This is a genomic window from Shinella lacus, assembly GCF_010994755.1.
Lineage (GTDB): Bacteria > Pseudomonadota > Alphaproteobacteria > Rhizobiales > Rhizobiaceae > Shinella > Shinella lacus.
The window spans coordinates 222,544-277,676 of the sequence record NZ_WHSB02000006.1 but is presented as its reverse complement, the minus strand read 5'-3'; the positions used below and the strand labels follow the sequence as shown (position 1 = coordinate 277,676).

The window sequence follows — 55,133 nt, the reverse complement described above, 5'->3', positions numbered from 1 at the left end:
TTATGGTACCGCAAAATTCTATGCTTCCGCCGGCGAGGTGACGCTCAATGGCGCCATCGGCCCCGCCAAGGTGTCGGAGACCTTCACGGTGAAGGCCGGCGAGACGGTCGAGCGCGACCTCATCATCGGCTCGGGCATCGTGCTCAACAAGGCCATCTACGCCGAGGGCGGGCCGGAGGTGGATTCGGGCAACATATTCTTCGAAGTGGTCGAGGCGAAGAAAGCCATCGACGGTACGCGCAAGGCCATCGCCAACAGCTACGGCACAGGCACCAAGATCGACGTTCCCCCCGGAGACCATGTGCTGACGGCAAAACTCGGCTCGGCGACGGGCGAAATCCCCTTTACCCTGAAGGCGGGCGAGATGAGCGAGGTCATCGTCAACATCAATGCCGGCGTATTGGCCGTCACCGCCCCCGGTGCCTACAGCATTGAAATCGTCAGCGCCAAGAAGGACATCCAGGGCAACCAGAAGTCCATCTCCACCAACTACGGCGCCGAGGTGCAGGACACGCTGCCGCCCGGCGATTACGTCGTGCGGTTGAAATACGAGGGCGACCTGGCGCCGAAGGAGGCCAAGACGACGATCAAGGCCGGCGAGCGGTCGGAAGTGACGGTGGAGTAGGCTAAAACAGACGCCCCACCCTCATCCGTCATCCTCAGGTCAAGCCCGAGGATGACGGATGAAAGGGTTGAGAGTCCCATAAACGAACTGGAATGGCCTACCATGAGTGGGCCGCTCTCTGGTCACGCCGCATGAAACGCCCGGCTATCCTCCGGCGCCTCGTCCCTGTCATTCAGCCCGTAGTCCCGCACCACGCTCGCAATGCGCAGCCGGTAGGCGTCGAGCACGCCGTCGCGGCCCATGGCCTGGGCGGCGCGGTGTTCCTCGGTGTTGCGCCAGGCCTTTACCGCCGCCTCGTCGCGCCAGAAGGAGAGTGAGAGCAGCCGCGTCGGGTCGGTGAGGCTGCAGAAACGCTCGATGGAAAGGAAGCCGTCGATGTCGTCGAGCAGCGGGCGCAGGTCTCGTGCGGTGTCGAGGTAGAGATCGATGCGGCCGGGCGCGGGCACGACCTCGAAGATGACGGCGATCATGGCGTCACCTTCGGTGCGTGCGGCAGCGAGACGTTTTTCAGGAAGATGCGGTCCTCCTTCAGGATGAAGCGCTCGCTGCGGGAGAAGTCGTAATTTTCCCGGCCGAGCGGATCGGCGGCGAGCCTCGCGCGGTAGGCCTCATAGGCGGCGAGATTTTCGATGTTGTAGACGCCGTAGGCGGTGGTGACGGAGCCTTCGTGCGGGCCGAAATAGCCGATCAGGTCTGCGCCGCAGCGCGGGATCGCCTGACCCCAGTTGCGGGCATAGGTGGCGAAGGCGTCCTTCTTGAAGGGGTCGATCTCGTAGCGGATGAAGCAGGTGATCATCGTGATTTCTTCCTGTTTGGCGCAATCCCGGACGCAAAACCGCTTACGCACGTTTGCCGGTATTGCGTCTGTTTGCGATGACCCCTTTTCCCACATTGCCGGAGGTGAATGCTTCGGCTATCATCGAAGTATGAAAGAAGGACCGGACATTTCCCAGATCGGCGCGCTGATCGGCGATCCCGCCCGCGCCAACATGCTGACCGCGCTGATGGGCGGGCAGGCGTTGACGGCGACCGAGCTTGCGGGCGTCGCCGGCATCACCCTGCAAACCGCCAGCTCGCACCTTTCCAAGCTGGAGACCGGCGGGCTAATCGCGCAGCGCAAGCAGGGCCGGCACCGCTATTTCGCGCTTGCCGACGATGCGGTGGGCCTGATGCTCGAAAACATCATGGGCTTTGCCGCGAACCGCGGCCACATGCGCACGCGGCCCGGGCCGAAGGACCCGGCGCTGCGCAAGGCGCGCGTCTGCTACAACCATCTCGCCGGCGATTTTGGCGTGCGCATGCTCGATCGGCTGGTGGGCGACGGCGACGTAACGCTCGATGGCGGCGATGCCGCGCTGACGCCATCGGGAGAGACCCGCATCGCCGCCATCGGCATCGACCTTGCCGCGCTGAAGGCCCAGCGCCGCCCGGTCTGCCGCACCTGCCTCGACTGGAGCGAGCGGCGCTCGCACTTGGCGGGTTCGCTCGGCGAGGCGCTGCTCGCCCTCTTCATCGCCGATGGCTGGGCGAAGCGCGAGAAGGACAGCCGCGCCATCCGCTTCACCGCCGAGGGCGAGCGGCGGTTCATGGCGCTGTTTCCGTGAGGACGGCGCGCGCATAGCTCGTGCGCTTAATCGGCAATTGTCCGAGAGGCCCCTTTCGTGTAGGGAAGCCGCGACTTCATGGGCGCTTGCGCGCCCCTCCTGACCCCCACTTGAAAGACGGCATGTCATGGACGGTTTCGACCTCATCATCTTCGACTGCGACGGCGTTCTGGTCGATTCGGAAATCATCGCGGCGGAAGTGGAATCGCGGCTCCTCACCGAGGCGGGCTACCCGATCGGCGTCGAGGAAATGGGCGAGCGTTTTGCCGGCATGACCTGGCACAATATCCTGCTCACCATCGAGCGCGAGGCATCCATCCCCCTCTCCGCCTCGCTGCTCGACAAGTCGGAAAAGCTGCTCGACGAACGGCTTGCCGCGGAGGTGCAGGTCATCGACGGCGTCAAGTTGATGCTGTCGCGCATCCGCAAGCCCTATTGCATCTGCTCGAACTCGTCCTTGCACCGCCTCGACATGATGCTCTCGAAGGTCGGCCTCAAGGAGGTCTTTGCGCCGCATATCTACTCGGCCAAGGATCTCGGTCCCGATCGCGTCAAGCCGAAGCCGGACATCTTCCTGCACGGCGCAAAACAGTTCGACGCCGATCCGGCCAACACGCTGGTGATCGAAGACTCCGTGCACGGCATTGCCGGTGCGCGCGCTGCCGGCATGCGCGTCGTCGGCTTCACCGGCGCCTCGCACACCTACCCCTCCCATGCCGACCGCCTGACGGAAGCCGGCGCAGAGACCGTGATCTCGCGCATGAGCGAACTGCCGGGCGTGATCGCGGCGCTTGCGGAGTGGCAGGAAGCGATCTGAGCGCTTCGACTTTCTGAAAACGAAAAAGGCCGCGGAAGCAATCTTCCGCGGCCTTTTTCGTCGGGTCTGTCGAACCCATTATTTCGTGTTGTACGGGCCTTCGTCGAAGCCGACATAGACCTTGGTAAAGCCGCCCGAACCGCCGGGGATCGCGACTTCGCCCTTGGTGAAGATGAACTGGCCGGCGTCCGTGTTCACCGGATACTGGATGAGCTCGGAATAGAGCGTCGTGCTGCCGTCGCTTGCGGCGACGCGGATCGGCACGTTGACGGTTCCGCCGGAGCTTGCCGGACCGGTGACCACGCGGCCCTGCACCATCACGGTCATCACGAGTTGGCTTTCGTTCAGCACGCAGCGGCGCGTCGTGTCGGCCAGCGTCACCTGGTAGAGCAGGTTCTGCGGATCGTCCTTGGCGCCCTTGGCGTAGCGGCGCAGCACCGCGGTGCCGTCACGCAGGTAGACCTGCGGGCACGAGCCCTGCACGATGGCGGTCTGCGTCTGCTGCTGGGCGGCGGTCTGCGCGCCGGACGGGTCGCTGTTGACGCCCATGTCGGCGGGCTTGTCGGTCTGGTTGCAACCGGCAACGACGGCGAGAAGGGAGATGCCGAGAAAGCGGCGAATGGTCATTCCAAACACGTTACTGTAACCCCTGCAATCAGGCCCCGCCCCCGGCGTCCAAGCCTTTCGGAACTCTTCTGGCGGGCCTTTTCACGGCCCTAGGCGATGGTCTATAGCAGCGGCGTGGCGAAAAATCGATTGTCGAATGAATCCGCCCGCAGAATTTCGAAAAGCCCGTTTCCCACCACGAACGGGCAAGGCGCAACGGCTTGCCACGATCTGCCGCAAAGAGACCCGCGGCACCCGTGGCCTTTCGCTAGACTGGGCAAAAAAGCGCTGGTACGTAGCGATTGTAGAATTTTGCGATTTCCATCGCTCGAAATAGCCAACATTTCCAAGGACCTGTGAACGTGGATTATGTTTCGACGCGGGGCGAGGCCCCTTCCCTCGGTTTCTCCGATGCGCTTCTGGCGGGCCTTGCCCGCGATGGCGGCCTCTATGTGCCGCGCGAATGGCCGACCTTCTCCAAGAAGCAAATCCGGGCACTGCGCGGAAAATCCTATGAGGAGATCGCCTTCACCGTGCTCTCCCCCTTCGTCGAGGGCGACATTCCGGCCGACAAATTCCGCGCGATGATCGACGAGGCCTACGCGACCTTCCGCCATCCGGCGATCGCGCCGCTGGTCCAGACCGGCCCGAATGCCTTCGTGCTGGAGCTCTTCCACGGCACGACGCTCGCCTTCAAGGACGTGGCGATGCAGCTTCTCGCCCGCCTGATGGACCATGCCCTGACTGTGCGCGGTGAACGCGCCACCATCGTCGGCGCCACCTCGGGCGATACCGGGGGCGCAGCGATCGACGCCTTTGCCGGCCGCGAGCGCACCGACATCTTCATCCTCTTCCCGGAAGGCAAGGTCTCGCCGGTGCAGCAGCGCCAGATGACCACGTCGACGGAAAAGAACGTGCATGCGCTCGCCATCAAGGGCAATTTCGACGATTGCCAGAACCTCGTGAAGGCGATGTTCAACGACGTGAAATTCCGCGACCGGGTCAAGCTCTCCGGCGTCAACTCGATCAACTGGGCGCGCATCATGGCCCAGATCGTCTATTACTTCACCAGCGCCGTGGCGCTCGGCGGGCCGGACCGGAAGATCTCCTTCACCGTACCGACCGGCAATTTCGGCGACATCTTCGCCGGCTATGCCGCCAAGCGCATGGGCCTGCCGATCGACAAGCTGGTCATCGCCACCAACGAGAACGACATCCTCGCCCGCACGCTGAAGACCGGCCGCTACGAGATGAAGGGCGTCAAGGCCACCACCTCGCCTTCCATGGACATCCAGATCTCGTCGAACTTCGAACGCCTGCTGTTCGAGGCCAATGACCGCGATGCCGGCGCCGTGCGCCGCGCGATGGAAAGCCTCAAGCAATCCAATGCCTTCGAGATCGAAGAGGGCGCGCTGAAGACGATCCGCAAGAAGTTCCGCGCCGGCCGCGCGACAGAAAAGCAGGTGGCCCAGACGATCAAGGACACGCTGAAGAAGACCGGCTACCTGCTCGATCCGCATTCGGCAATCGGCGTCTTCGTCGCCGCCAAGCACGAGAAGCCCGGTGCGCCGATGGTTACGCTTGCCACCGCCCACCCGGCCAAATTCCCCGCCGCAGTAAAATCGGCATGCGGTATTGACCCGGCGCTTCCGTCGTGGCTTGCTGACCTCATGCAAAGGGAGGAGCGGTTCGACGTCCTCGATGCGGAGCTCGATGGGTTGGAAGACTTCATCGGGAAACAGACGCGGGTTCGAGGCTAGAAACGCAGAAAGTGCGCATGATGAAAGTTGAGTGCACCCGGCTTCCGTCCGGGTTGACCGTGGTGACCGAAAACATGCCGCATCTCGAGAGCGTCGCTCTCGGCGTGTGGATCAAGTCGGGGTCGCGCAACGAAACCACGGACGAGCACGGCATCGCCCATCTCCTCGAACACATGGCCTTCAAGGGCACGGAGCGCCGCTCCGCCCGCGAGATCGCCGAGGAAATCGAAAATGTCGGCGGCGAGGTCAACGCTGCGACATCGACGGAAACCACCTCCTACTATGCCCGCGTGCTGAAGGACCACGTCCCGCTCGCAGTCGATATCCTTGCCGACATCCTGACAGAATCCGTCTTCGACGAGGAAGAGCTTCGCCGCGAGAAACACGTCATCCTGCAGGAAATCGGCGCGGCCAACGACACGCCCGACGACGTGGTCTTCGACAAGTTCTCCGAGGTCGCCTATCGCGACCAGATCATCGGCCGCGCCATTCTCGGCACGCCGGACTCGGTGCTGTCCTTCTCGCCCGGCGAGATCCGCCACTATCTCGACCGCAACTATACGACGGACCGCATGTTCGTCGTCGCGGCCGGCGCGGTGAACCACGAGGACTTCGTGCGCCAGGTCGAGGACCGGTTCTCGACGCTTCCGACCGCGCCGAAAATCTCGCCGGTCTTCGAGCCGGCCCGCTACACCGGCGGCGACATTCGCGAGACGCGCGACCTGATGGATGCACAGGTGCTGCTCGGCTTCGAGGGCAAGGCCTATCACGCCCGCGACTTCTACTGTTCGCAGATCCTCGCCAACATCCTGGGCGGCGGCATGTCCTCGCGCCTCTTCCAGGAAGTGCGCGAGCATCGCGGCCTGTGTTACTCGATCTACGCCTTCCACTGGGGCTTTTCCGATACCGGCATATTCGGCATCCATGCCGCGACCGGCGGCGAGAACCTGCCCGAGCTGATGCCCGTCATCTTCGACGAGCTGCGCAAGTCGTCTGAGAACATCGAGCAGCAGGAAATCGAGCGCGCCCGCGCCCAAATCCGCGCCCAGCTATTGATGGGCCAGGAAAGCCCCGCCGCCCGCGCCGGCCAGATCGCCCGCCAGATGATGCTCTACGGCCGCCCGATCCCCAACGAGGAGCTGATGGAACGCCTGCAAGGCATCACCATCGAACGCCTCACCGACCTCGCCGGCCGCCTGTTCTTCGACACGGTCCCGACAATCTCGGCCATCGGCCCGCTGGAGCACCTCGTCTCGGCTGGCGACATCAGCCGCTCGCTCGCGCGCGGCACGGTACCGGAGCGCGCAGCAAGCTGAGGGGTAACGCCCCTCGGCAGGCCGGCCATATTCGCCCTCAAATGGCTGCCGATTCAATGCGGCAGAGTGTTTGCTTGCGCCTCTGACCAGTCACAAGCCGCGGCGGACTTCGGTTTCCCAACCGTCGTACTCGCCGCCGAAGGTGACGGCCTTGGCGTCAAGAACCTCCGTCTCGTTGTCGATATCAATCGGAACTTGCACCTTGGAAAACACGACGCTCCAAAGCTTTGGCTGATAATCTTCATTGCCTTCGCGATTAATTTCATACCCGCGCGCCAACAGAAATTCGCGATACTGCTGTCTTGCTACGGGTGTCCCGAAATATGCGAAATGACGAATCGGTCTTGCTGTCAGGCAATCATCGCCTTCCTCGCGCAATGCCTGACGCGCTTGTTCATTTTTTGCGAAATCGGTGGCCAAAGCTACTGCTCCAGTCGCAAATATTGCTGAAAGCACACAGAGCGCTCGCGCAAATGAAATTCCTTTTCGAAGCACCCGATCCCCCTTTTGTAACGGCATCGACGGTAACAAGTTGCCAAAGAACAAGGGAGTGGGCAATTGGCGCGATCCTGCCAAGGCGGGTGTTCAGGCCGAAGCAGACCAAGGCCGCGTCATGGTGTGACGATGTTGGCTTTACCTGATCTGGATATGAATATGGTCGTCGTGGCGGGCGGCGCGGCATCCCTGAAAGCGGATCGTATCGGAGCTTAGGCCAAGCGCATTCTTGATATGCGGCTCCAGGAAGATTTTATCCAGGCCGAACCTTTCGACACCTTCCGTGGAAAGCCAACGAAGGGCGAAGGCAGTGCGCTGCTCTTCGATTCCGTAGGCAGGAAAGAACGGCTGCAACCATGCGAAATTCCACCGCGTGGTGATCACGTCTTTCCTTCCTTTGCAGGGCTGTTCGTCACCCGCTGCCGGTTCCTCGAAGGCAAAATAGCCGATCGGCGACCGCGTTGCGCCATTGAGGAAGTCGCCGTCCGCAGTCTTGTAGTAGAACGCGAGATCGAGCTTCTTGCCATCGTCATGGGAAAGATGCGGAAGCAGCGGGAAACCGTCCCAAAAGGGAAAGTTGCCATCCAGCGCGACCGTGGCAGTGCCGGGGAATTCGCGGTCCAAATCTTCCGCAAGCGCCGTCACGAGATCACGCATCGGCGGCGTCACGTAGTTACGGTTCAGCAGGCAATAGATCGGCGACTTGACGAAGACACTCCCCCTCTCACCCGGAATGCAGGATAGCAGAACCCGCCCGAATGTCGGCGCAACAAAATTCGCTGTAACGGCCATGGCGGCGTAGAAAAGGATGAACAGCCCGAACGTTGCCGCGAGACGCCGCTTGCCCAAAACACGGGTTGCGAGCAAAGCCAGAAGATAGGCGACGCCACCGATCTGGGTGAGGATTGTCAGCGCGACGAAGATGAGAAACTGGCAAAAACGACGTAATAAAAGCATCCGGTCTAAATATCGATTTGCAGTGTGCGGGATGTCGAACGATACCTCATGTAGTTGCCGATGCAATGACCGCTATTGGTGCGCCCCTGCCCAATGAAGAGGCCGATATCGGCCCATTGCAGACGTTCTTTCGTGCTGTCATTTTGGCGTAGACAAAAAAATAATCGGGGCAACAAAGCATGGCTGGGAAATTCCTGAAGCGTGGTGCGATCATTGACACCATCAAAAGCGAAGAGCGCATGTACGCCATGCAAAAGCGAGCGGGAAAAACCAAACACCACGTTGACGTGGTTTCCTGTGGCTGCCCTGATGAGAACTGCGGCGCGTTTCATATATTGCGGACCGAGCGTCCACTTCCAACCGCCCAAGAGGCCTCGCATACATTGCTCTCGCATCGACGGAAAAGAAAAACACAACAGGCGTAGTCGCGACAGCAAACTCAAAGTCCGCAAATTGGCGCAAACCAGCCACCCACCCTCTCCCCACCAACACCATTTGACGCGGTCCCGCCCGCTGTCATACTCTCACCCGATGGCGTGCCTCAGGGCTGGCGTGCGCGGAGGTTTGAATGACAAGGTCGGTATTTCGGTTTCTGTCCCGGCAGTCCGAGACCCTCGAGCTTGCCAGCGATCGCCATCTGCTTCGCCTGCCCCGTTTCCAGGATTACCGGCAATGGTATCAGCTGCGCTCGGAGAGCCGGCGGTTTCTCGAACCGTGGGAGCCGACATGGCGTGGGGACGAGCTGACGGAGAGCTCGTTTCGGGCGCGCGTCATCAGAAATGAACAGGAATTTTCATCGGGCCAGGCCGTGCCGCTTTTGATGTTCGAGCGGGAGGAAAAGGTGCTGCTGGGCGGGCTGACCATCGGCTATATCAGGCGCGGGGCGGCGCAATGCTGCATGATCGGCTACTGGATGGGCGAGCGCCATGCGGGCCACGGCCACATGTTCGGTGCCCTGAAACTGGCCATACCCTATATCTTTTCGAGCCTTCAGTTGCACCGTATCGAGGCAGCCTGTATTCCAGACAATACAAGAAGCATCCGTCTCCTTGAAAAGGCCGGCTTTCAACAGGAAGGCTACCTTCGGGAGTATCTGAAGATAAACGGGGAGTGGCGCGACCACGTGATGTACTCGCTTCTGGCGGCCGACAGGCGGTCTTGAGCGGCACCCGGGCGCGACAGGACTGGGCCGTACCTAAGGACAATGCAGTTTCAATGATGCCTCCATCCGTGCAGCAAACGCTGCGTGCCAGCCGGTTGCTTGCCCTCGTTCTCCTCGCCGTGACGATGCTCGTCGGCGCGCTGGGGCTGCCCGCCCATGCCGTCGAGCCCGTCAAGATCTCCCGTGACGACACCGCGCTCGACCTGACCGCCACCACCGAGATCTATACCGGCCGCGGCGAGGCCTTCCAGGTTTCCACGGCGCCGGGCACGGACGGCATCGTGCGCCGCATCGAGGTGCGCGCCACCTCTGAGGATCACCAGGGCGACTGGGCCGTCTTCGCGCTCGCCAATGTCTCGGAAGAGCAGATCGACCGCGTGATCGTCGCGCCGCACTTCCGCCTCGTGCAGTCGAAACTGTTCTGGCCGGACCTCGGCGCCAAACGCATCATCTCGATCACGCCGAGCGAAGGCTTTGCGCTAGACCGGCAGCCGAGCGAAGAGGCGGACGTCTTCCGCATCACGCTCAACCCCGGCTCGGTCGTCACCTTCGTCGCGGAACTCGCGACGCCCGACCTGCCGCAGATCTATCTCTGGGAGCCGGACGCCTACAAGGACACGGTCAACGCCTTCACGCTCTATCGCGGCATCGTGCTCGGCATTGCCGGCCTGCTCGCGGTGTTCCTCACCATCCTCTTCGTGGTGAAGGGCACCTCCATGCTGCCGGCGACGGCGGCGCTCGCCTGGGCGGTGCTCGGCTATATCTGCGTCGATTTCGGCTTCCTGTCGAAGCTCATCAGCATAACGGCCGGCGACGAGCGAATATGGCGCGCGGGCACGGAAGTCTTCCTGGCCGCCGGCCTCGTGGTGTTCCTGTTCACTTACCTGAACCTCAACCGCTGGCACGCGCATCTCTCCTACGCGACGCTCGCCTGGATCCTCGGCCTCGGTCTGCTGTTCGGCGTGGCGATCTATGATCCGCCGATCGCGTCCGGCATCGCCCGCCTGTCCTTCGCGCTCACCGGTTCCGTCGGCATCGTGCTCATCGCCTATCTCGGCTTCAACCGCTACGACCGCGCGATCCTGCTGGTGCCCGCCTGGGCGCTGATCCTCGTCTGGCTGTTCGGCGCCTGGCTGACGGTAACGGGGCAGCTCAACAACGACATCATCCAGCCAGCCCTTGGCGGCGGCCTCGTGCTGATCGTGCTTCTCATCGGCTTCACCGTGATGCAGCATGCCTTTGCCGGCGGCGCCTATAGCCAGGGCCTGTTTTCCGATCTCGAACGCCAGTCGCTGGCGTTAACGGGCTCTGGCGATACGGTCTGGGATTGGGACGTGGCGCGCGACCGCGTCGTCACCATTCCCGATATCTCCATCCAGCTCGGCCTTGCGCCCGGCGTCATGCATGGCCCGGCGCGCAACTGGCTGCCGCGCCTCCACCCGGACGACCGCGACCGTTTTCGCGCGACGCTCGATGTGCTGCTGGAACACCGCAAGGGCCGGCTCAACCATCAGTTTCGCGTGCGTGCCGAGGATGGCCATTACCATTGGCTGTCGATCCGCGCCCGGCCTGTGCTCGGCGCCAACGGCGAGATCATCCGCTGCGTCGGCACGATCATCGACATCACCGAGCAGCGCAATTCCGTCGACCGTCTTTTGCAGGACGCGCTGCACGACAACCTCACGGGCCTGCCGAACCGCCAGGTCTTCCTCGATCGCCTGCAATCGGTCCTCGCCCTGACCGCCAGCTCGGAAAACGTCCGCCCGACGGTGCTGACCATCGACATCGACCGCTACAAGCAGGTCAACGATGCGCTCGGCATTGCTGCGGGCGACAACATCCTCATCGCGCTGACCCGCCGCCTGCGCCGTCTCCTGAAGCCGCAGGACACGCTGGCGCGGCTGGCCGGCGACCAGTTCGGCCTGATCCTGATGTCGGAGCGCGACCCTGCCAAGGTGGCGGATTTTGCGGATGCCGTCAGCAAGGCCATCATGGTGCCGATCAATTTCGGCGGCCGCGAGATCATCCTGACGGCCTCGATCGGCCTCGTCTCCTGGGTGGACCAGCAGGAGGATGCGGCGGGCCTGCTCAACGACGCTGAGCTTGCCATGTACCGGGCGAAAAAGGCCGGCGGCAACCGCGTCGAGCCGTTCCGCCCCGCCTTCCGCACCTTCGGCGCCGATCGCCTGCAGATCGAGACGGATCTCCGCCGCGCCATCGAGCGCAAGGAACTCTCGCTCGTCTACCAGCCGATTGTCCGCCTCTCGGATGCCGAGATCGCCGGCTTCGAGGCGCTGATGCGCTGGGACCACCCCAAGCGCGGCAACATCTCGCCGACGGAATTCATCCCGATCGCGGAAGCCTCCGACCTCATCAATCAGCTCGGCCTCTTCGCCTTCGACAAGGCGGCGAGCGACCTGATGGACTGGCAGCTCCAGACCGGCGAGTTGCCGATCTTCGTCTCCGTCAACCTCTCCAGCGCCCAGCTCCTCAATAACGAGCTCTACAACGACGTGCGCGCGGCACTCGCCAAGACGCGCTGCGAGCCGCACAAGCTGAAGCTGGAACTCACCGAATCCGTGGTGATGGAGAACCCGGAACAGGGCCGCCTCATCCTCAACAAGCTCAAGGATGTCGGCCTCGGCCTGGCGCTCGACGATTTCGGCACGGGCCACTCCTCGCTCTCCTACCTCACCCGCTTCCCCTTCGACACGATCAAGCTCGACAAGGCGCTGGTGCGCGACGCCTCCGACAAGCGCCCCGTGCTGCTGCGCTCCGTCATCTCGATGGCGCGGGAACTGGAAATGCAGGTCGTCGCCGAAGGCATCGAATCCGAAGAGGACGCGATCGAACTCGGCAACATGGGCTGCGAATTCGGCCAGAGCTACCTCTTCGGCCCCCCGATCGGCTACGATTCGGTACAGCGCCTGCTGAAGGAGCGTTTTCCGCTGATGAAGCGGGCGTGAGAGAATAGCGAATTGTGGTTTATCGCCTATTCGCTATTCGCAACTCCCTATTCGCTCTTCCTCACCAGCCGGTTGATGAAATCGAGTTTTTCCACGACCGGCGGCGGCAGGACGAAGGGGTAGCTGTCGGGCTGGCCCATGGAGCGCTGGATGGCGTTGAGGGCCACGCTGAGGGGGATCCAGGATTCGACGAGGCGGCCGGCGTTGGGCGCGCGGTAGGGGTCGAAGGTCACTTCGGCTTCCAATTCCTCGTGGCCCTTGGGATCGGTGTTGAGGCCGAAGGCGCGGGCGGTTTCCAGCGTATCGACGATGTGGAAGAAGTGCGCCCAGCATTCCGCGAAGTCCTCGGCCGGGTGGCTGCTCGCATAGGTGCTGATGAAATAATTCTGCCAGTCGGCGGGCGGGCCTTGCTCGTAGTTGCGCTGAAGGGCGGCGGCATAGTCTTGCCGTTCGTCGCCGAAGAGGCGCCTCGCCTCCTCCAGGGTCGCATCGTCGCGCACGAGCTGCGACCAGTAGAAATGGCCGATCTCGTGGCGGAAATGGCCGAGCAGCGAGCGGTAGGGCTCGCCCATGGAGACGCGCACGCTCTCGCGCACCTCGTCGTCGGCCTCGGCCGCGCGCAGGCTGATGAGGCCCGCCTCGTGGCCGGTCATGGCGGCATTGACGACATTGCCGCCGGCATCGACCTCGTCGGCCAGGAAATCGAAGACAAGGCCGCTGTTCGGATCTTCCTCGCGGGTCGGATGCGGCAACCGCCAGCGCAGGATCGAATAGAAGAGATGGTGCTGCGCGAGCCCGATGCGACGCCAGCGTTCCAGCCCGTGCGGATCGGTCGTCGGCACGATGCGATTGTGGCGGCAGGCCTCGCAGAAGGCATGCGGGCTATCGGCCGGCAGCAGCCAGTTGCAGACGTCGTGCGCGGCATTTTCGCAGAAGCGGTAGACGCCTTCGTTCGGCGCGATCTTCCAGAAACCTTCGCCTTCCGGCACCAGCGCATGCAGCGTCACATCCTGCGCCAGGAAGCCCAGCGAGGAGCCGCACCGCACGCAGACGCGGTTGTCGAAATGGATGGTCTGGCCGCAGGTCTGGCAGGTGAAAAGTTTCATGAGGTCCCCGGTATGGCATCGCAGAGAGTACCCGCATCGGCCGAAGTCGATACGGGTATGCTTCAATCGCTATCGCTTGATGACACCGGTGGTGCCATCTACCGTTCATCAGAGGCGGTCGACCGCGCCCTTGACGGCGTCCTTAGCCTTGCCGACTGCCTTCTGGGTCTTGCCCTTGGCTTCCTGGCCGGCGCCTTCTGCCCGCAGCTTGGGGCTGTTCACTGCCTTGCCGGCGGCCTGCTTGGCCTTGCCTGCAACTTCGTTTGCGGTGCCCTTGATCTTGTCGCTCGTGCTACCCACCGTCGTACTCCTGTTGTTCGAGGCGTGCTCTTTCACGCGGCGAAACAACGGCGCAAAGCCGCACAAGTTCCAAAGAGATGTCTGAAATAAGCGGAAGCGTCAGGCGTGGCCGGCTTCGGCCGAAAGCATGGCGGGCGAGATGCCCATCAGGCCGAGCGCGCGCTCGTATTTGCTGTCGAGATTGGTGTCGAAAATCAGCTCTTCCTGCGCCGGGCAGGACAGCCAGCCATTGGCGCCGATCTCGTTTTCGATCTGCCCCGCCCCCCAGCCGGCATAGCCGAGCATCATCAGGCCCTTCTGCGGGCCGCGGCCGCGGGAAATGGCGCGCACGATATCGAGCGTCGCCGTCAGGCAGATGTCGTCGCTGACCGGGATCGAGGATTCCGACATGTAATCATCCGAATGCAGCACGAAGCCGCGGCCGCTTTCCACCGGCCCGCCGCAGCGGATGGGGAAATCGAGCGTGGAGCCCGGCAGGCGGATCACCTCGTCCTCGCCGAGCAGATCGAGGTGCAGAAGCACGTCGGAGAAGCTCAGCTGCTGAGGCCGGTTGATGACGAAACCCATCGCGCCGTCATCGGAATGGGCGCAGATATAGACCACCGTGCGGGAGAAATTGGAGTCGGCCATGCCCGGCATGGCGATCAGGAACTGACCGTCAAGGAAGCCGCGTTCTCGTCTGTTTTTCAGAACCGACATAGCCATAATGCGGACAGCCTACCAATTCACCGCCAAATGAAAAGCGTTCTTTTTCGCTGGCGCGGCATGCCAGCCTTGCAGGAAAGTTATGGAAGGAAAGCGCGCGATCAAGCTTTTATGATGGACCCGCACGGTTTTGTTGCTGGAAAGCCGGTGCCCCTGGCGCTAGATATCGTTTCATGAAACGCCTGCAAACCGCTGCCATCGCGCTCATTTTTCTGCATTCGCCCGCCGCCGCCGCGACCTCGCAATGGGTCGAGACGCCCGGTGGCGACGTGCGCCTTGTTGCCCTTCCGGCTGGCGCCGACGGCGTGGTGCGCGCCATGATCGATATTCGCCTGCATGACGGCTGGAAAACCTATTGGCGCGATCCGGGCGGCAGCGGCATCCCGCCGTCGATCGCGATCAGCGGGGCCGAGTTGAAATCGGTCGGCTTCCCCGCGCCAAAACGGCTCGGCGACCAGGACAATCACTATATCGGCTACGACAGGCCGGTGCGCTTTCCGCTGAAGCTCGACAAGGCGGCCGGCGGGACGATCACCGCGACGGTGTTTCTCGGCGTGTGCAAGGACATCTGTATTCCCGTGCAGGCGGAGCTGACGGTGGATTCGATCGGCGAGAGTTTTGCCAATCCGCTGGAGGAGACGGCGATCGCCGATGCGGAGGCGACGCTGCCGGGCGGATCGGGCGACGGGTTCAAGCCGCTCTCCGGGCGTTTCGCGGCAGACGACAAGAGCCTGACGGTGCGCTTCGAGGCGCCGGCCGATGGCCAGTTGCCCGACGTCTTCCTTTCCGGTTCCTCCACCTTCGAATTCGGTGCGGCCGGTCCCGTCCGCCGCGATGGCGACGTCTTCGTCGCGGAGGTGCCGGTGCTGCACAAGCCCAAGGTTTTCGATCTTGAAAAAGATCCGATCCGCCTGACGGTGCGCTCCGGCGAGAAGACGATGGAAAGCCCGCTTGCCATCGAGTGACCGTCGCCTATAGTCCCGTCACCCGCAATGAAGCCTACTATACAGACAGGGAGAGACCCGTGACCATTGCCGTTGGAGACAAGCTGCCCGACCTCAAGCTCAAGGAGCGCACGCCGGACGGTCCTGCTGAAATCTCGACCGAGGACCTGTTCAAGGGCAAGCGCGTCGTGCTCTTCGCCGTGCCCGGCGCCTTCACGCCGACCTGCTCGCTGAACCACCTGCCGGGCTATCTCGAAAACCGCGACGCGATCCTCGCCAAGGGCGTGGATGACATCGCCGTCGTCGCCGTCAACGACCATCACGTCATGGGCGCCTGGGCGAACTCCACGGGCGGTGCTGGCAAGCTGCGCTTCCTCGCCGATTGGGACGCCGGCTTCACCAAGGCGCTCGGCATGGAGGTCGACCTTTCCGCCGGCACGCTCGGCGTGCGTTCCAAGCGCTATTCCATGCTCGTCGAGGACGGCGTGGTGAAGAGCCTCAACGTCGAGGAAAGCCCCGGCCAGGCGACCGTCTCCGGTGCCGCCGCGATGATCGAGCAGCTCTGAATAGAGCCGGTCGCCGGACCGTCATCCTTTCAACGAGCCGAGAATGCCCGGGCAGCACCCGGGCATTTCCATGCGGGCTTGCGGAAGGAACCGGCGGATGCAGAAAAATACGTGGCGAAAGGGCAGCACGGCAGGGGTGCCTGCGGGCCTTGCCATCCGGCTTGACGGCGCAATTCTGGCACTACGTGCGGGCAGCCTCGATGCCGGCACCCTCGATACGCTTCTCGCCGACCTCGACCCCATTTCGCCGGAGGCGGCACAGCAGGTCGCGCGCTTGTGCACGGCATCCTTCCGCTATGGCCTCCCCTCGGACCCGGCCCCGACGCTGCTGACCCGCCTGCTCGCGCTGCGCAAGAGCGCACCCGACACGCCGCGCCAGACCGTTTCGCCGGGAGGAGCGGCATGGCTTCGCCTGTGCCACCCGGATGGCTTCGTGCGCGAGACCGCGCTTCAGGCGCTGGACGATGCACCGCGAACGGCCTTCCGCCTCGCTTTGCTCCTGCTGCGGGTCAACGACTGGGTGCCGGAGGTGGCCGCCGCCGGCCGCGCGGCCTTCGAGCGCCTTGCGCCCGCCATCCCGCTGTCAGCGGCCCAACGCATCGCGCCGATGATTGCCAACCACTATGTGAAGCGCCGCGGCCGGATCGATCTCGCAGCGCCGGTCATCGCGCTGCTGACCCGCGACGAGACCTGGCCCGCGCTCCTCTGCTGGCTGACGACATCGACCGACGAGGCGGTTGCGCCCGTCATGCGGCTCCTGCTGCTGTCGGATCGCCTTGACGCCGCCCTTCCAAGACTGCTGACGGCGCGGCACTATCTGGTGCGGGCGCTTGCCGCGCGCACGCTGATGTCCGGCCAAGCCGAGGTCGTGGTCGGCAGGACGCAGAAGATCGAAGCCGGCTATTCCGGCCGCCACGCATCCTCCGTGCCGAAGCTCGTTACCCGGCCGATCGGGATTGCGACGGATGTCGAGGGCACGTTGCGGCAGGTGGCGCAGGACAGGGCCACCGCGGTGCGCAAGATCGCGGCCGACGGGCTGATCGCCCATCGGGACCGGCTCGACAATCTGGACGGGCTGCTGGCGCTTTTCGACAAGGAGCCGAACGCGGCCATCCGCGAGCGGGTCGATTTCATTCGCCGACGGCGCGCTTGCCTTTGAAGGGCGCCATGCCCTGGCGGGCGAGTTCGTCGGCGCGTTCGTTTTCAGGGTGGCCGGCATGGCCCTTCACCCAGTGCCACTCGACCTTGTGGCGCAGCCGCGCCTCATCGAGCGCCTGCCAGAGATCGCCGTTCTTCACCGGCTTCTTGTCGGCGGTCTTCCAGCCGTTTTTCTTCCAGCCGAAAATCCACTTGGAAATGCCGTCCATGACGTATTTCGAGTCGGTATAGAGATCGACCTCGCAGGGGGATTTCAGGGCGGACAGCGCGCTCATCGCCGCCGTCAGCTCCATGCGGTTGTTGGTCGTGTCGGCCTCGCCGCCGGACATTTCCTTCTCGACCTCGCCATAGCGCAGCACCGCGCCCCAGCCGCCGGGGCCGGGATTGCCCGAGCAGGCGCCGTCCGTGAAGATATCGACATGTTTCATCGCAAAAGTCCGTATTCCGCAGGGTTCTGGACCTGACGATGGAAGCGCAGCTTGCGCAGATATTCGAGCGGGTCCTTCTTGACGACAAGCGCACCCGGCGGCGTCATCAGCCAGTCGTAGAGCCGCGTCAGGAAGAAGCGCAACGCCGAGCCGCGCGCGAGCAGCGGCAGGGCGGCGGCCTCCTCTGGCGAGAGCGGGCGCACGCTCTCATAGCCGTCGAGCAGCGCCATGCCCTTGGTGAGGTTGAAGGAACCGTCCTTCTCGAAGCACCAGGCATTGAGGCAGATCGAGACGTCGTAGGCCAGGAGGTCGTTGCAGGCGAAATAGAAGTCGATCAGGCCCGACAGGTCCTCGCCGATGAAGAAGACGTTGTCCGGGAAGAGATCGGCGTGGATGACGCCAGCCGGCAGGTCCTTCGGCCAGTTCTTTTCGAGAAAGGCGAGTTCGCCGCCGATCTCGTCCTGCAGGCCCGTCTCCACCTCGTCGGCACGATCGGCGGACTTGTCCCACAGCGGCCGCCAGCCGCCGACGGAGAGCGCGTTCTCGCGGGTGATCTCGAACCCTTCGCCGGCGAGGTGCATTTCGGCAAGCGCACGGCCCACTTCGCGGCAATGTTTTGCCGAAGGTTTCCGCAGCCACATGCCTTCAAGGAAGGAGATCATCGCGGCGGGGCGACCGGAGAGTTCGCCGAGCTGCGCGCCGTCGTTGCGCGGCAGCGGCAGCGGGCAGGACAGGCCCCGCTCCGCCAGATGGTGCATCAGGCCGAGGAAGAACGGCAGGTCGTTGCGGTCGACGCGCTTCTCGTAGAGCGTCAGGATGAAGGCGCCCTTGGTCGTGTGCAGCAGGAAATTGGAATTCTCCACGCCCTCGGCGATGCCCTTGTAGGACAGCAGCGTGCCCGCATCATAGGCGGTCAGGAAGCGGGAAAGATCGTCTTCGGTTATATCGGTATAGACGGCCACGGGCGGGTCTCAGGCTTGCGGGGGTGGGAAGGATCGGGGGAGTGCCGCCCGGAAGGCCCTACTCGCCATTGACGAAGGCCATGTCGGCGGGGGTGAGTTCGATGGCGCGCAGTTCGCGGTTGACGAGGAAGTGTTCGTTTTCCTCGACCGTATCGGCAAGCTCCACCACCGCATTGTAGCGCGCGCGGAAGGCCTCGATGATCTCGTTGACGATGACTTCGGGCGCGGAGGCGCCAGCCGACAGGCCGACCGTGCGGATATCGCCGATCGTCTCCCAATCGATCTCGGAGGCGCGCTGCACGAGCACGGACCTGGTGGCCCCTGCCCTCAGCGCCACTTCGACGAGCCGCTTGGAGTTGGACGAATTCGGCGCGCCAACGATCAGGAAGAGGTCGCAGCCGGGGGCGGCCTGTTTGACGGCCTCCTGCCGGTTGGTGGTGGCGTAGCAGATCGAATCGGCAGCCGGTGCCGTAAGGTTCGGGAAGCGCTCGTGCAGGCGCTTGATGACGCCGGCGGTGTCGTCGACGGACAGCGTGGTCTGCGTGACGTAGCCGAGATTGATCTCGTCCGGCGGCATGTAGGTCTCGGCATCCTCCACGGTCTCGACCAGCGAGACGGAGCCTTCCGGCAATTGCCCCATCGTGCCGATGACTTCCGGGTGGCCGGCATGGCCGATCAGCACGACATGGCGGCCGAGGCGCTGGTGGCGCATCGCCTGCTTGTGCACCTTGGAGACCAGCGGGCAGGTCGCGTCGAGATAGAACAGGTTGCGCGCCTGCGCATCCTCCGGCACGGATTTCGGCACGCCATGCGCGGAGAAGACGACCGGTTGCTGGCGGTGTTCCTCGGGGATCTCGTGCAGTTCCTCGACGAAGATCGCGCCCTTCGCTTCCAGGCCTTCGACGACATAACGGTTGTGCACGATCTCGTGGCGCACATAGACCGGCGCGCCATAGGCCTTCAGCGCCAGCACGACGATCTGGATCGCGCGGTCCACGCCGGCGCAGAAGCCGCGCGGGCCGCACAGTCTGATGGTCAAGTCCGATCGGGTATCAATCATGCTCATCGGTTATCCGGCAATCAGGACGGCAGCAAGGGCGACGGCCGCCGGAAGCGCCTGAATGACGAAAATCTTCCGCGAGGCCGTTGCGCCCCCATATAGGCCGGCGACCAGCACCGCGCCAAGAAAAAACAATTTGATCTGCCAGGCGAAGGCCGGATCGGGATGCAGCAGCGCCCAGAACAGGCCGGCGGCGAGAAAGCCGTTATAGAGGCCTTGGTTGGCAGCGAGCACCTTTGTCGCCTCGGCCTGGGCGGGCGTCATGCCGAAGGCCTTGAGGCCTCTAGGCGTCGTCCAGAGGACCATTTCGAGGATGAGGATATAGACATGTTCGATGGCGACGATCGCCACGAGGATGGTTGCAAGCGCCTGCATGTCCTCTTTCTCCCCTTCAGGTTCCGGGATGCGCCCCGGCTAACTTCCTATGCCATTTCAAGGCGCCGGGCGATCGCCCTTGCGGCGGAAGACGGCGTAGAGCGCGACGCCGACCAGCGCCGCGGCGAGGCCATACCAGGTGACGGCATATTGCAGGTGGTTGTTCGGCAGGTCGAACTGGGTGACGGCGCCGATGGGCAGGCCTTTCGGGTTCGGCGCATCGCCGGCGTCGACGAAGAAGTGCACCAGCCTGTCGGCCGGGATGGTGACGCTCGACGCCATAACGTCGAGGTCCTTCCAATAGAAGATGTTCTTCGCGACGTCGTTGTCCGGCACGATGGAGGAGGGTTTTTCGGCAAGGCGCGCGCGGGCGAGGCCGATGACCGTCTGCTCGCCGGTCAGCTGGCCCTGCTTGCGCATTTCCGGCTCCTTCGCCTCGAAGGGCACGAAGCCGCGATTGACGAAGAGGAAGCGGCCGTCGGCGAGCTGGAGCGGCGTGTAGACATAATAGCCGGTCTGGCCGCGCCAGGTGGCGAAGAAGTGGCGCTCGCGGTTGTTGGCGAAGATGCCGGTGACGGTGACGGGGCGGTATTCGACATCGTCGCCCTTCGCCGCCATCGCCTCGATATCGGCAAGCGGCGCCGGGGCCGCGATGCGGCGTTCGGCCATGTCGGCGAGAAGCTGCTCCTTCCAGGCGAGGCGCTGCATTTGCCAGGTGCCGAGCGACAGCAGGATGGCAAGTGCCACGAGGAAGGCGATGCCTGTCAGGACCGCCTTGCCCTTGCCCGGAATGCGGCTCGCCGGCACCTCAGCCACGGTCGATCTCGCCGGGCCGCGCATTGTTGCGGTATTGCAGCGTAATCAGCAGGCCCTTCAGGATGCGCGTCAGCCAGAGGCCGAGGCCGATGGCGAGCGGGATCCACAGGATGAAATGCAGCCAGAGCGGCAGCGCGTAGTTCACCTCCGCCCACAGCGCGATGCCGACCACGATGAAGCCGACGATGAGCAGGACGAAGACCACCGGGCCATCGCCCGAATCGGCAAAGGAATAGTCGAGGCCGCAATTCGTGCAGGCCGGCCGCACCTTCAGCAGGCCATTGAACAGCCTGCCCTGGCCGCAGCGCGGGCAACAGCCGCGCACGCCGGCGCTGAAGGGGTCGACGGGCGGAAAGAGCGCCTTGTCCTCGTCCATGATGCGGGTCCAATCAAAATGCAGATGTCTGCATAGGTAGCGGCCCGCCTGCCCTGCGTCCAACTGAAAAGCTGCGACAAAGCGGCCGGGGTTCGCCCCAAACACAAACGGCCGCATCGCTGCGGCCGTTCGAAAAGTTGAGCATCGCGCTCGATTACATGTGCGCGATCGGCGCGCCCCAGCCACCCCAGATGTAGATGGAGAAGAAGAGGAAGAGCCAGACCACGTCGACGAAGTGCCAGTACCAGGCTGCGGCTTCGAAGCCGAAGTGCTGCTTGGGGGTGAAATCGCCGCGAAGCGCACGAATGAGGCAGACGATCAGGAAGATCGTGCCGACAAGGACGTGGAAGCCGTGGAAGCCGGTCGCCATGAAGAAGGTGGCGCCGTAGATCGAATCCTTGAAGGCGAACGGTGCGTGGGCATATTCGTAGGCTTGGACGAAGGAGAACAGGACGCCGAGCGCCACGGTGAGCGCCAGGCCGTTGACGAGGCCCTTGCGATCGTTGTGCAGCAGAGCGTGGTGCGCCCAGGTCACGCAGGTGCCCGAAAGCAGCAGGATGACGGTGTTGTAGAGCGGCAGGTGCCAGGGATCGAGAACCTCGATGCCCTTCGGCGGCCAGACGCCGCCGGTATAGGTGGCGCGCGCGGCCTGGATGGCTTCGCCGGGGAAGAGGCTCGCATCGAAGAAGGCCCAGAACCAGGCGACGAAGAACATCACCTCGGAGGCGATGAACATGATCATGCCGTAGCGCAGGTGCAGCGAGACGACGCGGGTGTGGTGGCCCTCATGGGCTTCCTTCACCGTGTCCGCCCACCAGGCATACATGGTGTAGAGAACGATCAAGAGGCCGATGTAGAAGATCCACGGTGTGGCGAGGTTGACGCCGAACAGGTGGAACGCGCCGCCCGAGACATAGCGCATGTAGCCGATGCCGCCGAGCGCCATGACGAACGCGCCGATGGAGGCAAGCAGCGGCCACGGGCTGGGGTCGATGATGTGGTAGTCGTGTTTCTTCTGATGCGCATCGGCCATTTGACTTATCCCCGAATGTATCGCGTTCATTCCCGGCATAGCCGGAAACGCATGTCTTTCAAAGCTTGTTCGCGTCGTCCGTCTTGATATCCGCAGACGAAACCACCGGCTTCGTCGCCTCATGCGGATAGAAGGTGTAGGACAGCGTGATGGTGTGGATGCCCTTGGTCTCGACCGGCTTGACGATCTCCGGATCGACGAAGAAGACCACGGGCATTTCGAGTTCCTCGCCCGGCTTCAGCGTCGTCTCGGTGAAGCAGAAGCACTGGACCTTGTTGAAATAGGCGCCGGCAGCCTGCGGCGTGACGTTGAACGTCGCCTGGCCGGTGGTCGGCGTCGAGGCGTTGTTGCGCGCCTTGTAAAGGATCTGCACGGTCTCGCCGATCTTCATCTCGACTTCGCGCTGCACGGGCTCGAAGCTCCAGGCGAGGCCCGGGCCGACATTGGCGTCGAAGCGCACCTTGATCGTCTTGTCGAGGATGACGTCGGAGGCCTGCTCGACGCGCTGCGTCGTGCCGCCGTAGCCGGTGACCTTGCAGAACATTTCGTATAGCGGCACGGCAGCATAGGCCATGCCGGCCATGCCGATGACGAAGGAACAGCAGATGGCAACGATCGTGCCGTTGCCCAATCCACTCTTTTCGGTCTGTTTCGTCTCGCTCATGTCAGCCCACCATTCCGCCGGCGAATTTCACCAGCGTGACGATGTAGAAGAGCACGACGAGGCCCAGAAGCACGATACCGAGCGCAATGTTGCGGCCGCGGCGCGACTTCTTCTGGCTTTCCGTGAGGTTTACCGTTTCCATTATAGTACCCATCCGAATGACGCGATCAGGTGGTCGAGCATCAGCCCAGAGAAGACCGCGAACAGGTAGACGATGGAGAAGGCGAAGAGTTTCTTGGCCGGCACCATCGCGCGGTCGCCTTCCGGCATGCGCAACACGCCGACAGAATACCATACGAAGCCGAGGCCGAGCGCTGCGGCAAAGAGACCGTAGCCGAGGCTCGCAAAGCCGAGGAAGGTCGGCACGACGGCGATGACGGCGGTCAGGATGGCGTAGATCAGGATCTGCACCTTCGTCGTCCACTCGCCGGCGACGTTCGGCAGCATCGGCACGCCGACGGCCTCGTAGTCACGCATCTTGAAGAGCGCCAGCGCCCAGAAGTGGGCCGGGGTCCACAGGAAGGTGATGAGGAAGAGGACGACGCTCTCGATGGAGACGCCGCCGGTGACACAGGCCCAGCCGATCATCGGCGGAAATGCGCCGGCGGCACCGCCGATGACGATGTTCTGCGGCGTCGAGCGCTTCAGCCACATCGTATAGATGACGGCGTAGAAGAAAATGGTGAAGGCGAGCAGGCCGGCGGCCAGCCAGTTGACCGCAAGGCCGAGGATCGCGACCGAGAAGGCGGAGAGCGTCAGGCCGAAGGCGAGCGCTTCTTCCGGGCGGATGCGGCCGGACGGGATGGGACGCTGGGCGGTGCGGGTCATGACCGCATCGATATCCGCGTCGTACCACATGTTGAGGGCACCGGAGGCTCCGGCGCCCACGGCGATACAGAGGATCGCTATGGCGCCGATGAACGGGTTGATCGTGCCGGGCGCCATGACCAGGCCGGCAAAGGCCGTGAAGACGACGAGCGACATGACGCGCGGCTTCAGGAGCTCGAAGAAATCTCGCGGCGACGCTTCGGAGAGGTATACCTCGCCGCCGCCTGCTGCTGTGTCGTGATGCTCGATGACCGCCATGTTCTTTCCGTCGCGTTCGGCCGGGTTTGCCGGCCTCTTTTAGAAATGGAGCCGCCGTTGCCGGCGGCCCCGATCGTCTGAAGACCTTACTTGATCTTCGGGAGCTGTTCCCACTGGTGGAACGGCGGCGGCGAGGACAGCTGCCATTCCAGCGTGTTGGCGCCCTCGCCCCACGGATTGTCGCCGGCGACGCGCTTCTTGGCGAAGGCTTCGACGATGCTGAAGAGGAAGATCAGCACGGCGAAGGCCGAGATGTACGAGCCGTAGGACGACACCGCGTTCCAGCCTGCGAAGGCATCCGGGTAGTCGATGTAGCGGCGCGGCATGCCGGCGAGGCCGAGGAAGTGCTGCGGGAAGAAGATCAGGTTCACGCCGACGAACATGACCCAGAAGTGCAGCTTGCCGAGGAATTCCGAATACATGTAGCCGGTCATCTTCGGGAACCAGTAGTACCAGGCCGCGAAGATCGCGAAGACAGCGCCGAGCGACAGAACGTAGTGGAAGTGGGCCACCACGTAGTAGGTGTCATGCAGGGCGCGGTCGAGGCCGGCATTGGCGAGCTGGACGCCCGTGACGCCGCCGACGGTGAACAGGAAGATGAAGCCGATCGCCCAGACCATCGGCGTGGTGAAGCGGATCGAACCGCCCCACATCGTCGCGATCCAGGAGAAGATCTTCACGCCCGTCGGAACCGCGATGACCATCGTGGCGAAGACGAAATAGCGCTGCGTGTCGAGCGACATGCCGACCGTGTACATGTGGTGCGCCCACACGATGAAGCCGACGGCGCCGATGGCGACCATGGCGTAGGCCATGCCGAGGTAGCCGAAGATGGGCTTGCGCGAGAAAGTCGACACGATGTGGCTGACGATGCCGAAGCCGGGCAGGATCAGGATGTACACTTCCGGGTGGCCGAAGAACCAGAACAGGTGCTGGAAGAGGATCGGGTCACCACCGTTTTCAGGCGCGAAGAAGGCCGTGCCGAAGTTGCGGTCGGTCAGCAGCATGGTGATGCCGCCCGCCAGGACCGGCAGCGAAAGCAGAAGAAGGAAGGCGGTGATCAGCACCGACCAGGCGAAGAGCGGCATCTTGTGCAGCGTCATGCCCGGAGCGCGCATGTTGAGGATCGTCGTGATGAAGTTGATCGCGCCGAGGATCGAGGATGCGCCGGCGATGTGCAGGCCGAGGATGACGAAGTCCATGGCCGGACCGGGCTGGCCCGCGGTGGAGAATGGTGGATAGATCGTCCACCCGCCGCCCGCGCCATAACCGCCCGCCGGGCCTTCGACGAACATCGAGAGCAGCACGAGCAGGAAGGCCGGGATGATCAGCCAGAACGAGATGTTGTTCATGCGCGGGAAGGCCATGTCCGGCGCGCCGATCATGATCGGCACCATCCAGTTGGCAAAACCGCCGATGAGGGCCGGCATGACCATGAAGAAGATCATGATGAGCGCATGCGCCGTCGTGAAGACGTTGAACATGTGCTTGCCGCCGTCGATGGCGGCGTCACCCTCGAAGCCGTAGACCATCTGGGCCAGGCCGTGGAAGATCTGGATGCCCGGCTCCTGCAGCTCCATGCGCATGAAGACCGAGAGCGTGCCGCCGATGATGCCGGCGAGGATCGCGAAGATCAGGTAGAGGGTGCCGATATCCTTGTGGTTGGTCGACAGGAACCAACGCTGAAAGAAAGTGAGCGGCTTGTGTTCGTGGTGATCGTTGTGATCGCCGTGGGCAGCGGATGTTCCGGCCATGGTCTCAACTCCCTTGGAATTACTGCGCGGCGTTCTGGGCGACGTTCACGGACTTGTCCGCTCCGTCGACAGACGCCATCAGGGCCTTGTTTGCCTCGCCGACATTCGTCGCGGCGGCAGCAAGCCAGGTATCGAACTTTTCCTGCGAGACGACGCGGATGGCGATCGGCATGAACGCGTGGTCCTTGCCGCAGAGCTCGGAACACTGGCCGTAGAACAGGCCTTCGCGGTCGGCCTTGAACCAGGTCTCGTTGAGGCGGCCCGGCACGGCGTCGATCTTCACGCCGAAGGACGGCATGGCGAATGCGTGGATCACGTCGGCAGCGGTGACGAGGACGCGCACATGCTTGCCGACCGGAACGACCAGTTCGTTGTCGACGGCGAGAAGGCGCGGGTAGACGCCCTTGTCTTCCTTGCCAGCCGCGGCGCGGTCGCCGTCCTGCAGGAGAAGGCTGTCGAAGGAGAGCGGCGCTTCGCCGACCTGGTATTCATAACCCCAGTACCACTGGAAGCCGGTGGCCTTGATCGTCAGTTCCGGCTCTTCCGTGGGGGCGAGCTGCTTGGTCAGAAGCTGGAAGGACGGGATCGCCAGGAAGAGGAGAACGACGACCGGGCCGAGCGTCCAGACGACTTCGATCGCCGTGTTGTGGCTGGTCTTGGACGGAACCGGGTTCGCGCTTTCGCGGAATTTCACGACCACGAGGATGAGCAGGACGAGAACGAACAGGGTGACCGGTACGATGAACCAGAGTGTGTACTGCTCGAACCAGCGGATCTCTTCCATCATCGAGGTCGCGGCGGGCTGGAGGCCCTTCTGCCAGTCGAACGGCTGATCAGCGAAAGCGGTCGAAGCAAAGAGCAGACAGCCTAGAGCGGCCAGAACTGCAAAAGCTTTGTTTTTCACAACGTATCTCCCCAAGGCGTTTGATTGGGATCAAACAGGCGCGCAGAATCCCTGCTATACTGAGTGCTTAAAACCACAGTTTCATGCTCGCCGCAACAGCCATGGGGGACCGCCCGTGCGGCATTTTTGCGCAAAAGCAAAAGCCTTGGGCCTCTCCCCACAGTTTCTTCATAATTCCCTATAGCATGAAAGGTTTGGCCGCGGCGATCCCGGCCGGAGCACCCTTTTCGCGCGCCGCAAGCGCCTGTCCGGCAGGGCCTGGGCCGCCCCTATTATAAAGTGTGCGCGGCCGGTCCAATTTCCGCCTTCAATCAATTGGAAATGAGCGCGCAGGGCTTTTCATTTCGGCCCCGTCCCTTCAAAGATACCCCGACTGATTCGAGATTCCGAGGTTTTCATGGGTTTTGCTCCCCTTTCCCGGCTGTCCCGGGCAGCATTCGGCCTTGCCGTCTTCGCGCTCGGTACGATTGCACTGGCCTCTGTTGCGACGGCCCAGCAGCCCGGCACGGTGAAATCCAACCACGGCGCCTGGTCGATCGTCTGCGATCAGCCGGCAGGTGCGTCGGGCGAACAATGCGCGCTGATGCAGAACGTTCTCGCCGAAGACCGGCCGGAACTCGGCCTCTCCGTCGTCGTGCTGAAGACCGCCGACCGCAAGGCGAAGATTCTTCGCGTGCTGGCGCCGCTCGGCGTGTTGCTGCCGAACGGGCTTGGCCTCAATGTCGACGGCAAGGATATCGGGCGGGCCTATTTCGTGCGCTGCTTCGCCGATGGCTGCTATGCTGAAGTCGTGCTGGAAGACGAACTCTTGAAGACCTTCCGCTCCGGCGCCACCGCCACCTTCATCGTCTTCCAGTCGCCGGAAGAAGGCATCGGCATCCCCGTCGACCTCAAGGGTTTTGGCGAAGGCTACGACGCGCTGCCGTAAGCCGCCCTCCGGCGGGCTTGCCGCCCGCCGCCGGGGGACTTACATGAACCCCGAGTTTAAAAGTTTGCGGAGCCTGCCATGAACACCGACCTCCTCTCCCTCTTCGATGCCGACGAGGCATCCGTGCAGGCGGTGCTGCGGGAAACGCTGAAGAGCGCCGACGACGGCGAGCTCTTCCTCGAACACGCCCAGGCGGAATCGCTTTCCTTCGACAACGGCCGCCTCAAGGGCGGCAGTTTCAACACCGACCAGGGTTTTGGCCTGCGCGCGGTAGCGGGCGAGGCCGTGGGTTATGCGCATTCGGGCGAGATGACGCTGTCGGCGCTGAAGCGCGCGGCGGATGCGGCCGGTGCCGTGACGCGCGGCTACTCCGCCGACTATTCCGAAGCGCCGCAGGGCACCAACCGCCAGCTCTACACGCAGGACAACCCGATCGGCTCGCCGACCTTCGAACAGAAGGTGGCGCTCCTGACCGAGATCGACGGCTACTTGCGCGGCAAGGACCCGAAGGTGCGGCAGGTGACGGCGTCGATCGCCGCAAGCTGGCAGGTCGTCAACATTTTGCGCGCCGATGGCCATCGCGTCACCGACGTGCGCCCGATGACCCGCGTCAACGTCTCCGTCGTCGTCGGCGAAGGCGACCGGCAGGAGACGGGCAGCTACGGCATCGGCGGGCGCACGACCTTCGACGCTTTCCTCACCGAGGAGAGCTGGCGTTTCGGCGCCGACGAGGCGCTGCGCCAGGCGCTGGTCAATCTGGAAGCGGTGGAAGCACCTGCCGGCACGATGGACATAGTGCTCTCCTCCGGCTGGCCGGGCGTGATGCTGCACGAGGCGGTCGGCCATGGGCTTGAGGGCGATTTCAACCGCAAGAAGACCTCGGCTTTCGCCGGCCTGCTCGGCGAGCAGGTCGCGGCCAAGGGCGTCACCGTGGTCGACGATGGCACGATCGACAATCGCCGCGGCTCGATCACCGTCGACGACGAGGGCACGCCGTCGGCCTATAACGTGCTGATCGAGGACGGCAAGCTGGTCGGCTACATGCAGGACCGGCAGAACGCCCGCCTGATGGGCATGAAGGCCACCGGCAACGGCCGCCGGCAGGGTTACGCCTACCGCCCCATGCCGCGCATGACCAACACCTACATGCTCTCCGGCGACAAGACGCCGGAAGAGATCATCGCCTCGGTGAAGAACGGCCTCTACGCCGTCTCCTTCGGCGGCGGACAGGTGGACATCACCTCCGGCAAATTCGTCTTTGGCTGCACGGAAGCCTATCTCATCGAGAACGGCAAGGTGACGGCCCCCGTCAAGGGCGCCATGCTGATCGGCAACGGCCCGGACGCCATGCGCCGCGTCTCGATGGTCGGCAACGACACCAAGCTCGACACCGGCATCGGCAATTGCGGCAAGGCCGGCCAATGGGTCCCGGTCGGCGTCGGCCAGCCGCATTTGAGGATGGATCAGATCACGGTGGGCGGGACGAAGACCTGATTTTCCAGGAACCGTTTGCGCCGCCCCTCATCCTCCGTCGGGCACAACAATCCGCCGCAACAACCACTCCCGAAACGCCCGTGCCTCCGGCGACAGGCGCTTGAAGTCGCGGGCGACGAGCCAGTAGGCGCCGTAGCGGATCGAGACGTCGAAGGGCTGCACCAAGCGGCCCGCGGCAATGTCCTCGGCGGCGAAGGAACGATCGACCAGCGCCACGCCGTGGCCGCGCAGCGCGGCCTGCAGCACGAGATTGCCCTCCGTGAAAATCTGCGCGCGACCCGGCGGCGCCTCGGGCAGGCCGGCGGCGGCGAACCAGCGCTGCCAGCTGCTGCGGTTCTCCTCATGCAGCAGGGTATAGGCCAGAAGGTCGGCCGGCGTGTTCAGCGGCGGGCCGTCCTCGGCGAGGCACGGCATGACCACCGGAACCATTTCCACGTCGGCAAGATGCTCCGCCTGCGCGCGCGGCCAGGCGGTCGCGTCCGTCGAATGGCGGATGGCGATTTCGGGCTCGTGGGTGCGGAACTCGATCAGCCGCATGTCGGAATCGACCACGACGTCGATCTCGGGGTGATCGGAGTGGAAATCGTCGAGATTCGGCACGAGCCAGCAGGCGGCGAAGGAGGGTTCCGCGCTGATTTCCAGCACGCCGCCGCCCCGCCTGCCCCGGATTTCCGAAAGGCTCGCATCCATCGCATTGAAGGCGCGCGACAGCACCTCGATCAGCGCCTGCCCGGCGGTGGTGAGCCGCACGCTGCGATGGCGGCGCTCGAAGAGCGGCTTGCCGAGCTCGGCCTCCAGCTCCTTGACCTGCCGGCTGACGGCCGCCTGCGATACCAGAAGCTCTTCCGCCGCGAGCGTAAAACTTCCGAGCCGGCCCGCCGCCTCGAAACTCCTCAGTGCCGTGAGCGGCAGCCGTCCGCGTTTCATCGCATAACCTCAAGTCATTCGAAATCGACGATAAACTCGTTTGAGCAAGGGTGGCAAGCGGGCGGACAATGCGGGCAGTTCAACAGATAGGAGGGCGCAACGATGTTTGGCCCCGTCACGCTCATTTTCATGGACGTCATCCGCATCCTCACCTTCCAGCAGGGACCGCCCCTGCCCTCGCGCCACAGGAAAGCCGTTGTTAACCACTCGGATACCGACCGGATGCGATAACGGCGGCGAGAAACAGCCAGGGAAGACACAGACGACATGCCTATCCGCAGCACAATGCGACAGGGTCTGAAGCGCGCCGTAATCACCGGCGGGCTGGAATTTGCGCATCTGGCGGAGCGGGTCGGGCTGATGGCGTCGGCGCGTGGCATGGGCGCGATCTTCACGCTGCACCATGTGCGGCCCAAGGTGGCGCAGGCCTTCGATCCCAATGCGCATCTGGAGATCACGCCGGAATTCCTGGATGCGGCGATCGAGCACCTGACGGAAGAGGGCTACCAGTTCGTGGCGCTCGCCGACATGCCGGCGCGCCTCGCCATCGCCCGGGCCGGCGAGCGGTTCGCCGCCTTCACGCTCGATGACGGCTACCGCAACAATGCGGTCCATGCCCAGCCGGTCTTCACCCGCCACAAGGTGCCGTTCACCGTGTTCGTCGCGCCGGGCTTCTGCTGCAAGACGCATGGCATCTGGTGGGAGACGCTGACGGAGCTTCTGCGCGCCGCGCCGCATCTGGAGTTCGATTTCGGCTCGGGTGCGGTCACCATGCCGCTCGCCACGCCCTTCCAGAAACAGGCCGCCTTCAGCCGCTTCGCCCGCTTCATCCAGGTGGAGACGGAGGAAGCGGCGGCGATCAAAAAGCTCGACGCCGCAGCCAAGGCCCATGGCATCGACCCGATGATGCTGACCGAACGGCTCGTCATGCGCGAACCCGAGCTGAAGAGCCTCGTGCTCAACCCGCTGGCCTCGATCGGCGCCCACACGGTCAGCCACCGCGCGCTCGCCCGCCTCAGCGACGAGGACGCGCGCCGCGAGATGGAACACTCGGCCGACCGCATCGCCGCGATCATCGGCCACCGCCCGGAAACCTTCGCCTACCCCTATGGCGACCGCGCCGCCGTTTCGCCGCGCGAACACCGCCTCGCCAAGGACCTCGGCTTCCGCGTCGCCGTCACCACGGACCCCGGCACGCTCTCCACCCGCTCCTTCGACACCCCGACGACACTGCCCCGCATCTCGCTGAACGGGCTCTACCAGAAGCCGAAATATGTCGGCGCGCTGGCCTCCGGCATCCCGTTCCGGCTGCTGAGGCGCTGATCCCTCACGGATACATCCGCACCTTCGTCCAGCCTTGGCCGTCTTCCGCGTGGCGGAATTCGACGCGGTCGTGCAGGCGGAAGGGGCGGTCGTGCCAGAATTCGATCGAGACGGGTTTCAGGCGGAAGCCGGACCAGTGCGGTGGGCGGGGGATTTCGCCGATCGCGTAGCGGGCGGTATATTCGGCGACCGCCTTTTCCAGCGCGAAGCGGCTTTCGAGCGGGCGCGACTGTTTCGAGGCCCAGGCGCCGATGCGGCTGCCGCGCGGGCGCGAGGCGTAATATTCGTCCGCCTCGGCATCGGTGACCACCTCGATATCGCCGCGCACGCGCACCTGGCGGCGCAGCGATTTCCAGTGGAAGCACATGGCGGCCTTGTGGGCGCCGAGAAGCTCGACGCCCTTGTGGCTTTCGAAATTCGTGTAGAAGACAAAGCCGCGCTCATCGAAACCTTTCAAGAGGACCATGCGCACATTGGGCAGGCCGGTCTCGTCGACGGTGGCGAGCGCCAGCGCGTTCGGGTCGTTCGGCTCGGTCTTTCCGGCCTCTTCCAGCCATGTGCCGAACAGGGAATAGGGCTCGTTCTCCTGGGTGAAGTCACCGCTTGTTAACGCATTTTCGCTCATATTCGATTCAATGCCGATCTTTTTGACGATTGGGGGCAGACAGGAGTGGATGTCATAGCAAAGTCGCGACCCGAGACAAAGCCATACTGGGCGCGCTGCCTTGCTGTTGCCGGCGTGACGATGGGCTGCGCGCTTCTGCCGGGCTGCATGGGCGGCCTCGACGTCTTTTCCGACAGCAAGGTCGATACCGTGCGCACCAGCGCCGTGCCGGCCGGCGCGGAGGGGCTGACCGACGAGATCACCGTGCGCAACGCCGTCTCCTCCGCCGATATTTCGCGCACCGCCGGCAATCCGATCCCCTGGGCGAATTCCGCCTCGGGCAGTGCGGGCGTGATCAGCACCATTGCGGAAAACCGCGACGATGCCGGGCGCACCTGCCGCGATTTCGTGACGACGAAACATTCCTATCAGGGGATCGCCAATTATTCGGGCCGCACCTGCCTCGGCAGTTCCGGCGAATGGCTGCTGCTGGCCTTCGATCGCCAGGGCTGAATCCTCTCGCGCGCATGTTTGCGATTTTTCAACCCTGACCCGTAACCAGTGATTAGGACGTGCCCCCTATCATGGTCGGCAAAACGACAATGGGTGGAAGTTATGCGTGACCCCTATTCGGTGCTGGGCGTGAAAAGAAGCGCCGGGCAGGATGAAATCAAGGCGGCCTGGCGCTCGCTTGCAAAAGCGGTGCATCCCGACCAGAACCACGACGACCCCAACGCCACCGTGCGCTTCACCGAGGCCGGCCGGGCCTACGATCTTCTGCGCGACCCCGACAAACGCAGCCGCTACGACCGCCAGCAGCGCGAGGCCGAGCTTCGCCGCATGGAGCAGATGCGCCGCCAGCAGGCCGAGCGCAAGGTGAGGAACGACCCGCCGCCGCGCATGGCGGACGAAGGCGCGGAAGACATGATCGCCCGCATCTTCGGCGTCGATTCCCGCGGCCAGCCGGCCGAGGGCAAGCCGCAGGCCCAATCGCAGGCGCAGGCCCAGAATCAGGCCCGCCCGCAGCCGCAGGCCGCAGCGGCGCCCGCCCAGGACGCCCGCAAGGCGACCGACGAGCCGGAGACGGACGATGCGGGCCAGGGCCGCGGCATCGCACCGGCCGCCGCCATCATCTCCGCCATCATCCGCCGCATTCGCGGTGGCCGCCCCAAGGTCGACAAGGCGCCGGACTTCTTTGCCGACGTCACGGTCTCCGTCGAGGATATCCTGAACCGCGTGCGCCCGACGCTCGAAACGCCGGACGGCCAGACGCTGCGCGTGCCGATCGGCGCGGGCACGACGGATGGCCAGGTCATGCGCCTCAAGGAAGCCGGATACCGCTTCGAGAACCTGAAGCGCGGCGATGCCGTCATCACCGTGCGCGTGGCGCCCGGCCGCTTCCGGGTCGATGGCTTCGACCTGAAGGTCGACCTGCCGGTGACGATCGAGAATGCCGTGCTCGGCTGCGAGACGACGGTCGAAGGGCCGCTCGGCTCTTTCCCCGTGACGGTGCCGGCCTGGTCGGGCTCCGACCAGAAGATCCGCATCGAAGGCGAAGGCCTCGTCATGGAAAACGGCGAACGCGGCGATCTGATTGCCGAAATCCGCCTTCTCCTGTGGGAAAAGCCGGATGCCAAGATGATCGACCTGATGCGCAGCCTGCGCGAAGGCCTTTATCTTTAAATCGATTGTGACGCTTTCGTAAAACATGCACCCATTGTTACGGATGCTAACAGTTCCTGAACCCCCGCGCGCTTGAACCGCATTGCCGCCTATGCCATAGGCACAATTGACTTAAGTATCAGGGGGCAAACCATGGTTCAGGCATCTGGTCTGATGAAGGGCAAGCGCGGCGTCATCATGGGCGTCGCCAACAACCGTTCCATCGCCTGGGGCATCGCCAAGGCTATCCATTCACAGGGCGGCGAAATTGCCCTCACCTATCAGGGCGATGCGCTGAAGAAGCGCGTCGAGCCGCTGGCGGCCGAAATCGGCGCGGTGCTGGCTGGCGATTGCGATGTGTCCGACGAAGCGTCGATCGACGCGGTCTTCGAGAATATCGAGAAGACCTGGGGCAAGATCGACTTCCTCGTGCATGCCATCGGCTTTTCCGACAAGGACGAGCTGACCGGCCGCTACGTGGACACCACGCCGGCGAACTTCGCCAAGACCATGCAGATCTCGGTCTATTCCTTCACGTCGGTCGCCCGGCGCGCGGAAAAGCTGATGACCGATGGCGGCTCGATGCTGACGCTGACCTATTATGGCGCGGAAAAGGTCATGCCGAACTACAACGTCATGGGCGTCGCCAAGGCGGCACTTGAAGCGAGCGTGAAGTATCTCGCGGTCGACCTCGGCCCGAAGAACATCCGCGTCAACGCGATTTCGGCCGGCCCGATCAAGACGCTGGCCGCCTCCGGCATCGGCGATTTCCGTTACATCCTCAAGTGGAACGAGTACAACGCGCCGCTGCGCCGTACCGTCACCATCGAGGAAGTGGGCGATGTCGGCCTCTACATGCTCTCCGACCTGTCGCGCTCGGTGACCGGCGAGACGCATCATGCCGACAGCGGCTACCACGTCGTCGGCATGAAGGCCGTCGATGCGCCGGACATTTCCGTCATCAAGGACTGAGTGAACTCCAAGCAGCGGGACTGCACCTTGCCCATCTACATGATCCGACACGGCCAGACCGCGTGGAATGCAGAGGGCAGGCTGCAAGGCCAGCAGGACATCCCGCTGAACGACACCGGCCGCAAACAGGCGGCCGGTAACGGCGCCGCCCTCAAGGGCATTCTCGGGCAGACGGTTTCCGATTACGATTTCGTGGCGAGCCCGCTCGGGCGCACGCGCGAGACGATGGAAATCCTGCGTCGCGCCATGGGCCTCGATCCCCTCGCCTACCGCACCGACCCGCGCCTCGTCGAAGTCTCCTTCGGCGACTGGGAGGGCCATACGCTGCCCGAACTGATGGCGAAGGTGCCGGACAGGGTCGAGGAGCGCATGCATTCCAAATGGAACTTCATTCCGCCGGGGGAAGCCGCGGAAAGCTACGAGATCCTCTCCTGGCGCATCGCCTCCTGGCTTGCCGACGTGCGCGGGCCAACCGTCTGCGTCAGCCATGGCGGGGTTTTCCGCGCGGCGTTCCGGCTGCATGGCATGGCGGAAGAAGAGGCGGCCAACACGCCAATCCACCAGGACCGCCTGCTGCGCATCGACGCGACGGGGATGCACTGGCTTTGAGGCTTGCGCCATACTGGCCCCTCACCTGCCTGCCGGCATCCTCTCCCCGCAAGCGGGGCGAGGAATGATGGGCTCACCGTTTTGCCCCTTCGCCCCGCTTGCGGGGAGAAGGTCCCGGCAGGGGGACGAGGGGCAAATTTTTACTGGATGATTTCGAGGTCGTTGATGACGCGCTTGCCGTCGACTTCGGTGTAGAACACCAGCACCTTCACGCCCGGCTCCAGGCCTTCGAAGTTGAACTCTTCCGGCGCCTGGTACTTCTTGCCGTCGTCGAGCGACAGGCTGAGGCTGCCCGTGTCGACGCTGGTGATCACGGCCTCGACATCGGCGCTTTCGGCCGATGCGGCGAGCGGCGAGAGGAAAACGGCCGTAGCCAACAGCGCGGCGATCAATAGGCGCATCGTGCGAACCCCTGGGAATGAATCAGTCTTTTTGCTGGTCACGTCAGATGCCCCCCAAATATGGCGAAATTCGCCCGTCCCCACGCGCGTTTTGGAATGGATGGCCGGAAAGATCATACGAATCAAGCCGTGCCGCCGGCTCATCCCCTGGATTGTCGGACAAATGGCCTGGCCGATCTGTCGTGAAGTGACACGATCCGACCGGTTAACCGCGCGGAAGTGCAAGTATTTCAGTTGCTTATAAATGCAATTTTAAGGATGCAAGCCTTACCGTTCGTCCCTCATCGGGGATCGATTCTTGCCATTGACTGCTGCCCTTCGCCGCCATCTGGCATCCATCGCAGAATGGGCGCGGCCATCGCTCGTGCCGGCGACGATCGCCGGCTGCGTCATCCTCACCGCGGGCATCATCTACGAGCGGCAGAACGAGCGCATCTATCTCAAAGAGCTGGAAAGCCATGTCTCGGGCGACCTTGCGCTGGTCAGCGCACGGCTGCAGAGCGAGGTGAACAGCAATGTGGCGGCGCTGCGCAGCGTGGCCAACATGTTCGCGGTGGCGCCGGACCAGGCGACGCTGCAATTCAACGTCTTCGCCCGCAAGCTGATGCTGCAGAACACCCATTTCCGCCGCGTCGGCGTGGCGCCGGACGCCAAGGTCACGCACGCCTTTCCGCTCGACGGCAACCAGCATTATATCGGCAACGATTTCAACCGCTTCCCCTCCTTCCGTCGCGCCGCCCAGATGGACCGCTCGCGCGGGCGCCCGCTGATGTTCGGGCCGGTGCAGTTCGCCAAGGGCGGCCGCGGTTTCAACCTCTTCATGCCGGTCTTCACCAATGTCGACGCGCGGCACTATTTCTGGGGCTATATCGACGGGCTGATCGACGAGCGGAAGCTCTTCACCGATGCCGGCCTGATCGATCCCGACCGGCCCGGCCAATATGGCATGCCGCAGCATCCGACCGATATCCAGCTTGCCATCCGCGACGTCAGCGTGCCGGACAACATCGTCGATCCGTTCTTCGGCGCGGCCGAGATCTTCGAGAACGAGCCCGTGGTGCAGGTGCTCGACTTTCCCGGCGGGCGCTGGGAACTCGCGGCCATTCCGGCGAAAGGCTGGCATCACCCGCCGGAAAACCTGACGCAGGTGCGCCTGATCATCGCCGCTGCCGCGCTCGTCATCATCGTGCCGATCTTCCTGACCGGCGGCCTCGTCAGCGAGCGCCAGCGCAACATCGCCCGCCTCCGGGCGCGCGAGCGGCAGGTGAAATCGCTGTCGCAGCGCCTCGACACCGCGCTGGATGCCTCCAAGATCGGCATCTGGGAGATCGAGCTTTCGACCGGCTCGCGAAGCTGGGACGTCCAGATGCACCGCATGCACGGCGTGCCGGAAAACGAATCGCCGAACGACCTCAACTGGGACGCCGTGCTCTCCGCGGAGGATGTCGCCACCGCCAGGGCCGAGATGGACGTGGTCCGCGCCGGCGGCAACGACTACAAGTCACAATATTGCATCCGCCTGCCCGACGGCAGCGTGCGCCACATCCGCAATGTCGGCTCGCGCCTTGCCGGCCCGAACGGCAAGGACAAGCTGACCGGCATCAGCTGGGACGTCACCGAGGACGTGCTCCTGAACGAGGCGCTGAAGAGCGCCAAGGAACACACCGAGGTGCAGAATGCCGAGCTTGCGAAGCTGACGCAGCGCCTCGATCTGGCGCTCGATTCATATGAGTGCGGCCTCTGGGAGGCCGATCTGGAGGATGGGCTGACGCTGTGGGACGACCGCATGCACCAGCTCTACGGCGTGGTGAATACCGGCGAGCGGGTCACCCACGACATCTGGGTGAACGCCATCCACCCCGACGACCGCATCGAGGCCGAGCGCAAGGCCAACGAGACCATCCGCGAGAACGTGCCCTATATACGCACCTCGCGCGTCGTGCATCCGGACGGCTCGATCCGCCATGTCCAGTCGGTCGGCAAGCTGCACATCGCCCAGGACGGCCGCCGCAAGCTTGTCGGCCTCGCCTTCGACGTCACCGAAGACGTGCAGATGACGGACAGCCTCAAGGAGGCCAAGGAGCGCTCCGACCGGCAGAATGCCGAGCTGGAACAGACGACGCGCCGCCTCGACCTGGCGCTCGATTCCTATCAATGCGGCCTTTGGGAGGCCGACCTGGACCTTGGCCGGACCTTCTGGGACGGCCGCATGCACCAGCTCTACGGGCTGACCTTCACCGACGGCATCGTGTCGCACGAGGCCTGGCTCGGCGCGGTGCATCCGGAGGACCGCAACGACATCACCGCCAATGTCGAGCGCTGTATTGCGCAGGACCTGCCCTATGTGCACGAGGCGCGCGTCGTGCTGCCGGGCGGCGAAATCCGCCATGTGCGCTCCGTCGGCAAGATCCACTACGGCCACGGCGGCAGCCGCAAGCTGATCGGCCTTGCCTTCGACGTTACCGAGGACGTGATCCTGAAGGAGCACCTCAAGGCGGCGAAGACGCAGGCGGACGTCAAGAACATCGAGCTCGAACAGGCGAAGGTCCGCATCGAGCACAATGCGCTGCACGACCCGCTGACCGGGCTCGGCAACCGCCGCAAGCTCGACGACGAACTGACCGCCATCGCGGCGCTCAGCGAAGCGTCCGAGGTGCGCGTCGGCATCCTGCATATCGACCTCGACCGCTTCAAGCAGATCAACGATACGCTCGGCCACGCCGCCGGCGACGCGCTGCTGGTGCACGCCTCGCAGGTGCTGCGCGCCTCCGCCCGGCCGGGCGATCTCGTCGCGCGCATCGGCGGCGATGAATTCGTCGTCGTGGTGACCGATACGACCGACCAGACCTATCTCAGCACGCTCTCGCGCCGCATCATCACCCTGATGCAGCAGCCCGTCGAATATGAGGGCCACCTCTGCCGCTTCGGCGTCAGCATCGGCGTGGCGCTGGCCGAGGGCCGGTCGATCGACACCGCGAAACTGCTCGTCAATGCCGATATCGCGCTCTATCGCGCCAAGGCGCTCGGCCGCAACCGGCATGAATTCTTCACGCAGGCGCTGCAGGCCGAGATCATCTCGAACAAGCGCATCGCCGACGATATCCTGGCGGGCATCGAGAACAACGAATTCGTGCCCTATTACCAGCCGCAGATCGACGCCGGCACGCTGAAGCTCGCCGGTGCCGAGGCGCTGATCCGCTGGAACCATCCGCGCGACGGACTTTTGACGCCCGACCGCTTCCTGAAGATCGCCGAGGACCTCAACGTCATGGCGACGCTCGACCGGATCGTGCTGGAAAAGGCGCTGATCGATTGCGCCCGCTGGGCCGCACAAGGCCTGATCATGCCGAAGATTTCGGTCAACGTGTCGGCCCGCCGGTTGCGCGACGAGAGCCTGATCGACAGCCTCACCGGCCTCTCCATCCAGCCCGGGCAGATCGCCTTCGAGCTGGTCGAATCGATCTTCCTCGACGAGAGCGACGACGTGGTGCTCTCCAATCTGGAACGCATCAAGGCGCTCGGCATCGATATCGAGATCGACGATTTCGGCACCGGCCATACCTCCATCGTCAGCCTTTTGAAGCTGAAGCCCAAGCGGTTGAAGATCGACCGCCAGCTCGTGGCGCCCATCCTCTCCTCGCGCGACGAGCAGGCGCTGGTGCGCTCGATCATCGAGATCGGCCGCTCGCTCGGCATCGAGATCGTGGCGGAAGGCGTGGAGACGATGCAGCACGCCGAAATGCTGGGGCTTCTCGGCTGCGACCTGTTGCAGGGTTATGCCTTTGCGCGACCGCTGTCCCGCGATGCGTTTCTGGCCTTCGGCACCGAGATGCGGTGGAAGCTGGCTTCGTAGAGAACGGTTGGCGGCTACAACCGCTTTGCGCCAACAGCACGCCACATCCTGCCGGCGCAATCAGCACGCACCTCCCTCTCGTTTCGCATCGGTGATATGAGGGAGCGATGTGGCACGCGCGACGGAGATGGGACAGGCGGAGACTTGCCTTGCTGGCTGCAGGGGCGCTGGCCTCCAGCATCCCGGCGGATGCCGCGATCGCCCAGATTGAATGGCGCGCGCCGCCTTGTATCTACTCGATAGCCACCAGCACTGGAACGCTCTGCGTCCGCGAGACCAGCTTCAATCGCGACATATGCGGGGCGCTTGCCCATTTCGCCGCCGAGAACGATCTGCCGCCCGATTTCTTTGCGCGGCTGATCTGGACGGAAAGCCGGTTCCGTCCAGATGCCGTCAGCCCGAAGGGCGCGGAAGGAATAGCGCAATTCATTCCCTCCACCGCAAGACTGCGCGGCCTATCGAACAGTTTCGACGCTTTGGAGGCATTGAAGAAATCGGCCGAGTATCTCGATGACCTGCGAGATCGCTTCGGCAATATCGGCCTGGCCACCGCCGCCTATAATGCCGGCGAAGGCGGACTGCGGACATTCCTGAAAAACGGAAGCCTGCCGCAGGAGACCCGCAACTACGTCCTTGATATCACGGCTCATGCGGCCGAGGACTGGCGCGACAACCCGCCTACAGCCATCGACCTGCGCCTCGACGGGCAGAAGTCCTTCGAGGACGCCTGCATCGCGCTTGCCGACACGCGGCGCCTCAAGGCCCTGGAATTCGAGGCGGAAGGCGCTTGGGCACCGTGGGGCGCGCAACTGGCGGGGCATTTCCAGAAGACGGTGGCAGTCAGATTGTTCCTGTCGACCGTTCGATCCCTGCCCGCGCCGCTGAACAAGGAAAAGCCGCTGATCCAGAAGGAACGCAACCGTGCCTTCGGGACAAGGCTGCGATACACGGCCCGCATTGGCCGTCCGACCCGGCAGGAAGCCGAGGCCGTGTGCCGCGAAGTCCGCAAGAGTGGCGGCGCCTGCATCGTCTTCAGGAACTGACCAGGACCAGCGGTTCGTGGATTTGGCCAACGCGCTATAGGCCTTGAACTGCCGGAAAGCTGCTGTTCGGTTTTCCAGCCCATCTCAGAGATGCTCGGAGCACCCTTCCATGAACGCTTTGGGCAAAAATCAGCCGCGACCGCGACTCGCCCCAAAAAAAAGCAACAAGCTTCCCAAAGCAGCATCTCTGCGCGAAACCCTTGTCCCTCCCCTCTCTTTTCCACTAAGAGAGGACCCACTTCCTTACAGGTCCGGTTCCGCTCATGTCGCACAATACTTTCGGTCACCTTTTCCGCGTCACCACCTGGGGCGAAAGCCATGGGGTGGCGCTTGGCTGCGTGGTGGATGGCTGCCCGCCCGGCATCCGCTTCACGCTGGCCGAACTCCAGGCCTGGCTCGACAAGCGCAAGCCCGGCCAGTCGCGTTTCGTGACGCAGCGCCGCGAGGACGACCTCGTGAAGGTGCTCTCGGGCGTGATGATGGACGCGGACGGCGAGACGATGATCACCACCGGCACGCCGGTGTCGATGATGATCGAGAACACCGACCAGCGCTCCAAGGACTATGGCGAGATCGCCAAGCGCTACCGCCCCGGCCACGCCGACTACACCTATGACGCCAAATACGGCATCCGCGACTATCGCGGCGGCGGGCGCTCGTCCGCTCGCGAGACCGCGGCCCGCGTCGCCGCCGGTGGGCTTGCGCGCAAGGTCGTGCCGGGGCTCAATGTCCGCGCCGCCCTCGTGCAGATCGGCAAGCACAAGATCAACCGCGACAACTGGGACTGGAACGAGGTCAACAACAACCCGTTCTTCGCCCCCGACCCGGCCATCGTGCCCGTCTGGGAAGAGTATCTCGACGGTATCCGCAAGTCCGGCTCCTCCATCGGCGCGGTCGTCGAGGTCGTCGCCGAGGGTGTTCCCGCCGGCATCGGCGCGCCGATCTACGGCAAGCTCGACCAGGATATCGCCTCGCTGCTGATGTCGATCAATGCCGTCAAGGGCGTCGAGATCGGCGAAGGTTTTGCCTCCGCGGAACTCACCGGCGAAGAGAATGCCGACGAGATGCGCATGGGCAATGACGGCAACCCGATCTTTCTGTCCAACCATGCCGGCGGCATCCTCGGCGGCATTTCCACCGGCCAGCCGGTGATCGCCCGCTTCGCCATCAAGCCTACCTCCTCGATCCTCACCGAGCGCCGCTCGATCGATTCGGACGGCAACAATGTCGATGTGCGCACCAAGGGCCGGCACGATCCCTGCGTGGGCATCCGCGCCGTGCCGATCGGCGAGGCGATGGTTGCCTGCGCCGTTGCCGATCACTACCTGCGCGATCGCGGCCAGACCGGCCGCCTGAAATAACCGGCTGAATAGGAGCCTGCCATGAGCTACGACCAGAAGCGTGTCGTCGATGCCATCCGCGCCTTCGAGGCCGGCGAGATCGTCGTCGTCATGGATGACGACGGCCGCGAGAACGAGGGCGACCTGATCGTCGCCGCGGTACATTGCACGCCGGAAAAGATGGCCTTCATCGTGCGCCACACCTCCGGCATCGTCTGTACCCCCATGCCGCGCGAGGAGGCCAAGCGCCTGAACCTCAACGCCATGGTGGCGGAAAACGATTCGGCGCACACCACCGCCTTCACCGTCTCCGTCGATTTCAAGCACGGCACGACGACCGGCATTTCCGCCGACGACCGCACGCTGACGGTGCGCAACCTTGCGAACCCCAATGTCGGCCCGACGGATTTCGTGCGCCCCGGCCACATCTTCCCGCTCGTTGCGCGCGAAGGCGGCGTGCTGATGCGCTCCGGCCATACGGAAGCCGCCGTCGACCTCTGCCGCCTTGCCAGCCTGCCGCCGATCGGCGTGATCAGCGAGCTCGTCAACGACGACGGCACTGTGATGCGCGGCCCGCAGGTGGCGAGCTTCGCCGAGACGCATGGCCTCAAGCAGGTCTCCGTCGCCGATCTCATCGCCTATCGCCAGCGCAAGGAAACGCTGATCGAGCAGGTCGACACCTTCACCATCGAGACGCCCTACGGCCGGGCGAAGGCCCTGACCTACACGCTGCCCTGGGACCCGATGCAGCACCTCGCGGTGATCTTCGGCGACATCCGCGACGGCGTCGACATTCCGGTGCGCCTGCATCTGGAAAATGTCGGTGGCGACGTTTTTGGCGCGGACCGCCAGATCGACGGCATCATGAAGCGCATCGCCGAGCAGGGCCGCGGCGTTATCGTCTATCTGCGCGAAGGGTCCGTCGGCGTCGGTGCCTCGCAGACCGCCCGCCGCGGCAAACATGACGGCGAAGGCCATGACGAGGCGCAGGCGCGCGAAAGCGAATGGCTGGAAATCGGCCTTGGCGCGCAGATCCTGAAGGATCTCGGCATCACCTCGATCCGCCTGATGGCATCGCGCGAGCGCCACTATGTCGGCCTCGAAGGGTTCGGCATCCAGATCAGTTCCACCGACCTCTGCTGAAACAGAATATCCCGCATCGCCGAAACGTTTGCTCTTCACGCGACGGTTCGGGGCTCGCGGGATTTTCTTTGAGGGGCGATAGGCGCATGTGGGATTTCAGCATCGGCAAGACCATCGGCATCCTCGCCAAGACCATGCCCTTCATCCTCACCCGCATGGTGATCTATTTCGTCATCACCCTCGCCTTCATCCTGGCGACCAGCGCCGGTGCCGGCATCGGTTATGGCGTGGGCTCGATCAGCGAAAGCCCGGAATCCTATGCGGTCTGGGGCGGTTTCATCGGCATGGGTTTCGTGGGCGCCGCGGTCTACTGGGCGCGCGAATGGCTGCTCTATATGGTCAAGGCCGCCCATATCGCCGTCATCGTCAAGCTGATCGATGGTGAGGCGCTGCCGGACGGCAAGGGACAGGTCGCCTATGGTCGCGAGATCGTCACGGCCCGTTTCGGCGAGGCGAACGTGCTCTTCGCGCTCGACCAGCTCATCAAGGGCGTGATCGGCGCGATCACCGGCCTCATCGGCGGCATCGCGGCGTTCCTGCCGATCCCCGGCCTCGATGCGCTGGCCCGCTTCGCCAATACGGTGATCCGCCTGTCGCTGACCTATGTCGACGAGATCATTCTCGGCTACAACATCCGCACCAACAGCGACAACGCCTGGGAAAGCTCGCGCCGCGGCCTCGTGCTCTATGCGCAGAACGGGCTGAAGATGGTGAAGAACGCCGTCTGGCTCTCGATCTTCCTTTGGATCCTCTCCATCGTCGTCTTCCTGCTGGCGCTGGCCCCCGCCGCCGCCATCCTCTACGCCTTCCCGGGCGAGATCGCCGGCTACAGCTTCATCGTCGCCATCGTCTTCGCCTGGGCGTTCAAGGCCGCCGTGCTGGAACCCTTCGCCATCACCGCGCTGATGGCCGTCTATTTCGACACGATCCGCGGCCAGGTGCCGGACCCGGAATGGGACGCGAAGCTGGCGGGCGCATCGGCCAAATTCCGCGCGCTGACGGAGCAGGCCACGACCGCGTTTGGCGGGCGGCCGGTGACGGCTTAGAGTTCACGCGGAATGCAGAGAATTTGAACCATTCCGATTACCGGAAGTTGTGGATTTTTCTCTACTGTCCCCCTTCAGCAATTCGCTGGGGGATGTCCATGCGTCTGTTCATCGTTCTCGTGCTGGCGACAATGCTGGCCGCGCTGTCGTTCACCGATGATGCCGAGGCTCGCCGTCGCGGCTTTTCCTTCGGCAGCAGCCGGGCGAAAACCCGCTCCGTGCCCGTCATCATCCCCATATCGAGCGGCAGCTCATCCGTCGTCTTCGTCAAGGAACTGCCGAATGTCGCGACGTTCAGGTTCAAGGACAAGGGCTTCTACGATCTCGGCTACAAGTTCGACACGTTCGGTGGCGGAGAATGGGTCGGCTATTTCAAGGGCAAGTCCAGCTATGTCAGGCTCGACCAGGCGAACGTCAAGCAGCTCGTATTGCCCATGGTGGGACTGACGGAGGCGGACGCTCCCACGCGCGGGGCCGGCGGCCAGCTGATGATGGGCTTCGTCTGGATCATCGCAGCGCTTGTCGCCGCCGTCTTCGCCCTGCTGCGCTTTTCGGGCCTGCGCCGCGCCATTTTCGCGCCGCGGGGCCGAAAGCAAACCGAGGACGATTTCGACGATCGGCGTTTTGCCGTCAGCGCACCGGAGCCATCCTTCCAGCAGAAGCCGAACCTAGCGGTGGTGCCGCGCGCGCAATCGGCCGCACCGTCCTTCAACCGCGCCGTTCCGGCTGGCGCCTTCGGGAAAAGGCGCTAATCCTCCCCGCGCCACCCATCGAGATAGCGCACCGTTTCCACGCCCGAAAATTTTGCGAGCCGCGTTAGCTCGGCGTCCAGCTTCTCCAGCCGCCCGGTCGATGCGCGCACTTTCGGTTCCCACCAGAGCCGCTTGACATCGAGCGTGCCGACCTTGCGGTCGGCTTTCATGTCGATGCGGCCGACGAGGCGGTCGCCTTCGAGCAGCGGGAAGACATAGTAGCCATATTGCCGCTTCGGCTCCGGCACGAAGATCTCGATGCGGTAGAAATAGCCGAACAGCCGTTCCGTGCGGTTGCGGTCGCGGATCAGCGGATCGAAGGGCGAGAGCACGCGCAGCCGCGCCGGCGGCTCGGGGATGTCGCCGAGGTTTTCCGGGAAATCGGCAAACGCATGCGAGGCGCGCGGCTTGCCGCCGTCCATCGTCTCGATCGAGACGGGGCGAAGCTCGTCGCGGTGCGTCTCCACCCAGCTTTTGGCCTCCTCCGGCGTGATCAGCGCCCAGAAGGCGGCGATCTCGCCATGCGTGGCGAAGCCAAGCCGCGTGAGCGCGCTGCGGCAGGCCCAGTCGACGAAGGCATCGTGTTCGACGGCCGGTTCGTGGTGATGCGGCGGCAGCACGCGTTCGGCAAGATCGTAGACCTTCTGGAAGTTCTCCCGTCGGGCAATCGCCAGCTTGCCGGTGTGCCAGAGATATTCCAGCGCCGTCTTGTTCGGATGCCAGTTCCACCAGCCGCCGGACTTGTGATCGTCCACCTTCAATTCGCGCGACAGCACCGGTCCGCTGGCGGCGATGCGCTCGTAGGTCTCCTCGAAAGCCCTGTCGAAGCCCTCGCCCTGCCATTTGCGCCAGTTTTCCAGGATGGACGCTTCCTTGCGGCGGAAACGATGTTTCCAATAGCGGAAGAAGGCGCTCGGGATGATCGAGGCGTCGTGCGTCCAGTGCTCGAAGAGTTCGCCATCCTTCTCCAGCAGTTCGGCGAGGTGCTCGCGCCGATAGGTCTGGTTGCGCGAGAACAGGATCTGGTGATGCGCCCGCTCGACCGTGGCAATGCTGTCCACCTGCACGAAGCCGATGTCATGGATGAGCTGCAGCAGCCCCGCCTTGCCGAGCTGGCGGCCGGGAGAAGCGCTGAGACCCTGCCGGGCGAGGAAGATGCGCCGGGCCTCGGCATTGGAAAGGAGAATCGTCATGGCGGGATGATAGGCATATATTCTTGGTTTGTTCTACTGTTTTCGTCATGTCGCGGCGCACGAGGCGTTTGCGCTTTTCCCCGAATTGCTTATAGCTCCCTCACCATCCGCGAACCGGGATCCCGCTCTTGGATATCGTCTTCTCCGCCGCCACGGTGACCTATGCCGGACGCGTGGCGCTCCACCCGCTGACACTCACGCTCACCGAACGCCGCATCGGCGTCGTCGGCCTCAACGGCTCCGGCAAGACGACCATGGCGCGGATGATCAACGGCCTCGTCAAGCCGACCGCCGGCACCGTGACGGTCGGCGGGCTGGATACGGTGGCGGACGAGGTGGCCGCGCGCGGAAAAACCGGCTTCATCTTCCAGAACCCGCAGCACCAGATGATCCTGCCGATCCTCGCCGAGGACATCGCCTTCGGCCTGAAGAACCGCAAGCTCGGCAAGGCGGAGATCGCGGAAAAGACGGAGGCCGTGCTGGCGCGATTCGGCATTTCGCATCTCGCGCGCCGCCGCGTGCACGAGCTTTCCGGCGGCGAGACGCAGCTCGGCGCCATTGCCAGCGTGCTTGTCACCGGCCCGGACCTCTTGATCCTCGACGAGCCGACCAACCAGCTCGACCTGAAAAACCGCGCGCTGATCGAGCGCACCATTGCCGGCCTGCCGGAGCAGGTGCTCGTCATCACGCACGACCTCGCCCTGATCGAAAGTTTCGACCGCGTGCTGGTGTTCCACGAGGGCCGGCTGGCGGCCGATAGCCGGCCGGAAGAGGCGATCCGCACCTACCGGGAGATCGCAACATGCTGAACGGGCTCGACATCGAGGGCGATTCGCTCCTCCACCGCATGCCGGTGCGCGGCAAGCTGATCGCGCTTTTCGTCGCGGCGATCGGGCTCTTCCTCACCGCGGAACTGCGGCTTCTCGTCCCGGCGCTGGTGTTGTCGGCGGCGCTCTATCTCTCGACCGGGATCGGCGCCGGCGAGGCGTTCCGGCGCGTGCGCTTCGTGCTCTTCACGGTTCTTCTCGTCGCCGGGGCGAACTATCTCTTCCATTCGCTGCACGAGGCGCTCGCCGTCTTCTGCCGGCTCTCCACGCTGGTCCTGCTCGCCGCCGCCGTCACCGCGACGACCGGCATTTCCGCCTTCATGGACGAGATCACCCGGCTGCTGACGCCGCTGGAACGATTCGGCTTCGTGCGGGCGGCAGATGTCAGCCTGGCGGTCGGCCTCGTCATCCGTTTCGTGCCGGAAATCTTTGCCCGCTACGGCGAAATCGCCGATGCCCACAAGGCGCGCGGCCTGCCGGTGCGGCCGCTCACCACCCTAGTGCCGCTGATCATCCTGACGCTGAAGGATGCGGATACGATCGCCATGGCGATTGACGCGCGCGGATTTCGGCGGCACTAACCCATTTATGTCCATTCGGGAAAACTGACATGACCACCAGAGACATCGTCCTCGTCGCCCTCTTCGCCGCGATCATCGTGGTGCTGGGCCTGCTCCCGCCGATCACGCTCGGCTTCATTCCGGTGCCGATCACCGCGCAGTCGCTCGGCGTCATGCTGGCCGGCTGCATTCTCGGCGCCAAGCGCGGTGCGGCGGCGGTGCTGCTCGTGCTGCTGCTGGTGGCGATCGGCCTGCCGGTTCTCTCCGGCGGTCGCGGTGGCCTGGCCGTCTTCGCCGGCCCCACCGCCGGCTACCTCGTCGGCTGGGTTTTCGGCGCCTTCGTCTGCGGCCTGATCGCCGAGCGCCTCGTCAAGGAAGAGCAGGGCGAACTCACGCAGTTCCTCGCCTTCCTGGCCGCCGCCGTCGTGGGCGGCATCGCGGTCGTCTATCTCTTCGGCGTCCCGTGGCTCGCCTATATGAGCGGCAAGGCCTTCTTCGAGACGGCGCTCGCCGGCCTCGTCTTCGTGCCTGGCGATCTCATCAAGGCCTTCGTCGCCATGCTCGCCGGCCGCGCGGTGCTCGCCGGTTATCCGCTGCTTCCGCAGCGCGCCTGAGCCGATGCCGCTGGCCGGTGCCCCCGAACGGCACGCCGCGCAACATCCGGAAAACCCGGCCTTCCACCTGGAGGACCGGGTTCTATCCTACGCGACGCTCGTCGCCACCGCACGGCACCTGCACGCAGCCTTCGCGGGCCTCGCCCCATCGGGCCGAAGCGCCATCGGCCCGGAAAACCGGCTGGTCGCGCTCGTCACCGGCAACCATGCGCTCTTCCCCGCCGCCTTCGCGGCCGCAACGGCCGGAAACACCTGCGCCGCGCTGATCGATCCGCATCTGCCGGAAGCGGTGCGCCGACGGCTCCTCGAAAAGCTCGATCCCGACCTGATCGTCATCGCCGAAGGGGCGGAGCTTCTCGCCCACAATCCGCGAAGCGGCGCGACCCTCGTCCTCGCCGAAAGCGCTGCCGCCGACGCCCCGCCACTACCGGAAGGCCGCGACGAGGATCCCTTCCTCATCGTCTTCACCTCCGGCACGACGGCCGATCCGAAGCCGATCATCCGCGACCGCCGCTCCTGGCGCATCAGCCTTGCCACGGGAGCGCCCTTCTTCGGCCTCGATGCCACGACCAGCACCTATGCTCCCGGCCCGCTGGCCCACGGCCTTGCGCTCTATGCGATGACGGAGACCCTGCTTGCCGGCGGCGCCTTCCATGCCGCCCGGCATTTCGATGCGGCAAAGGCGCTGGAGACGATCCGCAACGCGGATATCCGCCGCCTGGTGCTGGTGCCGACCATGCTGCGCCGGCTCTGCGAGGGTGCGCCCGTCGACACCATCGCGGCCATCACCGTTGCCGGTGCAAAACTGACCGCGACCGACCATGCGCTCTGCGCCGCGCATTTCCCCAACGCGGCCGTGCGCGAATATTACGGGGCCTCGGAACTCGGCTTCGTCACGGTCACCACGCCGGGCGACCCCGCGTCCTCCACCGCCGTCGGCACGGTTTTTCCCGGCGTGCGGCTTTGTGTGCTGGACAAGGACGGCAAGGCGCTTGCCGCGGGCGAAACCGGCACGATCTTCGTCGAGAGCCCGCTTGTCGCGACCGGCTATCTCGGTGCGGGCGACGGCGCGGGCCTCGCGCGCTTCGGCGCACTGGCGACCGTCGGCGACCTCGGATTCCTGGAGGCGGACGGCACGTTGCATCTGCTCGGCCGCGCCGGCGGCATGATCCTCTCCGGCGGCAACAACATCTACCCTTCGGAGGTGGAAGTCGCCTTGCTCAGCCTTGCCGAAATCCGCGCCGCCCATGTCTTCGGCGTCGAGCATGCGGATCTCGGCAGCGAGCTTGTCGCGGTCATCGAGCCGAACGGTCTGGAGCTTACGCCGGAAAGACTGAAGGCGGCGCTGGCAAAAACGCTGCCGCGCTACAAGCTGCCGCGCAGGGTCTGGCTGTGCCGCGCCATGCCGGTGACGCCCTCCGGCAAGGTCGAGGCGAAGACAGTGCGGCAATGGGTGGCGGAGGACAGCGATGCGCTCGAACGGTTCTACTGATCCCGCGCGCATCCCCGTTATCGCGGCCGCCTTCCGCACGCCGATCGGCCGCGTCAACGGCACGCTTTCTGCAATCGAGCCGGCAAGCCTTGCCGTCCCGCTGATCCGCCGCATCCTCGCCGAGACCGGGCTTTCCCCCGCGGCGGTGGACGACGTGATCCTCGGCAATGCGGCCAACAGCGCCGGCAATCTCGCGCGCCTCGCAGCGCTGGAGGCCGGGCTTCCCGTCTCCGTGCCCGGCCTGACGGTGGACCGGCAATGCGGCTCGGGGCTGGAGGCGATCGCGCTCGCCGCCCGACTGGTGCAGGCGGGCGCCGGACGGTTTTATCTCGCCGGCGGCACCGAGAGCTCAAGCCGCGCCCACCTACGTTTCCGCCCGCCTGCAACAGCCGGCGGAGGGCCGCAGCCCGTGCGCCGCGCCCGCATGGCGCCCGATTCGATCGGCGATCCGGACATGGGCATCGCCGCGGAAAACGTCGCCGCCCATGCCGGCATCAGCCGCGAGCGGCAGGATGCCTTCGCGCTTCAAAGCCATGTTCGCGCGGTGGCGGCGGCGAAGGCGGGGCGCTTCGATGGCGAGATCGTGCCGGTGGAAACGCCCGCCGGGCTGGTTTCCCGCGACGAATGCCCGCGGGAAAACACATCCCTGGAAAAACTCGCGGCGCTGAAGCCCGTCTTCCGGCCCGATGGCACGGTGACCGCGGGCAATGCCTGCCCGGTCAATGACGGCGCCTCGGTCGTGCTGGTCACCTCGCTCGCGGCGGCGCAGGCGCTCGGGCTCGAGCCTTTGCTCGAAGTGGTCGACAACGCGGTGGCCGGCGTCGATCCGAACCTGCTCGGCCTCGGCCCCGTGCCCGCCATGGCAAAACTCGCCGCGCGCAATGCGGGGCTCGATGCAACAAGAATCCCCTTCGTAGAATTCAACGAAGCTTTTGCCTCGCAGGTGCTCGCCAGCCTCGATGCGCTCGGCATCGACCCCGCGCGCGCCAACCGTGACGGGGGGGCGCTGGCGCTCGGCCATCCCTATGGCGCGTCCGGGGCGATCCTCGTCACGCGGCTTTTTGCGCAGATGCAGGGCGTCGAGACGGGGGCGGAGGGCGTCGCCATGATGGGCATCGGCGGCGGCATGGGCATTGCGGCCCTGTTTCGAAAATTGTGAGGGTTCGAAAACTGTGAGGGTGAGATGAAGATCTATTCCGGCGGCTGCTTGTGCGGTGCCATCCGTTTTGCGGCGACGGGACCGGCGGAGAAGCCGCATACCTGCTCCTGCCGCTTCTGCCAACAGCATACCGGCGCGCCGACCGCTGCCTGGGTGGAGTTTCCCGCCGAACGCCTCGCCTGGGCGGGCGCAAAACCCGCGACCTGGCGCTCCTCGGACTATTCCAGCCGCGCCTTCTGCCCGGCTTGCGGCAGCTCCATCGGCGCGATCGACGACGAACCGATCGTGGCACTGCTCATCGGCGGTTTCGACGATCCGTCCGATCCGGCGCTTCAGCCCCAGTACCATTCCTTCGAGGATTGCCGGCCGGTCTGGTTGCAGGTGGAGACGGCGTCAGGCGAGGAATGATTTCAGCCAGTCGCGCACCGGCTGCGGCACGTTGACGGGCTGGCGCGTCGAGGGATCGACCGCCACCCAGACGATTTCAAGATCGGCCACCGCTGCACCTTCGGACGAGATCGCGACGGCGAAGCTGAGCGAGGTGGCGCCGATGCGCGTGACCGACACCTTGAAGCGGGCCAGATCATCCAGCCGCAGGCCGCGATGGAAGGCGCAGCCGGATTTGCGCACGAAATAGACCGGATCGTCCCGCCCCTCGGGCCTATGACGCCAAAGGCCCGCGACGGCCGCCTCGGCATGGGCGTAATAGGCGGCATTGTGCATATGGCCGTGCATGTCTATATCGCGAAAGGGTATGCGGACCTCGCTCACCGTGATGTCTGCCGTCTGTTCCACGTCGACCCCCGGGATAAAACCATGCTTCGTGCCGTTGTTAGAGCGTTCGGCGATCCCCGGCAAGTGATCGCCCTGGAAGAGGCCGAGCGCGTCCCTCCCGGCCCGGGCGAAGTGGAAATCCGCATCCTGCGCGCCGCCATCAACCCCTCCGACCTCATCCCCATCACCGGCGCCTACCGCAGCCGCACCACCCTGCCCTTCGTGCCCGGCTTCGAGGGGGTTGGGGAAATCTTGCGTCTTGGCGAGGGCGTGGCGGGCTTCTCCCTCGGCCAGCGCGTACTGCCGATCGGGGCGAGCGGGCTTTGGCAGCGATATCTTATCCGCCCGGCGGAACGGTGTTTTGTGGTGCCGGATGATCTTTCCGATGATCAGGCCGCGATGGCTTATGTGAACCCGCTGACGGCGTTTCGGCTGGTCGATGCGGTCCGCATGCATTTCGGCAATACAACGGGCCAGCGCGTGGGCGTGACCGCGGCGGCCTCCGCCATTGGAAAAATGCTGCTGGTGCTGCTCGCGGAATCGGGTTTCCAGCCGGTCGCCCTTGTGCGCAGCCTAGCGACGGCGCAGCGACTGGCGGAAAGCTTTTCCGGCGAGATCGTCGCGCAGGCGCCGCTGCCGCCGCTTGATGCGGTGCTCGATGCGGTTGGCGGCGAGCCGGGCAATGGGCTGTTCCGCCATATCCGGCGCGGCGGCGCCTTCGTGCAATATGGTGCGCTGAGCGGGGCGCAGCTCGATCCGATGCTGGTGGCCGCACGGCGCGACGCGGTGGCCTTCTCCTTCCTCTGGCTGCGCAACTGGGTGCATTCCGCGCCGCGCGCGGCGATCGAGGACGCGTTCGCGCGCAGTTTTGCGGGCATCCGCGCCGGCCATCTCGGCTCCGCCGTCGATAGCGTCTTTGCGCTCTCGGACCTACAAGCGGCGCTAGCCCGTCAGGACGACCCGTTGCGCGTCGGAAAACTGCTCCTTGCGCCGTGACGGTTGAAAAGGCGTGGACACTGGCCCATTTCCCGTGGACCTCGCCAACCGCAATAGGTAGCTTCCGGCCATGACGACGTTTCTCTTCGAGAACCCGATCTTCCTCGAGCACCACACGCCTGAGGGCCATCCGGAGCGGTCGGACCGTATCCGGGCGATCAACCTCGCGCTGGAACACGAGCGCTTCTCGCCGCTCGTGCGCGAAAAGGCGCCGCAGGCGAACGAGGATTTCGTACTGCTCGCCCATCCCGAAAGCCACCTGCGCGCCGTCATGGACGAGATGCCCGAAGAGGGCATCAACCAGGTCGAGGCGGATACCTATGCGAGCCCGGCGAGCCTCCAGGCCGCGCTGACCGGCATCGGCGGGGCGATCGGGGCGATCGACGCGGTCTTTTCCGGCAAGGCGGACAATGCCTTCGTGGCGGCGCGCCCGCCCGGCCACCATGCCGAGCGCAACAAGGCGATGGGCTTCTGCTTCTTCAACAATGCCGCGATTGCCGCCCGCCATGCGCAAAGGGCTTATGGTGCGGAGCGCGTCGCCATCGTCGACTGGGACGTGCACCACGGCAACGGTACGCAGGATATCTTCTTCGACGACCCCTCCGTGCTGTTCTGCTCGACGCACCAGATGCCGCTTTATCCCGGCAGCGGGGCGAAGGACGAGACGGGGGCGGGCAACATCGTCAACGCGCCGCTTTCGGCCAATGACGGCAGCGATCATTTTCGCGAGGCATTTCGGTCGCGCGTGCTGCCGCGTGTCGCCGATTTCCGGCCGGACGTGATCATCATTTCCGCTGGCTTCGACGCCCATCACCGCGATCCGCTGGCGCAGATCAACCTCGTCGCCGACGATTTCGACTGGGCGACGGCGAAGATCATGGAACTTTCCGAAAAATCGGCAAACAACCGGGTGGTCAGCCTGCTGGAAGGCGGCTACGACCTCGAAGGCCTCGCCGAATCCGCCGCCACCCATATCTACCGCCTGATGAGAGGCTGATCATGACCAACGCCGCCCCTGCCGCCGCCGCCCCGGATGTCTCCGCCCTCACTTTTGAACAGGCCGTCGAGGAGCTGGAAAAGATCGTTGCGGCGCTGGAGCGCGGCGACGTGCCGCTTGACCGTTCCATCGAGATCTACGAGCGTGGCGAAGCGCTGAAGAAACATTGCGAGACGCTGCTTTCGGCCGCCGAAAACCGCATCGAAAAGATCCGCCTCGACCGCGCCGGCAAACCGCAGGGCACGGTGCCGCTCGACGGGGCGTGAGCCTATAGCTGGTCTGCGATCGCGGCCTTGTCGATGATCGACCAGACATTGCGGATGCGCCCATCCTGAAATTCGTAGAAAACGTTTTCGCTGAACGCGACCTTCCTGCCGTTGACGGGGAGGCCGAAGAGTTCGCCGACCGGCGTGCAATCAAACACCAGCCGGCTGGCGATGCGCGGCGGGTCCGCCATCAGGAAATCGATAGTGAAACGAAGATCGGGGATCGCCCGAAAATCGCCTTCCAGCATCGTGCAGTAGCCAGACAGGCCGATGCGCTTGCCGTTGTAGTGCGCGTCCTCATGCACGAAATTGCCGAGGTTCGGCCAGTCCTGTCCATTCAGGCAGGCGATATAGCCGTGGTAGAGCGCCGAGAGATCGTCCTTCGTCATGCATCCGTTCCTGTGTATCTGCCCTCAATATGGGGCAATGGGCTGCGAAAGCCAGACGGGCTGAAAGCTTGACCACAGCGTCAACAGGATCGCGCTATCCGCCTCGCCCGCCGCCCGCTAACATCCGCCCATGAACCAATGACAGGAGGGCGTGATGAGCTTCTTTCCCGGCAAGGACCCGGAGGCGGGTGACGCGGCGGCGTGCGATGCGCTGGAGCATCTGATCATTCCGCGCACCAGCGATATCGGCGGACTTGCGGTACGGCGCGCGCTGCCGACGGCCAAACGCCGGCTCGTCGGGCCGTTCATCTTCTTCGACCGCATGGGGCCGGCGCTGTTGCGGGCGGGCGACGCGATCGACGTCAAGCCGCACCCGCATATCGGGCTTTCCACCGTCACCTATCTCTTCGACGGCGAGATCAAGCACCGCGACAGCATCGGCACCGAAATGGTGATTGCACCGGGCGACGTGAACCTGATGACGGCGGGGCGCGGCATCGTGCATTCCGAGCGCTCGCCGGAAAACCTGCGCGGCAGGCCCATGTCGATTTCCGGCCTCCAGACCTGGCTCGCCCTGCCCGATAGCCACGAGGAGATGGCGCCGGTCTTCGCCCACACCACGAAAGCCGAGCTTCCCTCGTTTTCGGCCGACGGCATAGCTGGGCGCACCATCATCGGCCGCTATGAAGGCCATACCTCGCCCGTCGATGTGCCGACGGACACGCTCTATGTCGACCTGACGCTTGCGCCCGGTGCTGCGGCACCGCTCGCGGCAGAGTGGGAGGAGCGCGCGGTCTATGTGCTCTCCGGCACGCTGGACGTGGCGGGCGATGTGTTCGAGGCGGACCGGCTGCTCGTCTTCCGTGCGGGCGACGCGATTACGTTGAAGGCGGGGCCGCAAGGCTGTCATATCATGCTGTTCGGCGGGGCCGCGCTCGGCTCCAAGCGCTACATCTGGTGGAACTTCGTTTCCTCCTCCAAGGAGCGCATCGAGCAGGCCAAGGAGGAATGGCGCACCGGCCGCTTCGACATCGTGCCCGGCGACGAAGAGGAATTCGTGCCATTGCCAGCCGGGTGATACATAGTCACAAAGGTATATGAAATCCTCGCCTTCACCGATCCAGAACGTTCGACTTGACAAATCCATAGCCGTACAGCTATACGTTATTCATAGTCATTGAGGTATGGATCAAGTGGCCGAAGCGCATGACATGCTGTTCCGCA

At 64.4% G+C, this 55,133-nt stretch carries 61 protein-coding genes (2 of these 61 only partly in view); 34 read left to right on the top strand and 27 right to left on the bottom strand.

Annotated features, from left to right (window positions below; all coding sequences use genetic code 11):
• Positions 1-625, top strand: partial view of a vWA domain-containing protein gene (locus tag GB927_RS18340; protein WP_256118640.1) — the end only. 1,052 nt of this gene lie to the left of the window's left edge; only the last 625 of its 1,677 coding nucleotides appear in the window; its start codon lies beyond the left edge, outside the window; it ends in the stop codon at positions 623-625.
• Positions 626-747: 122 nt separating this feature from the next.
• Here GB927_RS18340 and GB927_RS18335 read toward each other — a convergent pair whose 3' ends face one another.
• A complete protein-coding gene (locus tag GB927_RS18335; protein ID WP_256118639.1) occupies positions 748-1,095 on the bottom strand; it encodes an antibiotic biosynthesis monooxygenase family protein in 348 nt (115 codons plus the stop codon).
• Positions 1,092-1,421 carry an NIPSNAP family protein gene (locus GB927_RS18330; protein WP_256118638.1) on the bottom strand — a complete coding sequence of 110 codons (330 nt, stop codon included), beginning with the start codon at positions 1,419-1,421 and terminating at the stop codon, positions 1,092-1,094. The genes GB927_RS18335 and GB927_RS18330 overlap by 4 nt, the downstream gene beginning before the upstream one ends.
• Before the next feature lie 130 nt (positions 1,422-1,551).
• Between GB927_RS18330 and GB927_RS18325 the strand changes: the two genes are divergently transcribed.
• On the top strand, positions 1,552-2,229 hold the full coding sequence (locus GB927_RS18325) for an ArsR/SmtB family transcription factor (protein ID WP_256118637.1): 678 nt from the start codon (positions 1,552-1,554) through the stop codon (positions 2,227-2,229).
• Between the two features lie 127 nt (positions 2,230-2,356).
• Positions 2,357-3,046, top strand: a complete 690-nt coding sequence (locus GB927_RS18320; protein ID WP_256118636.1) for an HAD family hydrolase — start codon at positions 2,357-2,359, stop codon at positions 3,044-3,046.
• Positions 3,047-3,124: 78 nt separating this feature from the next.
• Here the strand turns inward: GB927_RS18320 and GB927_RS18315 are convergent, their stop codons facing one another.
• Complete coding sequence (locus tag GB927_RS18315; protein ID WP_439655510.1) at positions 3,125-3,682, bottom strand: hypothetical protein; 558 nt, start codon at positions 3,680-3,682, stop codon at positions 3,125-3,127.
• Positions 3,683-4,014: 332 nt separating this feature from the next.
• Here GB927_RS18315 and thrC point away from each other — a divergent pair, with 332 nt between their 5' ends.
• Both thrC and GB927_RS18305 read left to right on the top strand, forming a co-directional pair.
• On the top strand, positions 4,015-5,412 hold the full coding sequence (thrC, locus tag GB927_RS18310; protein ID WP_256118634.1) for a threonine synthase: 1,398 nt from the start codon (positions 4,015-4,017) through the stop codon (positions 5,410-5,412).
• A 17-nt stretch (positions 5,413-5,429) separates the two neighbouring features.
• The gene (locus GB927_RS18305; protein ID WP_369431677.1) at positions 5,430-6,728 is read left to right on the top strand and encodes a M16 family metallopeptidase; all 1,299 of its coding nucleotides are present in this window, start codon (positions 5,430-5,432) and stop codon (positions 6,726-6,728) included.
• 90 nt (positions 6,729-6,818) lie between these two features.
• Here GB927_RS18305 and GB927_RS18300 read toward each other — a convergent pair whose 3' ends face one another.
• From GB927_RS18300 to GB927_RS18290, 3 genes are all read right to left on the bottom strand, one after another.
• Positions 6,819-7,148 carry a ribonuclease E inhibitor RraB gene (locus GB927_RS18300; RefSeq protein WP_256118633.1) on the bottom strand — a complete coding sequence of 110 codons (330 nt, stop codon included), beginning with the start codon at positions 7,146-7,148 and terminating at the stop codon, positions 6,819-6,821.
• Between the two features lie 213 nt (positions 7,149-7,361).
• On the bottom strand, positions 7,362-8,180 hold the full coding sequence (locus GB927_RS18295) for a hypothetical protein (protein ID WP_256118632.1): 819 nt from the start codon (positions 8,178-8,180) through the stop codon (positions 7,362-7,364).
• 5 nt (positions 8,181-8,185) lie between these two features.
• Entirely contained in the window at positions 8,186-8,548 is a 363-nt protein-coding gene (locus GB927_RS18290) for a hypothetical protein (protein ID WP_256118631.1), read from the bottom strand.
• 200 nt (positions 8,549-8,748) lie between these two features.
• Between GB927_RS18290 and GB927_RS18285 the strand changes: the two genes are divergently transcribed.
• A complete protein-coding gene (locus tag GB927_RS18285) occupies positions 8,749-9,342 on the top strand; it encodes a GNAT family N-acetyltransferase (RefSeq protein ID WP_256118630.1) in 594 nt (197 codons plus the stop codon).
• A gap of 53 nt (positions 9,343-9,395) precedes the next feature.
• Positions 9,396-12,308: an EAL domain-containing protein gene (locus tag GB927_RS18280; RefSeq protein WP_305111837.1), complete on the top strand. Its 2,913-nt coding sequence runs from the start codon at positions 9,396-9,398 to the stop codon at positions 12,306-12,308.
• A gap of 47 nt (positions 12,309-12,355) precedes the next feature.
• On the opposite strand, the gene GB927_RS18275 is transcribed toward GB927_RS18280, so the two are convergent.
• The 3 genes from GB927_RS18275 to GB927_RS18265 all read right to left on the bottom strand — a co-directional run bounded on the left by GB927_RS18275 (position 12,356) and on the right by GB927_RS18265 (position 14,419).
• Positions 12,356-13,414 carry a zinc-binding metallopeptidase family protein gene (locus tag GB927_RS18275; protein WP_256118629.1) on the bottom strand — a complete coding sequence of 353 codons (1,059 nt, stop codon included), beginning with the start codon at positions 13,412-13,414 and terminating at the stop codon, positions 12,356-12,358.
• Between the two features lie 108 nt (positions 13,415-13,522).
• The gene (locus tag GB927_RS18270; protein WP_256118628.1) at positions 13,523-13,714 is read right to left on the bottom strand and encodes a CsbD family protein; all 192 of its coding nucleotides are present in this window, start codon (positions 13,712-13,714) and stop codon (positions 13,523-13,525) included.
• A 99-nt stretch (positions 13,715-13,813) separates the two neighbouring features.
• Complete coding sequence (locus GB927_RS18265) at positions 13,814-14,419, bottom strand: YqgE/AlgH family protein (protein ID WP_256118627.1); 606 nt, start codon at positions 14,417-14,419, stop codon at positions 13,814-13,816.
• A gap of 173 nt (positions 14,420-14,592) precedes the next feature.
• On the opposite strand from GB927_RS18265, the gene GB927_RS18260 reads away from it, so the two are divergent.
• From GB927_RS18260 to GB927_RS18250, 3 genes are all read left to right on the top strand, one after another.
• Positions 14,593-15,384 carry a protein-disulfide reductase DsbD domain-containing protein gene (locus tag GB927_RS18260; RefSeq protein ID WP_256118626.1) on the top strand — a complete coding sequence of 264 codons (792 nt, stop codon included), beginning with the start codon at positions 14,593-14,595 and terminating at the stop codon, positions 15,382-15,384.
• A 59-nt stretch (positions 15,385-15,443) separates the two neighbouring features.
• Entirely contained in the window at positions 15,444-15,929 is a 486-nt protein-coding gene (locus tag GB927_RS18255) for a peroxiredoxin (protein WP_256118625.1), read from the top strand.
• Between the two features lie 97 nt (positions 15,930-16,026).
• Positions 16,027-17,088, top strand: coding sequence for a hypothetical protein (locus tag GB927_RS18250; RefSeq protein WP_256118624.1), 1,062 nt, complete (start codon positions 16,027-16,029; stop codon positions 17,086-17,088).
• Here the strand turns inward: GB927_RS18250 and rnhA are convergent.
• The 12 genes from rnhA to coxB form a co-directional block, all read right to left on the bottom strand.
• Positions 17,060-17,515, bottom strand: a complete 456-nt coding sequence (gene rnhA, locus GB927_RS18245) for a ribonuclease HI (protein ID WP_256118623.1) — start codon at positions 17,513-17,515, stop codon at positions 17,060-17,062. The genes GB927_RS18250 and rnhA overlap by 29 nt on opposite strands.
• Positions 17,512-18,477 (bottom strand): homoserine kinase, encoded by a 966-nt coding sequence (locus GB927_RS18240; protein WP_256118622.1) that lies wholly within the window; start codon positions 18,475-18,477, stop codon positions 17,512-17,514. The genes rnhA and GB927_RS18240 overlap by 4 nt, the downstream gene beginning before the upstream one ends.
• 58 nt (positions 18,478-18,535) lie before the next feature.
• A complete protein-coding gene (ispH, locus tag GB927_RS18235; protein WP_256118621.1) occupies positions 18,536-19,543 on the bottom strand; it encodes a 4-hydroxy-3-methylbut-2-enyl diphosphate reductase in 1,008 nt (335 codons plus the stop codon).
• 3 nt (positions 19,544-19,546) lie between these two features.
• On the bottom strand, positions 19,547-19,912 hold the full coding sequence (locus GB927_RS18230) for a DUF1304 domain-containing protein (protein ID WP_256118620.1): 366 nt from the start codon (positions 19,910-19,912) through the stop codon (positions 19,547-19,549).
• 57 nt (positions 19,913-19,969) lie between these two features.
• On the bottom strand, positions 19,970-20,728 hold the full coding sequence (locus GB927_RS18225) for an SURF1 family protein (RefSeq protein WP_439655509.1): 759 nt from the start codon (positions 20,726-20,728) through the stop codon (positions 19,970-19,972).
• Positions 20,721-21,104: a DUF983 domain-containing protein gene (locus GB927_RS18220; RefSeq protein WP_256118619.1), complete on the bottom strand. Its 384-nt coding sequence runs from the start codon at positions 21,102-21,104 to the stop codon at positions 20,721-20,723. The genes GB927_RS18225 and GB927_RS18220 overlap by 8 nt, the downstream gene beginning before the upstream one ends.
• Before the next feature lie 154 nt (positions 21,105-21,258).
• Positions 21,259-22,137 (bottom strand): cytochrome c oxidase subunit 3, encoded by an 879-nt coding sequence (locus GB927_RS18215; protein WP_256118618.1) that lies wholly within the window; start codon positions 22,135-22,137, stop codon positions 21,259-21,261.
• 58 nt (positions 22,138-22,195) lie between these two features.
• Positions 22,196-22,801, bottom strand: a complete 606-nt coding sequence (locus tag GB927_RS18210; protein WP_256118617.1) for a cytochrome c oxidase assembly protein — start codon at positions 22,799-22,801, stop codon at positions 22,196-22,198.
• A gap of 1 nt (position 22,802) precedes the next feature.
• Entirely contained in the window at positions 22,803-22,943 is a 141-nt protein-coding gene (locus tag GB927_RS18205; protein ID WP_256118616.1) for a cytochrome c oxidase system small membrane protein, read from the bottom strand.
• Positions 22,943-23,887: a heme o synthase gene (locus tag GB927_RS18200; protein ID WP_256118615.1), complete on the bottom strand. Its 945-nt coding sequence runs from the start codon at positions 23,885-23,887 to the stop codon at positions 22,943-22,945. The genes GB927_RS18205 and GB927_RS18200 overlap by 1 nt, the downstream gene beginning before the upstream one ends.
• A gap of 86 nt (positions 23,888-23,973) precedes the next feature.
• The gene (ctaD, locus tag GB927_RS18195) at positions 23,974-25,641 is read right to left on the bottom strand and encodes a cytochrome c oxidase subunit I (RefSeq protein WP_256118614.1); all 1,668 of its coding nucleotides are present in this window, start codon (positions 25,639-25,641) and stop codon (positions 23,974-23,976) included.
• A 19-nt stretch (positions 25,642-25,660) separates the two neighbouring features.
• Positions 25,661-26,545 carry a cytochrome c oxidase subunit II gene (coxB, locus tag GB927_RS18190; protein ID WP_256118613.1) on the bottom strand — a complete coding sequence of 295 codons (885 nt, stop codon included), beginning with the start codon at positions 26,543-26,545 and terminating at the stop codon, positions 25,661-25,663.
• Between the two features lie 397 nt (positions 26,546-26,942).
• Between coxB and GB927_RS18185 the strand changes: the two genes are divergently transcribed.
• Positions 26,943-27,473: an invasion associated locus B family protein gene (locus tag GB927_RS18185; protein ID WP_256118612.1), complete on the top strand. Its 531-nt coding sequence runs from the start codon at positions 26,943-26,945 to the stop codon at positions 27,471-27,473.
• Between the two features lie 78 nt (positions 27,474-27,551).
• Positions 27,552-28,967, top strand: coding sequence for a metalloprotease TldD (tldD, locus tag GB927_RS18180; protein WP_256118611.1), 1,416 nt, complete (start codon positions 27,552-27,554; stop codon positions 28,965-28,967).
• A 27-nt stretch (positions 28,968-28,994) separates the two neighbouring features.
• Here tldD and GB927_RS18175 read toward each other — a convergent pair whose 3' ends face one another.
• Positions 28,995-29,894 carry a LysR substrate-binding domain-containing protein gene (locus GB927_RS18175; RefSeq protein WP_256118610.1) on the bottom strand — a complete coding sequence of 300 codons (900 nt, stop codon included), beginning with the start codon at positions 29,892-29,894 and terminating at the stop codon, positions 28,995-28,997.
• A gap of 267 nt (positions 29,895-30,161) precedes the next feature.
• Between GB927_RS18175 and GB927_RS18170 the strand changes: the two genes are divergently transcribed.
• On the top strand, positions 30,162-31,217 hold the full coding sequence (locus GB927_RS18170; protein ID WP_256118609.1) for a polysaccharide deacetylase family protein: 1,056 nt from the start codon (positions 30,162-30,164) through the stop codon (positions 31,215-31,217).
• Between the two features lie 4 nt (positions 31,218-31,221).
• Here GB927_RS18170 and pdxH read toward each other — a convergent pair whose 3' ends face one another.
• Positions 31,222-31,842, bottom strand: coding sequence for a pyridoxamine 5'-phosphate oxidase (pdxH, locus tag GB927_RS18165; RefSeq protein WP_256118608.1), 621 nt, complete (start codon positions 31,840-31,842; stop codon positions 31,222-31,224).
• 45 nt (positions 31,843-31,887) lie between these two features.
• On the opposite strand from pdxH, the gene GB927_RS18160 reads away from it, so the two are divergent.
• The 4 genes from GB927_RS18160 to GB927_RS18145 all read left to right on the top strand — a co-directional run bounded on the left by GB927_RS18160 (position 31,888) and on the right by GB927_RS18145 (position 35,064).
• A complete protein-coding gene (locus tag GB927_RS18160; protein WP_256118607.1) occupies positions 31,888-32,334 on the top strand; it encodes an RT0821/Lpp0805 family surface protein in 447 nt (148 codons plus the stop codon).
• A gap of 102 nt (positions 32,335-32,436) precedes the next feature.
• A complete protein-coding gene (locus GB927_RS18155) occupies positions 32,437-33,504 on the top strand; it encodes a DnaJ C-terminal domain-containing protein (RefSeq protein ID WP_256118606.1) in 1,068 nt (355 codons plus the stop codon).
• Positions 33,505-33,636: 132 nt separating this feature from the next.
• Entirely contained in the window at positions 33,637-34,455 is an 819-nt protein-coding gene (gene fabI, locus GB927_RS18150) for an enoyl-ACP reductase FabI (protein WP_256118605.1), read from the top strand.
• A 27-nt stretch (positions 34,456-34,482) separates the two neighbouring features.
• On the top strand, positions 34,483-35,064 hold the full coding sequence (locus GB927_RS18145) for a histidine phosphatase family protein (protein WP_256118604.1): 582 nt from the start codon (positions 34,483-34,485) through the stop codon (positions 35,062-35,064).
• A 140-nt stretch (positions 35,065-35,204) separates the two neighbouring features.
• On the opposite strand, the gene GB927_RS18140 is transcribed toward GB927_RS18145, so the two are convergent.
• Positions 35,205-35,465: a DUF1344 domain-containing protein gene (locus GB927_RS18140; RefSeq protein WP_256118603.1), complete on the bottom strand. Its 261-nt coding sequence runs from the start codon at positions 35,463-35,465 to the stop codon at positions 35,205-35,207.
• Positions 35,466-35,763: 298 nt separating this feature from the next.
• Here GB927_RS18140 and GB927_RS18135 point away from each other — a divergent pair, with 298 nt between their 5' ends.
• The 6 genes from GB927_RS18135 (at position 35,764) to GB927_RS18110 (ending at position 44,642) form a co-directional block, all read left to right on the top strand.
• Entirely contained in the window at positions 35,764-39,318 is a 3,555-nt protein-coding gene (locus GB927_RS18135) for a bifunctional diguanylate cyclase/phosphodiesterase (protein WP_256118602.1), read from the top strand.
• Positions 39,319-39,425: 107 nt separating this feature from the next.
• Complete coding sequence (locus GB927_RS18130) at positions 39,426-40,361, top strand: lytic transglycosylase domain-containing protein (protein WP_256118601.1); 936 nt, start codon at positions 39,426-39,428, stop codon at positions 40,359-40,361.
• Positions 40,362-40,624: 263 nt separating this feature from the next.
• Entirely contained in the window at positions 40,625-41,722 is a 1,098-nt protein-coding gene (aroC, locus tag GB927_RS18125) for a chorismate synthase (protein ID WP_256118600.1), read from the top strand.
• A 21-nt stretch (positions 41,723-41,743) separates the two neighbouring features.
• On the top strand, positions 41,744-42,844 hold the full coding sequence (gene ribB, locus GB927_RS18120; protein ID WP_256118599.1) for a 3,4-dihydroxy-2-butanone-4-phosphate synthase: 1,101 nt from the start codon (positions 41,744-41,746) through the stop codon (positions 42,842-42,844).
• Positions 42,845-42,930: 86 nt separating this feature from the next.
• Positions 42,931-43,890, top strand: a complete 960-nt coding sequence (locus tag GB927_RS18115) for a hypothetical protein (protein ID WP_256118598.1) — start codon at positions 42,931-42,933, stop codon at positions 43,888-43,890.
• Between the two features lie 98 nt (positions 43,891-43,988).
• Positions 43,989-44,642, top strand: a complete 654-nt coding sequence (locus tag GB927_RS18110; RefSeq protein WP_256118597.1) for a hypothetical protein — start codon at positions 43,989-43,991, stop codon at positions 44,640-44,642.
• On the opposite strand, the gene GB927_RS18105 is transcribed toward GB927_RS18110, so the two are convergent.
• A complete protein-coding gene (locus GB927_RS18105) occupies positions 44,639-45,835 on the bottom strand; it encodes a winged helix-turn-helix domain-containing protein (RefSeq protein ID WP_256118596.1) in 1,197 nt (398 codons plus the stop codon). The two genes, GB927_RS18110 and GB927_RS18105, sit on opposite strands and share 4 nt — an antisense overlap.
• Before the next feature lie 128 nt (positions 45,836-45,963).
• Here GB927_RS18105 and GB927_RS18100 point away from each other — a divergent pair, with 128 nt between their 5' ends.
• The 6 genes from GB927_RS18100 to GB927_RS18075 are packed head-to-tail and all read left to right on the top strand — an operon-like array spanning position 45,964 to position 50,895.
• Positions 45,964-46,644: an energy-coupling factor ABC transporter ATP-binding protein gene (locus GB927_RS18100; RefSeq protein ID WP_256118595.1), complete on the top strand. Its 681-nt coding sequence runs from the start codon at positions 45,964-45,966 to the stop codon at positions 46,642-46,644.
• Positions 46,638-47,243 carry an energy-coupling factor transporter transmembrane component T family protein gene (locus GB927_RS18095; protein WP_256118594.1) on the top strand — a complete coding sequence of 202 codons (606 nt, stop codon included), beginning with the start codon at positions 46,638-46,640 and terminating at the stop codon, positions 47,241-47,243. Before GB927_RS18100 ends, GB927_RS18095 begins: the two co-directional genes overlap by 7 nt.
• 29 nt (positions 47,244-47,272) lie before the next feature.
• Positions 47,273-47,836 (top strand): biotin transporter BioY, encoded by a 564-nt coding sequence (locus GB927_RS18090; RefSeq protein ID WP_256118593.1) that lies wholly within the window; start codon positions 47,273-47,275, stop codon positions 47,834-47,836.
• A gap of 4 nt (positions 47,837-47,840) precedes the next feature.
• Positions 47,841-49,328, top strand: coding sequence for a class I adenylate-forming enzyme family protein (locus GB927_RS18085; RefSeq protein WP_256118592.1), 1,488 nt, complete (start codon positions 47,841-47,843; stop codon positions 49,326-49,328).
• Positions 49,306-50,487, top strand: a complete 1,182-nt coding sequence (locus tag GB927_RS18080; protein WP_256118591.1) for a thiolase family protein — start codon at positions 49,306-49,308, stop codon at positions 50,485-50,487. The genes GB927_RS18085 and GB927_RS18080 overlap by 23 nt, the downstream gene beginning before the upstream one ends.
• Before the next feature lie 24 nt (positions 50,488-50,511).
• A complete protein-coding gene (locus tag GB927_RS18075; protein ID WP_256118590.1) occupies positions 50,512-50,895 on the top strand; it encodes a GFA family protein in 384 nt (127 codons plus the stop codon).
• On the opposite strand, the gene GB927_RS18070 is transcribed toward GB927_RS18075, so the two are convergent.
• A complete protein-coding gene (locus GB927_RS18070; RefSeq protein WP_256118589.1) occupies positions 50,881-51,282 on the bottom strand; it encodes an acyl-CoA thioesterase in 402 nt (133 codons plus the stop codon). The two genes, GB927_RS18075 and GB927_RS18070, sit on opposite strands and share 15 nt — an antisense overlap.
• Positions 51,283-51,303: 21 nt before the next feature.
• On the opposite strand from GB927_RS18070, the gene GB927_RS18065 reads away from it, so the two are divergent.
• The 3 genes from GB927_RS18065 to GB927_RS18055 all read left to right on the top strand — a co-directional run bounded on the left by GB927_RS18065 (position 51,304) and on the right by GB927_RS18055 (position 53,520).
• Positions 51,304-52,257, top strand: a complete 954-nt coding sequence (locus GB927_RS18065; protein ID WP_256118588.1) for a zinc-dependent alcohol dehydrogenase family protein — start codon at positions 51,304-51,306, stop codon at positions 52,255-52,257.
• 70 nt (positions 52,258-52,327) lie between these two features.
• A complete protein-coding gene (locus tag GB927_RS18060) occupies positions 52,328-53,254 on the top strand; it encodes a histone deacetylase family protein (protein WP_256118587.1) in 927 nt (308 codons plus the stop codon).
• Positions 53,255-53,256: 2 nt separating this feature from the next.
• Positions 53,257-53,520: an exodeoxyribonuclease VII small subunit gene (locus GB927_RS18055; protein ID WP_256118586.1), complete on the top strand. Its 264-nt coding sequence runs from the start codon at positions 53,257-53,259 to the stop codon at positions 53,518-53,520.
• A 2-nt stretch (positions 53,521-53,522) separates the two neighbouring features.
• On the opposite strand, the gene GB927_RS18050 is transcribed toward GB927_RS18055, so the two are convergent.
• Positions 53,523-53,909 (bottom strand): ester cyclase, encoded by a 387-nt coding sequence (locus GB927_RS18050; RefSeq protein ID WP_256118585.1) that lies wholly within the window; start codon positions 53,907-53,909, stop codon positions 53,523-53,525.
• Between the two features lie 154 nt (positions 53,910-54,063).
• Here GB927_RS18050 and GB927_RS18045 point away from each other — a divergent pair, with 154 nt between their 5' ends.
• The gene (locus GB927_RS18045) at positions 54,064-54,987 is read left to right on the top strand and encodes a pirin family protein (RefSeq protein WP_256118584.1); all 924 of its coding nucleotides are present in this window, start codon (positions 54,064-54,066) and stop codon (positions 54,985-54,987) included.
• Positions 54,988-55,093: 106 nt separating this feature from the next.
• Positions 55,094-55,133, top strand: partial view of an ArsR/SmtB family transcription factor gene (locus GB927_RS18040; protein ID WP_305111820.1) — the 5' portion only. Its footprint extends 293 nt past the window's final position; 40 of the gene's 333 nt are visible here — the first part of the coding sequence; it begins with the start codon at positions 55,094-55,096; its stop codon lies beyond the right edge, outside the window.

What these genes read in the sequence shown, in the direction of transcription:
- GB927_RS18335 (WP_256118639.1), bottom strand. Translation starts at nt 1,095, where the DNA reads ATGATCGCCGTCATCTTCGAGGTCGTGCCCGCGCCCGGCCGCATCGAT.
- GB927_RS18330 (WP_256118638.1), bottom strand. Translation starts at nt 1,421, where the DNA reads ATGATCACCTGCTTCATCCGCTACGAGATCGACCCCTTCAAGAAGGAC.
- GB927_RS18325 (WP_256118637.1), top strand. Translation starts at nt 1,552, where the DNA reads ATGAAAGAAGGACCGGACATTTCCCAGATCGGCGCGCTGATCGGCGAT.
- GB927_RS18320 (WP_256118636.1), top strand. Translation starts at nt 2,357, where the DNA reads ATGGACGGTTTCGACCTCATCATCTTCGACTGCGACGGCGTTCTGGTC.
- GB927_RS18305 (WP_369431677.1), top strand. Translation starts at nt 5,430, where the DNA reads ATGATGAAAGTTGAGTGCACCCGGCTTCCGTCCGGGTTGACCGTGGTG.
- GB927_RS18295 (WP_256118632.1), bottom strand. Translation starts at nt 8,180, where the DNA reads ATGCTTTTATTACGTCGTTTTTGCCAGTTTCTCATCTTCGTCGCGCTG.
- GB927_RS18285 (WP_256118630.1), top strand. Translation starts at nt 8,749, where the DNA reads ATGACAAGGTCGGTATTTCGGTTTCTGTCCCGGCAGTCCGAGACCCTC.
- GB927_RS18280 (WP_305111837.1), top strand. Translation starts at nt 9,396, where the DNA reads ATGATGCCTCCATCCGTGCAGCAAACGCTGCGTGCCAGCCGGTTGCTT.
- GB927_RS18275 (WP_256118629.1), bottom strand. Translation starts at nt 13,414, where the DNA reads ATGAAACTTTTCACCTGCCAGACCTGCGGCCAGACCATCCATTTCGAC.
- GB927_RS18265 (WP_256118627.1), bottom strand. Translation starts at nt 14,419, where the DNA reads ATGGCTATGTCGGTTCTGAAAAACAGACGAGAACGCGGCTTCCTTGAC.
- GB927_RS18260 (WP_256118626.1), top strand. Translation starts at nt 14,593, where the DNA reads ATGAAACGCCTGCAAACCGCTGCCATCGCGCTCATTTTTCTGCATTCG.
- GB927_RS18250 (WP_256118624.1), top strand. Translation starts at nt 16,027, where the DNA reads ATGCAGAAAAATACGTGGCGAAAGGGCAGCACGGCAGGGGTGCCTGCG.
- rnhA (WP_256118623.1), bottom strand. Translation starts at nt 17,515, where the DNA reads ATGAAACATGTCGATATCTTCACGGACGGCGCCTGCTCGGGCAATCCC.
- ispH (WP_256118621.1), bottom strand. Translation starts at nt 19,543, where the DNA reads ATGAGCATGATTGATACCCGATCGGACTTGACCATCAGACTGTGCGGC.
- GB927_RS18230 (WP_256118620.1), bottom strand. Translation starts at nt 19,912, where the DNA reads ATGCAGGCGCTTGCAACCATCCTCGTGGCGATCGTCGCCATCGAACAT.
- GB927_RS18220 (WP_256118619.1), bottom strand. Translation starts at nt 21,104, where the DNA reads ATGGACGAGGACAAGGCGCTCTTTCCGCCCGTCGACCCCTTCAGCGCC.
- GB927_RS18215 (WP_256118618.1), bottom strand. Translation starts at nt 22,137, where the DNA reads ATGGCCGATGCGCATCAGAAGAAACACGACTACCACATCATCGACCCC.
- GB927_RS18210 (WP_256118617.1), bottom strand. Translation starts at nt 22,801, where the DNA reads ATGAGCGAGACGAAACAGACCGAAAAGAGTGGATTGGGCAACGGCACG.
- GB927_RS18205 (WP_256118616.1), bottom strand. Translation starts at nt 22,943, where the DNA reads ATGGAAACGGTAAACCTCACGGAAAGCCAGAAGAAGTCGCGCCGCGGC.
- GB927_RS18200 (WP_256118615.1), bottom strand. Translation starts at nt 23,887, where the DNA reads ATGGCGGTCATCGAGCATCACGACACAGCAGCAGGCGGCGGCGAGGTA.
- ctaD (WP_256118614.1), bottom strand. Translation starts at nt 25,641, where the DNA reads ATGGCCGGAACATCCGCTGCCCACGGCGATCACAACGATCACCACGAA.
- GB927_RS18185 (WP_256118612.1), top strand. Translation starts at nt 26,943, where the DNA reads ATGGGTTTTGCTCCCCTTTCCCGGCTGTCCCGGGCAGCATTCGGCCTT.
- tldD (WP_256118611.1), top strand. Translation starts at nt 27,552, where the DNA reads ATGAACACCGACCTCCTCTCCCTCTTCGATGCCGACGAGGCATCCGTG.
- GB927_RS18175 (WP_256118610.1), bottom strand. Translation starts at nt 29,894, where the DNA reads ATGAAACGCGGACGGCTGCCGCTCACGGCACTGAGGAGTTTCGAGGCG.
- GB927_RS18170 (WP_256118609.1), top strand. Translation starts at nt 30,162, where the DNA reads ATGCCTATCCGCAGCACAATGCGACAGGGTCTGAAGCGCGCCGTAATC.
- pdxH (WP_256118608.1), bottom strand. Translation starts at nt 31,842, where the DNA reads ATGAGCGAAAATGCGTTAACAAGCGGTGACTTCACCCAGGAGAACGAG.
- GB927_RS18155 (WP_256118606.1), top strand. Translation starts at nt 32,437, where the DNA reads ATGCGTGACCCCTATTCGGTGCTGGGCGTGAAAAGAAGCGCCGGGCAG.
- fabI (WP_256118605.1), top strand. Translation starts at nt 33,637, where the DNA reads ATGGTTCAGGCATCTGGTCTGATGAAGGGCAAGCGCGGCGTCATCATG.
- GB927_RS18140 (WP_256118603.1), bottom strand. Translation starts at nt 35,465, where the DNA reads ATGCGCCTATTGATCGCCGCGCTGTTGGCTACGGCCGTTTTCCTCTCG.
- GB927_RS18130 (WP_256118601.1), top strand. Translation starts at nt 39,426, where the DNA reads ATGTGGCACGCGCGACGGAGATGGGACAGGCGGAGACTTGCCTTGCTG.
- aroC (WP_256118600.1), top strand. Translation starts at nt 40,625, where the DNA reads ATGTCGCACAATACTTTCGGTCACCTTTTCCGCGTCACCACCTGGGGC.
- ribB (WP_256118599.1), top strand. Translation starts at nt 41,744, where the DNA reads ATGAGCTACGACCAGAAGCGTGTCGTCGATGCCATCCGCGCCTTCGAG.
- GB927_RS18115 (WP_256118598.1), top strand. Translation starts at nt 42,931, where the DNA reads ATGTGGGATTTCAGCATCGGCAAGACCATCGGCATCCTCGCCAAGACC.
- GB927_RS18110 (WP_256118597.1), top strand. Translation starts at nt 43,989, where the DNA reads ATGCGTCTGTTCATCGTTCTCGTGCTGGCGACAATGCTGGCCGCGCTG.
- GB927_RS18105 (WP_256118596.1), bottom strand. Translation starts at nt 45,835, where the DNA reads ATGACGATTCTCCTTTCCAATGCCGAGGCCCGGCGCATCTTCCTCGCC.
- GB927_RS18095 (WP_256118594.1), top strand. Translation starts at nt 46,638, where the DNA reads ATGCTGAACGGGCTCGACATCGAGGGCGATTCGCTCCTCCACCGCATG.
- GB927_RS18090 (WP_256118593.1), top strand. Translation starts at nt 47,273, where the DNA reads ATGACCACCAGAGACATCGTCCTCGTCGCCCTCTTCGCCGCGATCATC.
- GB927_RS18085 (WP_256118592.1), top strand. Translation starts at nt 47,841, where the DNA reads ATGCCGCTGGCCGGTGCCCCCGAACGGCACGCCGCGCAACATCCGGAA.
- GB927_RS18080 (WP_256118591.1), top strand. Translation starts at nt 49,306, where the DNA reads ATGCGCTCGAACGGTTCTACTGATCCCGCGCGCATCCCCGTTATCGCG.
- GB927_RS18075 (WP_256118590.1), top strand. Translation starts at nt 50,512, where the DNA reads ATGAAGATCTATTCCGGCGGCTGCTTGTGCGGTGCCATCCGTTTTGCG.
- GB927_RS18065 (WP_256118588.1), top strand. Translation starts at nt 51,304, where the DNA reads ATGCTTCGTGCCGTTGTTAGAGCGTTCGGCGATCCCCGGCAAGTGATC.
- GB927_RS18060 (WP_256118587.1), top strand. Translation starts at nt 52,328, where the DNA reads ATGACGACGTTTCTCTTCGAGAACCCGATCTTCCTCGAGCACCACACG.
- GB927_RS18055 (WP_256118586.1), top strand. Translation starts at nt 53,257, where the DNA reads ATGACCAACGCCGCCCCTGCCGCCGCCGCCCCGGATGTCTCCGCCCTC.
- GB927_RS18050 (WP_256118585.1), bottom strand. Translation starts at nt 53,909, where the DNA reads ATGACGAAGGACGATCTCTCGGCGCTCTACCACGGCTATATCGCCTGC.
- GB927_RS18045 (WP_256118584.1), top strand. Translation starts at nt 54,064, where the DNA reads ATGAGCTTCTTTCCCGGCAAGGACCCGGAGGCGGGTGACGCGGCGGCG.